General features: G+C 59.9%; 52 protein-coding genes (2 of these 52 running past the window's edge). 24 read left to right on the top strand and 28 right to left on the bottom strand.

Going from position 1 to position 57671, the window contains the following annotated elements; genetic code table 11:
* The 8 genes from rseP to rpsB all read right to left on the bottom strand — a co-directional run.
* Positions 1 to 178, bottom strand: partial view of a sigma E protease regulator RseP gene (rseP, locus tag HB680_RS05315; protein WP_213937541.1) — the start only. Its footprint begins 1175 nt before the window's first position; the window shows 178 of its 1353 coding nt (coding positions 1–178); the start codon lies at positions 176 to 178; its stop codon lies off the left edge, out of view.
* 54 nt (positions 179 to 232) lie between these two features.
* Positions 233 to 1423, bottom strand: a complete 1191-nt coding sequence (gene ispC, locus HB680_RS05320) for a 1-deoxy-D-xylulose-5-phosphate reductoisomerase (RefSeq protein ID WP_213937542.1) — start codon at positions 1421 to 1423, stop codon at positions 233 to 235.
* On the bottom strand, positions 1420 to 2226 hold the full coding sequence (locus HB680_RS05325) for a phosphatidate cytidylyltransferase (RefSeq protein ID WP_213937543.1): 807 nt from the start codon (positions 2224 to 2226) through the stop codon (positions 1420 to 1422). Before HB680_RS05325 ends, ispC begins: the two co-directional genes overlap by 4 nt.
* Positions 2226 to 2981: a polyprenyl diphosphate synthase gene (uppS, locus tag HB680_RS05330; protein WP_054047192.1), complete on the bottom strand. Its 756-nt coding sequence runs from the start codon at positions 2979 to 2981 to the stop codon at positions 2226 to 2228. Before uppS ends, HB680_RS05325 begins: the two co-directional genes overlap by 1 nt.
* A 13-nt stretch (positions 2982 to 2994) precedes the next feature.
* Positions 2995 to 3552, bottom strand: a complete 558-nt coding sequence (frr, locus tag HB680_RS05335) for a ribosome recycling factor (RefSeq protein ID WP_007949335.1) — start codon at positions 3550 to 3552, stop codon at positions 2995 to 2997.
* On the bottom strand, positions 3549 to 4292 hold the full coding sequence (gene pyrH, locus HB680_RS05340; RefSeq protein ID WP_003172271.1) for a UMP kinase: 744 nt from the start codon (positions 4290 to 4292) through the stop codon (positions 3549 to 3551). Before pyrH ends, frr begins: the two co-directional genes overlap by 4 nt.
* A 210-nt stretch (positions 4293 to 4502) precedes the next feature.
* Positions 4503 to 5366, bottom strand: coding sequence for a translation elongation factor Ts (tsf, locus tag HB680_RS05345; protein WP_213937544.1), 864 nt, complete (start codon positions 5364 to 5366; stop codon positions 4503 to 4505).
* 192 nt (positions 5367 to 5558) lie between these two features.
* A complete protein-coding gene (gene rpsB / locus HB680_RS05350; protein ID WP_003219330.1) occupies positions 5559 to 6296 on the bottom strand; it encodes a 30S ribosomal protein S2 in 738 nt (245 codons plus the stop codon).
* A gap of 373 nt (positions 6297 to 6669) precedes the next feature.
* Here rpsB and map point away from each other — a divergent pair, with 373 nt between their 5' ends.
* The 5 genes from map (at position 6670) to HB680_RS05375 (ending at position 13339) form a co-directional block, all read left to right on the top strand.
* The gene (gene map, locus HB680_RS05355) at positions 6670 to 7452 is read left to right on the top strand and encodes a type I methionyl aminopeptidase (protein ID WP_213937545.1); all 783 of its coding nucleotides are present in this window, start codon (positions 6670 to 6672) and stop codon (positions 7450 to 7452) included.
* Between the two features lie 44 nt (positions 7453 to 7496).
* Positions 7497 to 10199, top strand: coding sequence for a [protein-PII] uridylyltransferase (locus HB680_RS05360; protein ID WP_213937546.1), 2703 nt, complete (start codon positions 7497 to 7499; stop codon positions 10197 to 10199).
* 214 nt (positions 10200 to 10413) lie between these two features.
* A complete protein-coding gene (gene dapC, locus HB680_RS05365; RefSeq protein WP_213937547.1) occupies positions 10414 to 11613 on the top strand; it encodes a succinyldiaminopimelate transaminase in 1200 nt (399 codons plus the stop codon).
* 172 nt (positions 11614 to 11785) lie between these two features.
* Positions 11786 to 12529, top strand: a complete 744-nt coding sequence (locus tag HB680_RS05370; RefSeq protein ID WP_213937548.1) for a M12 family metallopeptidase — start codon at positions 11786 to 11788, stop codon at positions 12527 to 12529.
* A gap of 69 nt (positions 12530 to 12598) precedes the next feature.
* Positions 12599 to 13339, top strand: coding sequence for a M12 family metallopeptidase (locus HB680_RS05375; RefSeq protein WP_256735448.1), 741 nt, complete (start codon positions 12599 to 12601; stop codon positions 13337 to 13339).
* 17 nt (positions 13340 to 13356) lie between these two features.
* On the opposite strand, the gene HB680_RS05380 is transcribed toward HB680_RS05375, so the two are convergent.
* Entirely contained in the window at positions 13357 to 14988 is a 1632-nt protein-coding gene (locus tag HB680_RS05380) for a Na+/H+ antiporter (protein WP_213937549.1), read from the bottom strand.
* A gap of 231 nt (positions 14989 to 15219) precedes the next feature.
* Here HB680_RS05380 and HB680_RS05385 point away from each other — a divergent pair, with 231 nt between their 5' ends.
* The 4 genes from HB680_RS05385 (at position 15220) to HB680_RS05400 (ending at position 18429) form a co-directional block, all read left to right on the top strand.
* Positions 15220 to 15582, top strand: a complete 363-nt coding sequence (locus HB680_RS05385; RefSeq protein ID WP_054047203.1) for an ArsC family reductase — start codon at positions 15220 to 15222, stop codon at positions 15580 to 15582.
* A 33-nt stretch (positions 15583 to 15615) separates the two neighbouring features.
* Positions 15616 to 16650 carry a 2,3,4,5-tetrahydropyridine-2,6-dicarboxylate N-succinyltransferase gene (dapD, locus tag HB680_RS05390; RefSeq protein ID WP_213937550.1) on the top strand — a complete coding sequence of 345 codons (1035 nt, stop codon included), beginning with the start codon at positions 15616 to 15618 and terminating at the stop codon, positions 16648 to 16650.
* 172 nt (positions 16651 to 16822) lie between these two features.
* Entirely contained in the window at positions 16823 to 18028 is a 1206-nt protein-coding gene (locus HB680_RS05395) for a cysteine desulfurase (protein WP_213937551.1), read from the top strand.
* A complete protein-coding gene (locus HB680_RS05400) occupies positions 18025 to 18429 on the top strand; it encodes a SufE family protein (protein ID WP_213937552.1) in 405 nt (134 codons plus the stop codon). The genes HB680_RS05395 and HB680_RS05400 overlap by 4 nt, the downstream gene beginning before the upstream one ends.
* Before the next feature lie 122 nt (positions 18430 to 18551).
* On the opposite strand, the gene tcdA is transcribed toward HB680_RS05400, so the two are convergent.
* Positions 18552 to 19370 (bottom strand): tRNA cyclic N6-threonylcarbamoyladenosine(37) synthase TcdA, encoded by an 819-nt coding sequence (tcdA, locus tag HB680_RS05405; protein WP_213937553.1) that lies wholly within the window; start codon positions 19368 to 19370, stop codon positions 18552 to 18554.
* 213 nt (positions 19371 to 19583) lie between these two features.
* On the opposite strand from tcdA, the gene HB680_RS05410 reads away from it, so the two are divergent.
* From HB680_RS05410 to HB680_RS05425, 4 genes are all read left to right on the top strand, one after another.
* A complete protein-coding gene (locus HB680_RS05410; RefSeq protein ID WP_213937554.1) occupies positions 19584 to 22175 on the top strand; it encodes a glycosyltransferase in 2592 nt (863 codons plus the stop codon).
* Between the two features lie 233 nt (positions 22176 to 22408).
* Positions 22409 to 23560 carry a succinyl-diaminopimelate desuccinylase gene (gene dapE / locus HB680_RS05415; RefSeq protein ID WP_213937555.1) on the top strand — a complete coding sequence of 384 codons (1152 nt, stop codon included), beginning with the start codon at positions 22409 to 22411 and terminating at the stop codon, positions 23558 to 23560.
* A complete protein-coding gene (locus HB680_RS05420; RefSeq protein WP_213937556.1) occupies positions 23560 to 24369 on the top strand; it encodes a putative RNA methyltransferase in 810 nt (269 codons plus the stop codon). Before dapE ends, HB680_RS05420 begins: the two co-directional genes overlap by 1 nt.
* A gap of 74 nt (positions 24370 to 24443) precedes the next feature.
* Complete coding sequence (locus tag HB680_RS05425) at positions 24444 to 24821, top strand: hypothetical protein (protein WP_213937557.1); 378 nt, start codon at positions 24444 to 24446, stop codon at positions 24819 to 24821.
* Positions 24822 to 24911: 90 nt separating this feature from the next.
* Here HB680_RS05425 and HB680_RS05430 read toward each other — a convergent pair whose 3' ends face one another.
* Complete coding sequence (locus tag HB680_RS05430; RefSeq protein WP_123405723.1) at positions 24912 to 25121, bottom strand: cold-shock protein; 210 nt, start codon at positions 25119 to 25121, stop codon at positions 24912 to 24914.
* Positions 25122 to 25287: 166 nt separating this feature from the next.
* Here HB680_RS05430 and plsB point away from each other — a divergent pair, with 166 nt between their 5' ends.
* The 3 genes from plsB to HB680_RS05445 all read left to right on the top strand — a co-directional run bounded on the left by plsB (position 25288) and on the right by HB680_RS05445 (position 29025).
* Positions 25288 to 27789: a glycerol-3-phosphate 1-O-acyltransferase PlsB gene (gene plsB, locus HB680_RS05435; RefSeq protein WP_213937558.1), complete on the top strand. Its 2502-nt coding sequence runs from the start codon at positions 25288 to 25290 to the stop codon at positions 27787 to 27789.
* Between the two features lie 119 nt (positions 27790 to 27908).
* Positions 27909 to 28307, top strand: coding sequence for a YbaY family lipoprotein (locus HB680_RS05440; RefSeq protein ID WP_213937559.1), 399 nt, complete (start codon positions 27909 to 27911; stop codon positions 28305 to 28307).
* A gap of 28 nt (positions 28308 to 28335) precedes the next feature.
* Positions 28336 to 29025, top strand: coding sequence for a DUF4197 domain-containing protein (locus tag HB680_RS05445; RefSeq protein ID WP_213937560.1), 690 nt, complete (start codon positions 28336 to 28338; stop codon positions 29023 to 29025).
* A 154-nt stretch (positions 29026 to 29179) separates the two neighbouring features.
* Here HB680_RS05445 and HB680_RS05450 read toward each other — a convergent pair whose 3' ends face one another.
* On the bottom strand, positions 29180 to 32251 hold the full coding sequence (locus HB680_RS05450; RefSeq protein ID WP_213937561.1) for an efflux RND transporter permease subunit: 3072 nt from the start codon (positions 32249 to 32251) through the stop codon (positions 29180 to 29182).
* Between the two features lie 6 nt (positions 32252 to 32257).
* Complete coding sequence (locus HB680_RS05455; protein ID WP_213937562.1) at positions 32258 to 33358, bottom strand: efflux RND transporter periplasmic adaptor subunit; 1101 nt, start codon at positions 33356 to 33358, stop codon at positions 32258 to 32260.
* 94 nt (positions 33359 to 33452) lie between these two features.
* Here HB680_RS05455 and HB680_RS05460 point away from each other — a divergent pair, with 94 nt between their 5' ends.
* Complete coding sequence (locus HB680_RS05460; RefSeq protein WP_213937563.1) at positions 33453 to 34097, top strand: TetR/AcrR family transcriptional regulator; 645 nt, start codon at positions 33453 to 33455, stop codon at positions 34095 to 34097.
* Positions 34098 to 34215: 118 nt separating this feature from the next.
* Here HB680_RS05460 and HB680_RS05465 read toward each other — a convergent pair whose 3' ends face one another.
* Complete coding sequence (locus tag HB680_RS05465; protein WP_178117487.1) at positions 34216 to 34995, bottom strand: class I SAM-dependent methyltransferase; 780 nt, start codon at positions 34993 to 34995, stop codon at positions 34216 to 34218.
* A 97-nt stretch (positions 34996 to 35092) separates the two neighbouring features.
* Between HB680_RS05465 and HB680_RS05470 the strand changes: the two genes are divergently transcribed.
* A complete protein-coding gene (locus HB680_RS05470) occupies positions 35093 to 35713 on the top strand; it encodes an energy transducer TonB (RefSeq protein ID WP_213937564.1) in 621 nt (206 codons plus the stop codon).
* A 4-nt stretch (positions 35714 to 35717) separates the two neighbouring features.
* Here the strand turns inward: HB680_RS05470 and HB680_RS05475 are convergent, their stop codons facing one another.
* From HB680_RS05475 to ppc, 7 genes are all read right to left on the bottom strand, one after another.
* Entirely contained in the window at positions 35718 to 36413 is a 696-nt protein-coding gene (locus HB680_RS05475) for an extensin family protein (RefSeq protein ID WP_213937565.1), read from the bottom strand.
* 2 nt (positions 36414 to 36415) lie between these two features.
* Positions 36416 to 37237 (bottom strand): isocitrate lyase/phosphoenolpyruvate mutase family protein, encoded by an 822-nt coding sequence (locus HB680_RS05480; RefSeq protein WP_213937566.1) that lies wholly within the window; start codon positions 37235 to 37237, stop codon positions 36416 to 36418.
* A gap of 34 nt (positions 37238 to 37271) precedes the next feature.
* A complete protein-coding gene (locus tag HB680_RS05485) occupies positions 37272 to 38132 on the bottom strand; it encodes a DUF72 domain-containing protein (RefSeq protein WP_213937567.1) in 861 nt (286 codons plus the stop codon).
* Entirely contained in the window at positions 38132 to 38440 is a 309-nt protein-coding gene (locus tag HB680_RS05490) for a hypothetical protein (protein ID WP_054047242.1), read from the bottom strand. Before HB680_RS05490 ends, HB680_RS05485 begins: the two co-directional genes overlap by 1 nt.
* Before the next feature lie 181 nt (positions 38441 to 38621).
* Positions 38622 to 39308 carry a tRNA (adenosine(37)-N6)-threonylcarbamoyltransferase complex dimerization subunit type 1 TsaB gene (gene tsaB, locus HB680_RS05495; protein WP_213937568.1) on the bottom strand — a complete coding sequence of 229 codons (687 nt, stop codon included), beginning with the start codon at positions 39306 to 39308 and terminating at the stop codon, positions 38622 to 38624.
* Positions 39309 to 39401: 93 nt separating this feature from the next.
* Positions 39402 to 40049 (bottom strand): adenylate kinase, encoded by a 648-nt coding sequence (adk, locus tag HB680_RS05500; protein ID WP_213937569.1) that lies wholly within the window; start codon positions 40047 to 40049, stop codon positions 39402 to 39404.
* Positions 40050 to 40337: 288 nt separating this feature from the next.
* Positions 40338 to 42968: a phosphoenolpyruvate carboxylase gene (ppc, locus tag HB680_RS05505; RefSeq protein ID WP_213937603.1), complete on the bottom strand. Its 2631-nt coding sequence runs from the start codon at positions 42966 to 42968 to the stop codon at positions 40338 to 40340.
* Between the two features lie 214 nt (positions 42969 to 43182).
* Here ppc and HB680_RS05510 point away from each other — a divergent pair, with 214 nt between their 5' ends.
* The 3 genes from HB680_RS05510 to HB680_RS05520 all read left to right on the top strand — a co-directional run bounded on the left by HB680_RS05510 (position 43183) and on the right by HB680_RS05520 (position 45162).
* Positions 43183 to 43527, top strand: a complete 345-nt coding sequence (locus HB680_RS05510; RefSeq protein WP_213937570.1) for a pilin assembly protein — start codon at positions 43183 to 43185, stop codon at positions 43525 to 43527.
* A 377-nt stretch (positions 43528 to 43904) separates the two neighbouring features.
* Entirely contained in the window at positions 43905 to 44318 is a 414-nt protein-coding gene (locus tag HB680_RS05515) for a DUF4398 domain-containing protein (protein ID WP_213937571.1), read from the top strand.
* Between the two features lie 55 nt (positions 44319 to 44373).
* Positions 44374 to 45162, top strand: a complete 789-nt coding sequence (locus tag HB680_RS05520; RefSeq protein WP_213937572.1) for an OmpA family protein — start codon at positions 44374 to 44376, stop codon at positions 45160 to 45162.
* A gap of 178 nt (positions 45163 to 45340) precedes the next feature.
* Here HB680_RS05520 and HB680_RS05525 read toward each other — a convergent pair whose 3' ends face one another.
* The 7 genes from HB680_RS05525 to prfB all read right to left on the bottom strand — a co-directional run bounded on the left by HB680_RS05525 (position 45341) and on the right by prfB (position 52259).
* On the bottom strand, positions 45341 to 45670 hold the full coding sequence (locus HB680_RS05525) for a hypothetical protein (RefSeq protein WP_123405677.1): 330 nt from the start codon (positions 45668 to 45670) through the stop codon (positions 45341 to 45343).
* Entirely contained in the window at positions 45667 to 46581 is a 915-nt protein-coding gene (locus tag HB680_RS05530) for an alpha/beta hydrolase (RefSeq protein WP_213937573.1), read from the bottom strand. The genes HB680_RS05525 and HB680_RS05530 overlap by 4 nt, the downstream gene beginning before the upstream one ends.
* Before the next feature lie 147 nt (positions 46582 to 46728).
* The gene (locus HB680_RS05535) at positions 46729 to 48006 is read right to left on the bottom strand and encodes a flavohemoglobin expression-modulating QEGLA motif protein (RefSeq protein ID WP_213937574.1); all 1278 of its coding nucleotides are present in this window, start codon (positions 48004 to 48006) and stop codon (positions 46729 to 46731) included.
* Between the two features lie 36 nt (positions 48007 to 48042).
* Positions 48043 to 48603: a hypothetical protein gene (locus tag HB680_RS05540; RefSeq protein WP_213937575.1), complete on the bottom strand. Its 561-nt coding sequence runs from the start codon at positions 48601 to 48603 to the stop codon at positions 48043 to 48045.
* A 143-nt stretch (positions 48604 to 48746) separates the two neighbouring features.
* Positions 48747 to 49463, bottom strand: a complete 717-nt coding sequence (locus HB680_RS05545; protein ID WP_213937576.1) for a TetR family transcriptional regulator — start codon at positions 49461 to 49463, stop codon at positions 48747 to 48749.
* Positions 49464 to 49566: 103 nt separating this feature from the next.
* Positions 49567 to 51069, bottom strand: coding sequence for a lysine--tRNA ligase (lysS, locus tag HB680_RS05550; protein ID WP_213937577.1), 1503 nt, complete (start codon positions 51067 to 51069; stop codon positions 49567 to 49569).
* A 94-nt stretch (positions 51070 to 51163) separates the two neighbouring features.
* Positions 51164 to 52259 (bottom strand): peptide chain release factor 2 gene (prfB, locus tag HB680_RS05555; RefSeq protein ID WP_123507983.1). Its coding sequence is split into 2 segments (ribosomal slippage): positions 51164 to 52186 and positions 52188 to 52259, totalling 1095 coding nucleotides; the frame shifts between segments, so codons are not numbered across the junction.
* Positions 52260 to 52512: 253 nt separating this feature from the next.
* Between prfB and tssI the strand changes: the two genes are divergently transcribed.
* The 3 genes in view from tssI to HB680_RS05570 are tightly spaced (each overlapping or abutting the next) and all read left to right on the top strand, a layout consistent with a single transcriptional unit that may run on beyond the window.
* Positions 52513 to 54579 (top strand): type VI secretion system tip protein TssI/VgrG, encoded by a 2067-nt coding sequence (gene tssI, locus HB680_RS05560; RefSeq protein WP_213937578.1) that lies wholly within the window; start codon positions 52513 to 52515, stop codon positions 54577 to 54579.
* Positions 54576 to 55271, top strand: coding sequence for a DUF4123 domain-containing protein (locus HB680_RS05565; RefSeq protein WP_213937579.1), 696 nt, complete (start codon positions 54576 to 54578; stop codon positions 55269 to 55271). Before tssI ends, HB680_RS05565 begins: the two co-directional genes overlap by 4 nt.
* On the top strand, positions 55268 to 57671 hold the 5' portion of the coding sequence (locus HB680_RS05570; protein WP_213937580.1) for a toxin VasX. The gene runs 1331 nt beyond the window's last position; the window shows 2404 of its 3735 coding nt (coding positions 1–2404); its start codon is at positions 55268 to 55270; the stop codon falls past the right edge of the window. The genes HB680_RS05565 and HB680_RS05570 overlap by 4 nt, the downstream gene beginning before the upstream one ends.

Genomic DNA, 57671 nt, shown 5'->3' on the forward strand with positions numbered 1-57671 from the left:
GCACGAACTCGGTGCCCTGCTTGTCGTGCCAGCGCAGCAACGGCATGCCAAAGCCTACGGAGAAACGCAGCACTTTGACCCCACAGCGACGTGCGACCCAGAAGTGGCCGAATTCGTGGAAGGTGACCAGCACGCCCAGGGCTACCAGGGTGCCGACAATCATATAGAGCGCGCTCATCTACTTTCTCCGCAATCCTATCCAGTGCTGCATTGGGCCAACGTACTGCAACACTTATTGCCCGTGACGACTCAACCACTGTTCAGCCAACACACGCGCCTTGGCGTCCGCGGTGAACACCGCCTCGAGATCATTCACCGCAACCACAGGCTCAAGATTCAAGACTTCCTCGATGATACTCGCGATTTCCGGGTAACGAACCCGTCCGTCGAGAAAGGCCGCAACCGCCACTTCATTTGCCGCATTGAGCATGGCCGGCGCGCTATTGCCGGCCTCTGCCGCCTGTCGCGCGAGGCGCAGGCACGGAAAACGCTCTTCATCGGGGGCCTGGAAATCCAGACGCGCGATGGCAAACAGATCCAGCGGCGCGACACCCGAGTCAATGCGCTCCGGCCAGGCCAAAGCGTTGGCAATCGGCGTGCGCATGTCCGGATTACCCAACTGCGCCAGCACCGACCCGTCGATATAGTCCACCAGCGAGTGAATAACGCTCTGCGGGTGAATCACCACTTCGACCTGGGATGGCTTGGCATCGAACAGCCAGCAGGCTTCGATCAGCTCAAGCCCTTTATTCATCATGCTGGCCGAATCAACCGAAATCTTGCGCCCCATGGACCAGTTTGGGTGAGCACACGCCTGATCGGGGGTAACATGCGCCAATTCCGCCATCGGCGTCTGCCGGAAAGGGCCACCAGAGGCTGTCAGTAAAATCCGACGCACACCGACCGCACCCAGACCACGGGCGAAATCGTTAGGCATGCACTGGAAAATCGCGTTGTGCTCGCTGTCGATCGGCAGCAGCACCGAACCGCTTTTGCGCACCGCCTGCATAAACAATGCACCGGACATCACCAGCGCTTCTTTGTTGGCCAGCAGGATCTTCTTGCCGGCCTCGACCGCCGCCAGGGTCGGGCGCAAGCCCGCCGCACCGACGATGGCCGCCATGACCGCATCCACTTCAGGGTCGGCTGCGACCTGACACAGGCCCTCCTCCCCCACCAGCACTTGAGTCGACAGGCCTGCGGCGCGTAAATCCTCCTGCAGACCACGGGCAGCCGCGGCCTCAGGCACGACTGCAAACCGTGGCGCATGCCGAACACATAGAGCCAGCAGTTCACTCAACCGAGTAAAACCGCTCAGCGCGAAGACTTGATAACGCTCGGGATGACGCGCAATGACATCCAGGGTGCTCAGGCCGATCGAGCCGGTCGCCCCCAGAACGGTAATCTGCTGTGGGCGGCTCACGGTGCCGCCATCCACAACAGCACCGCGAAGACCGGAATCGCTGCGGTCAGACTGTCGATGCGATCGAGTACGCCGCCATGACCCGGCAGCAGATTACTGCTGTCCTTGATCCCGGATTGACGCTTGAACATGCTCTCGGTGAGGTCGCCCACCACCGAAATGAACACGATCAGTGCCGCACCGACCAGGCCTTTAAGCAGTTCCGCCACGGTCCAGTCGCGGACCAGGCCAACCACCAGCGTGATGACCAGGCTCAGCGCCAGGCCGCCATAGACACCTTCCCAGCTCTTGCCGGGACTGACCTGCGGCGCCAGCTTGCGCTTGCCGAACTTGCGACCTGAAAAGTACGCACCAATATCGGCGCCCCAGACCAGCACCATGACCGCCATGATCAGCCAGTTACCCAAAGGCTCTTGCTTGATCTGGACCAGACCTTGCCAGGCGGGCAACAGGATCAGCAAACCGATCACCAGTTTGCAAGCCGCACTGGCCCAGTGTTCGCTGGAGCGCGGGTACGTCAGCACCAGATACGTCGCCACCCCCCACCAGAGCACAGAGGCGCCCAGCACCCAAGGCGCGAGCCCCGGAAGGACATGCATGACAAACAACATCAGCGCGACCACAGCGGCATAGGCGACGCGAATCGGCTGGGCCGTGAAACCCGCCAGGCGCGCCCACTCCCACGCACCCAGGGTTACGACCAGCCCGATGAACAGCGCAAAACCGGAGCCTTCGAGCAGGAAAAACCCGCACAAGGCGATCGGTAGCAGGATCAGCGCGGTGATGATTCGTTGTTTAAGCATTAAACCCGGGCTCCAGACTCGACCTGCTCGCTCGTTTTACCGAAGCGGCGCTGACGAGAAGCGAAATCGGCCAGCGCGGTGCGCATGGCGTCGTGTTTGAAGTCCGGCCAGAACAGGTCGGAGAAGTACAGCTCGGTGTAAGCCAGCTGCCAGAGCAGGAAATTGCTGATGCGGTGCTCACCGCCGGTACGAATGCATAAGTCAGGCAACGGCAGGTCGCCGGTCACCAGACAGGTTTGCAACAGTTCCGGGGTGATGTCTTCCGGGCGCAGATGCCCGGCCTGGACTTCCCGCGCCAGGCGCTGCGCAGCTTGCGCGATATCCCACTGACCACCGTAGTTGGCGGCGATCTGCAGGATAAAGCGATTGGCGCCAGCGGTAATCGCCTCGGCTTCGCGCATGGCAGCTTGAAGCTCAGGGTGAAAACGCGAACGGTCGCCAATGATGCGCAGGCTGATGTTGTTGTCGTTGAGGCGCTTGGCCTCGCGACGCAACGCCTTGAAGAACAGGTCCATCAAGGCGCTGACCTCATCGGCCGGCCGCTGCCAGTTTTCACTGGAGAAGGCGAACAGGGTCAGCACCTCGACCTTGGCCTCGGCGCACACCTCGATTACCGCACGAACTGCATCCACACCCGCTTTATGCCCGGCGACACCCGGCATAAAGCGTTTTTTCGCCCAGCGATTGTTACCATCCATGATGATCGCGACATGGCGCGGCACCGCGGACGGCGCAGTCTGCTTGGTCTTTTCCATGAAAACGCGACCCTTATACGGCCATCAGGTCCGCTTCTTTTTGCTTGGTCGCTGCGTCGATATCGGCCTCAGCCTTGTCGGTCAGCTTCTGGATATCAGCAGCAGCACGACGCTCTTCGTCTTCGCTGATTTCCTTGTCCTTGACCAGCTTCTTCAGGTCGCCAAGTGCATCACGACGAATATTGCGCACGGCAACACGGGCATCTTCCGCTGCGCTACGCGCCTGCTTGGTGAAGCCCTTGCGGGTTTCTTCAGTCAGGGCAGGCATGGAGATCAGCAGCAACTCGCCCAGGTTGGTCGGGTTGAGGTTCAAACCGGCACTTTGGATCGCTTTGTCGACTGCCGCGAGCATATTGCGCTCAAACGCCACGACCTGAAGGGTCCGGGAGTCTTTTACTGTGATGTTGGCCACTTGGGTGATGGAAGTGTCTGTGCCGTAGTACGGCACCATCACGCTGCCCAGAATGCTTGGGTGAGCCTTGCCGGTACGAATCTGACCGAATGCGTGGTTCAGAGAGTCCAGAGATTTCTGCATGCGCTCTTGAGCGTCTTTCTTGATTTCGTTGATCATTGTTGGCCTTCCTCGATCAGGGTCCCTTCAGCGCCGCCATGCACGATGTTCAGCAGGGCGCCGGGCTTGTTCATGTTAAATACGCGCAACGGCATTTTGTGGTCGCGGCACAGGCAAATGGCGGTCAGATCCATCACACCCAGCTTGCGATCCAGCACTTCATCGTAAGTCAGATGATCGAACTTCTCGGCATGCGGGTCTTTGAATGGGTCAGCGGTGTAGACGCCATCGACCTTGGTCGCCTTGAGCACGACATCGGCATCGATCTCGATTGCACGCAGGCAGGCTGCCGAGTCCGTGGTGAAGAACGGATTGCCCGTACCGGCCGCGAAAATCACGACTTCCTTGGCGTTCAGGTGGCGCATGGCCTTGCGGCGATCGTAATGATCGGTCACACCAACCATGGAAATGGCCGACATCACGATGGCCGAGATATTGGCACGTTCCAGCGCGTCACGCATGGCCAGGGCGTTCATCACAGTGGCCAGCATGCCCATGTGGTCACCGGTGACCCGATCCATGCCGGCCGCGCTCAGCGCGGCACCACGGAACAGGTTGCCGCCGCCGATCACGAGACCGACCTGCACACCGATGCCGACCAATTGGCCCACTTCCAGTGCCATGCGATCCAGAACTTTCGGATCAATCCCGAACTCTTCCGAGCCCATCAGGGCCTCGCCGCTAAGCTTGAGTAGAATGCGTTTATAGCGAGCCTGATAACCACTGCCCTGCTGAGCCATTGCGAATCTCTCCTGCGGCGTATTTTAAAAATTCTTTGCGAGCTGTTTACAGCTGGCGTTCACTCTAGCTTGGCGCTGCTTCAGCGCCATCGGAACATGGCTTTGTAAGCCAGTTCCAAAGGGAAACCAATAAAAATTGGTAGCCCATCTGAAAAGAGGCTGCGCGCGTAAGCGGGCAGCCTCTTCAGGGCGACAGTTATAAAAACCGTCTTATTGCTTGGCGGCAGCCAGCTGGGCAGCAACTTCTTCAGCGAAGTTGTCGACCGGCTTCTCGATGCCGTCGCCTACTTTGAAGTAGGTGAAGGAAACGATTTCAGCACCGGCTTTCTTGGCCAGTTCGCCAACCTTGATCTCAGGGTTCTTGACGAACGCCTGTTCAACCAGGGAAGCCTCAGCCAGGAACTTGCTGATACGGCCTTTGACCATGTTTTCAACGATGTTTTCTGGCTTGCCAGCGATCTTGTCAGCGTTGAGGGTCAGGAACACGCCTTTCTCGCGCTCGACCGCTTCAGCGGAAACTTCCGATGGCAGCAGGAATTCAGGGTTGGTCGCCGCTACGTGCATAGCGATGTCCTTGGCCAGCTCAACAGTGCCGCCTTTCAGGACAACTGCAACACCGATCTTGTTGCCGTGCAGGTAACCACCAACAACGTCACCTTCAACGCGTGCCAGGCGACGGATGTTGACGTTTTCGCCAACCTTGCCGACCAGTACCAGGCGAGCAGCTTCTTGAGCTTCGATCAGCGGAGCGACGTCAGTCAGTTTGTCAGCGAACGCTTTTTCAACGCTCAAAGCAACGAATGCCTTGAAGTCATCCTGCAAAGCCAGGAAGTCGGTCTGCGAGTTCACTTCCAGCAGAACGGCGGATTTGCCGTCTTCTTTCAGAGCGATCGCGCCTTCAGCAGCTACGTTGCCTGCTTTCTTGGCAGCCTTGATGGCGCCCGAAGCACGCATGTCGTCGATGGCTTTTTCGATGTCGCCGCCGGCCTTGGTCAAGGCCTTTTTGCAATCCATCATGCCTTCGCCGGTACGCTCACGCAGTTCTTTAACCAACGCTGCAGTAATCTCTGCCATTTCAAAAATCCTCTTGGATAGGTTATCAACCATTCCACCCGATCGAACGGGCGTTCAATTCTTCCCGAACCACTCTTGTAAGCCGCTGCACGTTACAGATGCTGTAGCTGCGCTGCCGACAAATGGTTTTCGAGGTGGCAAAAAGGGGGCCAAGCCCCCTTTTTGCTTACTGAGTCAACGCCAAGGCGTCAATTACTCAGCTGCTGCTACCGGAGCTTCTTCAACGAACTGCTCGGTGCCGCCAGCAACGTGGTTGCGACCGCGGATTACAGCGTCAGCCATCGAACCCATGTACAACTGGATAGCGCGGATTGCGTCATCGTTGCCTGGGATGATGTAGTCAACGCCTTCCGGGCTGCTGTTGGTATCGACTACGCCGATAACCGGGATGCCCAGCTTGTTGGCTTCGGTGATCGCGATGCGCTCGTGATCAACGTCGATTACGAACAGTGCGTCTGGCAGACCGCCCATGTCCTTGATACCACCCAGGGAACGATCGAGCTTCTCAAGATCGCGAGTGCGCATCAGCGCTTCTTTCTTGGTCAGCTTGGCGAAAGTACCGTCTTCGGCTTGCACTTCAAGGTCACGCAGACGCTTGATGGAAGCACGGATGGTTTTGAAGTTGGTCAGCATGCCGCCCAACCAGCGGTGATCGACGTACGGCGAACCGCAACGTGCTGCTTCTTCAGCAACGATCTTGCCAGCGGAACGCTTGGTGCCGACGAACAGAATCTTGTTTTTGCCCTGGGCCAGACGCTCTACGAAAGTCAGAGCTTCGTTGAACATTGGCAGGGTTTTTTCAAGGTTGATGATGTGGATCTTGTTACGCGCGCCGAAAATGTATTTACCCATTTTCGGGTTCCAGTAACGGGTTTGGTGACCGAAGTGCACACCGGCCTTCAGCATATCGCGCATGTTGACTTGGGACATGATAGTTCCTTAATAAGTCGGGTTTGGCCTCCACGTATCCCAATGACCAACCAGCAGCATCAGCTGAAGGCACCCAGGTCATCGTGTCGACACGTGTGTGGATTTAAGCCTTTCGGGGTATCCCCGGAAAGCGGCGCATTTTATATCACAGGGCTGCAAAAAACGGAACCCGGATTCTCAATTCCTGGCGCGCGCCTTTAGCTACGCCCTTGGAATCCCCCAAGAATGCGCCTATCTATAGAGAGAAGCGATGCACAGAGGCTCAGATTTGCGTTGATCGTCTGTTAGAATCGCGTTTTTCAGGGCCGCGAAGATCGATCGCGCAACGCCCATTCCGAATTAGTAAGCGCCGTTGAGCGCAGAGAGAGCCTGTATGACCGTCACCCTCAAAACTCCCGAGGACATCGCAAAAATGCGGATCGCCGGCAAACTGGCCGCCGATGTGCTGGAAATGATTGCCGAACATGTCAAACCGGGCGTCACCACCGAAGAACTGGACCGCATCTGCCACGACTACATCGTCAACGAGCAGAAAGCCATCCCTGCCCCGCTCAACTACAAGGGCTTCCCGAAGTCGATCTGCACCTCGATCAACCACGTGGTCTGCCACGGCATCCCGAACGAGAAGCCGCTGAAGAATGGCGACACCGTGAACATCGACGTGACCGTGATAAAAGACGGCTACCACGGCGACACCAGCCGCATGTTCCATGTCGGCACCGTGCCGGTCTGGGCCGAGCGCCTGTCCCAGGTCACCCAGGAATGCATGTACAAGGCCATCGAAATCGTCAAACCCGGCTGCCGCCTCGGCGACATCGGTGAAGTGATCCAGAAGCACGCTGAAAAGAACGGCTTCTCGGTGGTTCGCGAGTTCTGCGGCCACGGCATCGGCAAGGTGTTCCACGAAGAGCCGCAGATCCTGCACTACGGCCGTGCCGGCACCGGCATGGAACTGAAAGCCGGCATGACCTTCACCATCGAACCGATGATCAACCAGGGCAAGGCCGACACCAAGGTGCTGGGCGACGGCTGGACCGCGATCACCAAGGACCGCAAACTTTCCGCCCAGTGGGAACACACCCTGCTGGTGACCAACACCGGCTACGAGATCTTCACCCTGCGCGCCGATGACACCATCCCCCGCGTTTCGGCCTGATCGACCCGCACAGTTCATAGCCTTATAGAAAGGAAAGCCAATCGATGCCGCAGGTGGATCCCGAACTCTTCGACCGTGGCCAGTTCCAGGCGGAACTGGCCCTGAAGGCCAGCCCGATCGCGGCCTTCAAGAAGGCAATTCGCCAGGCCCGCGAGGTGCTCGACGAGCGTTTTCGCAGCGGCCGCGACATTCGCCGCCTGATCGAGGATCGCGCCTGGTTCGTCGATAACATCCTGCAAAAGGCCTGGGAGCAGTTCAACTGGAGCGAAGACGCTGACATCGCGCTGGTCGCGGTCGGCGGCTACGGTCGCGGCGAGTTGCACCCCTACTCCGACATCGATCTGCTGATCCTGCTGGACAGCGCCGACCACGAAGTTTTCCGCGATTCCATCGAGCGTTTTCTGACGTTGTTGTGGGATATCGGCCTGGAAGTCGGTCAGAGCGTGCGCTCGGTGGATGAATGCGCGGTTGAAGCCCGCGCCGACCTGACGGTGGTCACCAACCTGATGGAAAGCCGCACCATCTGCGGCCCCGAGCGCCTGCGCCAGCGCATGCTCGACGTCACCAGCACCGCGCACATGTGGCCGAGCAAGGACTTTTTCCTGGCCAAGCGCGCCGAGCAAAAGGCCCGCCACCACAAGTACAACGACACCGAATACAACCTGGAACCCAACGTCAAAGGTTCGCCCGGCGGCTTGCGGGATATCCAGACGATTCTCTGGGTCGCCCGTCGCGAATACGGCACCCTGAACCTGCGAGCCCTGGCTGGCGAAGGCTTTCTGGTGGAGAGTGAAAACGCCCTGCTGGCCTCGTCCCAGGAGTTTTTGTGGAAGGTCCGTTACGCCCTGCACATGCTCGCTGGGCGTTCCGAGGACCGCTTGCTGTTCGACCACCAGCGCTCCATTGCCGGGCTGCTGGGTTTCGAAGGCGATGACGCCAAGCAAGCCATCGAAAACTTCATGCAGCAGTATTACCGCGTGGTCATGAGCATCGCCCAGCTCAGCGACCTGATCATCCAGCACTTCGAGGAAGTCATCCTCGCGCCGGAAGACGAAGCGCCGCCGCAGCCGATCAATTCACGGTTCCAACTGCACGATGGCTATATCGAGGCGCGCAATAACAATGTGTTCCGTCGCACGCCGTTCGCCATGCTCGAAATCTTCGTATTGATGGCCCAGCAGCCGGAAATCAAAGGCGTGCGCGCCGATACCATTCGTCTGCTGCGGGAAAATCGTCACCTGATCGACGACGATTTTCGTAACGACATTCGTAACACCAGCCTGTTTATCGAGCTGTTCAAATGCAAGATCGGCATTCACCGCAACCTGCGGCGGATGAACCGTTACGGCATTCTCGGGCGCTATTTGCCGGAGTTCGGCTTTATCGTCGGGCAGATGCAGCACGACTTGTTCCACATCTATACGGTCGATGCCCACACCCTGAACCTGATCAAGCACCTGCGTAAGTTGCAGTACACCCAGGTGTCGGAAAAATTCCCGCTGGCCAGCAAGCTCATGGCCAAGCTGCCCAAGCCGGAGTTGATTTACCTGGCCGGTCTGTATCACGACATCGGCAAGGGCCGGCACGGCGACCATTCGGACATCGGCGCGGTAGACGCGGAAGCCTTTTGCCAGCGCCATCAGTTGCCGGTGTGGGACAGTCGCCTGATCGTCTGGCTGGTGCAAAACCACCTGGTGATGTCCACCACCGCCCAGCGCAAGGACTTGTCCGACCCGCAGGTGATCCACGATTTCGCACAGATCGTCGACGATGAAACCCATCTCGATTATTTATATGTGCTGACCGTCGCCGACATCAATGCCACCAACCCGACACTCTGGAATTCCTGGCGCGCCAGCCTGTTGCGCCAGCTCTACACCGAAACCAAGCGCGCGTTGCGTCGCGGCCTGGAAAACCCGGTGGACCGCGAAGAGCAGATCCGTCAGACCCAGAGCGCCGCTCTGGACATTCTGGTGCGCGGCGGCACTGACCCGGACGATGTCGAACAACTGTGGGCGCAACTGGGCGATGACTATTTCCTGCGTCACACCGCCGGCGACGTGGCCTGGCACAGCGACGCGATCCTGCAGCAGCCGGCGGATGGCGGCCCGCTGGTGCTGATCAAGGAAACCACCCAACGCGAATTCGAGGGCGGCACGCAGATTTTCATCTATGCGCCCGATCAGCACGACTTCTTCGCCGTGACCGTGGCGGCGATGGACCAGCTCAACCTGAACATTCACGACGCCCGGGTTATCACCTCCAGTAGCCAGTTCACCCTCGACACCTACATCGTGCTCGACACCGACGGCGACTCGATCGGCGACAATCCGACGCGGGTCAAACAGATCCGCGAAGGCCTGACCGAAGCGCTGCGCAACCCGGACGATTACCCGACGATCATCCAGCGCCGGGTGCCGCGCCAGCTCAAGCACTTTGCGTTTGCGCCACAAGTGACGATCCACAACGACGCCCAGCGTCCGGTGACCGTGCTGGAGCTCAGCGCGCCGGATCGCCCCGGCCTGCTGGCGCGGATCGGCACGATTTTCCTGGAGTTCGACCTGTCGCTGCAAAACGCCAAAATTGCGACCCTGGGCGAGCGCGTGGAAGACGTGTTCTTTATCACCGACGCGAACAACCAGCCGCTGTCTGACCCGTTGCTGTGCAGCCGCTTGCAGGATGCAATCGTCGAACAACTGAGCGTTAGCCAGGATTCCGAGATCAAACTGTCGCGTATCAGCATCTGATTTGAATTAACAAACTTCCCCTGTGGAAATGGGCAACCCCAAGAATGCTCAGTTGAACGAAATCCCATGTGGGAGCGAGCTTGCTCGCGATAGCGGTGGATCAGCACACATTGATGTTGAATGTGCCGCCGCCATCGCGAGCAAGCTCGCTCCCACAGGTTTAGCGTCTTGACTGAGATTTGAGCGCGCTCCCCCACATTGAACGAGGCCCCCGATGAACAACGCTCTGAACCAGTTGCAGCCCTACCCGTTCGAGAAGCTCCGCGCCCTGCTCGGCAGCGTCACGCCAAACCCGGACAAACGCCCTATCGCCTTGTCCATCGGCGAGCCGAAGCACCGTTCGCCAAGTTTTGTTGCCGAAGCCTTGGCCAGCAATCTGGATCAGATGGCCGTGTACCCGACCACCCTCGGTATCCCGGCCCTGCGTGAAGCCATCGCAGCCTGGTGTGAACGTCGTTTCAACGTCCCGAGCGGCTGGCTCGACCCGGCGCGTAATGTGCTACCGGTCAACGGCACCCGTGAAGCGCTGTTCGCCTTCACCCAGACCGTCGTCAACCGTGGCGAAGACGCGCTAGTGGTCAGCCCGAACCCGTTCTATCAGATCTACGAAGGTGCCGCGTTCCTCGCCGGGGCCAAGCCGCACTACCTGCCCTGCCTGGACGAGAACGGCTTCAACCCGGACTTCGATGCCGTTTCGCCCGACATCTGGAAACGCTGCCAGATCCTGTTCCTGTGCTCGCCAGGCAACCCGACCGGCGCGCTGATCCCGGTTGAAACCCTGAAAAAGCTTATCGCTCTGGCCGACGAATACGACTTCGTGATCGCCGCCGACGAGTGCTACAGCGAACTGTACTTCGACGAACAAACCCCGCCGCCGGGCCTGCTCAGTGCCTGCGTGGAACTGGGCCGCCAGGACTTCAAGCGCTGCGTGGTGTTCCACAGCCTGTCCAAGCGTTCCAACCTGCCGGGCCTGCGTTCGGGTTTTGTCGCTGGGGACGCCAATATTCTCAAGGGCTTCCTGCTGTACCGCACCTACCACGGTTGCGCGATGCCGGTTCAAACCCAACTGGCCAGCGTTGCTGCGTGGAACGACGAAGTGCATGTGCGCGCCAACCGGGCGCTGTATCGCGAGAAGTACGACGCGGTATTGGAAATCCTCAGCCCGGTGATGGACGTACAGCGTCCGGATGGCGGTTTCTACTTGTGGCCGAATGTTAAAGGTGATGACGAGGCGTTCTGTCGGGATTTGTTTGTAGAAGAACATGTCACCGTGGTGCCGGGTTCATATTTGTCCCGTGAAGTTGACGGCTTTAATCCGGGTGCCGGTCGCGTCCGCCTGGCATTAGTTGCGCCATTGGCCGAATGCGTAGAAGCCGCCGAGCGGATTCGTGCATTCATTACCAGGCAGTCATAAGCCTTCATTAATATAAAACCCGCGCGGTGCAATATCGTGCGGGTTTATTGATGTTACGTAACAGCCTTACGCATATTTAAACTTAACAATTCTGCGCCTCTCGCTTAGCCTTCCATTGCAGTCTGAATATCCGAATGACTCGGATACCTTTTTACGCACATGGAAGTCAACAATGAATAACCCCCCTTGCAAAGTAATGAGACCCAGCGACGAACAGGCGTCCTACAATGCCGCGATAACAGCAAATCCGGACAACGAAAGAAAAGCCGCACCCGGTGGGCGACATAAACGTTCGGTCGGTATATGGAGCCGATTCTGGGGAAATGGCCAGGTACTTAACATTACTTTTACGAATGAATTACCGCCGGGTCTTAAAGACCGGATAGAACGCCTCATCAGGCAATGGGAGCCCTCCACCAACCTGACGTTTACTTTTGACGACAATGAGCCCGGTCATATCCGTATCACGACCCATGGCCAATACAACGAATCTTTTATCGGCACCGATGCGTTGCTCGTCCCTCTGGACCAGCCCACCTTGAGCCTGGGCACCGTACCTGAACACCCTCACTTCGATGCCGCCGTGTTCCACGAGTTTGGGCACGCCTTGGGCCTTGAACACGAACACCAGCATCCCAAGGCAGATATACCGTGGGACAAACCCGAGGTTTACGCATTCTATAAAGCCAACTACTTATGGACCGAAGAAGAAATCGATCATAACCTTTTAAACAAACTGCCCATCGATGACGTTCTTCATGGCCCCTATGACAGGGATTCGATCATGCACTACAAAATAGCCAACGAACTCACTTTGGGCGATTGGGAAGTGGGTGACAATCTCCGAATCAGCAAACTTGATCGACGGAACATGCGCAGGGCCTATCCGAAAGCTATGCCCACTGTCGAATCCTGATGGTCACCCAATACAAATAAATCCGCGACAACGAAACTTAATCAAATTACTCGCTATAGCTTATTGAGCATGAAAGCTACCCACATGCCCCACACACCTTGCAGCATCATGCATAACATCGACGAGTTTTCTGCCTTTGACGCCGCCACTACCGAACGAAAAGAAAACGCCGCCGTCAGTAACTCTCGCCGCACCAAAAGAAGTGTCGGCACTCACACCAAGTACTGGCGCCCGGTTCGCACACTCAATATCGCCATGTATGACGAAGATGAGGAAACCATCCAAAAAGTAAAAAGCATCGCCAGCACATGGCTGAAACACATCGATCTGAAATTCAACTTCATTTCTGGAGAAACAGGAGATATTCGGATTTACATCAATTACGCCGGTGACGGCGGAGGCGTTTCTGCGGTAGGAACGGATGCCTTGACCTTGTTGCCGCACCAGCCAACCATGGTTCTGAGTATCGATCCGCAAGATCCCAGGTTTGAATACGCGGTCCTGCATGAATTCGGTCACGTATTGGGACTACATCACGAACATCAACATCCAGAAGCTTCTATTCCATGGGATCGACCCAAAGCCTACGCGTGGTATCAGCGTCAATTTGGCTGGAACAGTGAAGAGGTAGACCGCAATGTGCTGCCGCTAGCCCGCACGGCTGACATTACTTACGGTGATTACGACCGCTATTCGGTGATGCATTACCGTATTTCTCGCGAGACCACTGAGGGTGGTTGGGAACAGAGCGAAAACACCGTTCTCAGTTCAAAAGACATCGAGGCCGTCCGCAGGGCTTACCCGAAGTGATTTGCCGTTAGGCAGCGTTACTTCACCTGTCCCAGATTAGCCTCACTCAAATCCAGCTCACCCAACACTTCACGCAAAACGTCATCACCAATCTGGTGATGACGGCTGAGGCTGTACAACTCCAGGCGTTGCGCCCGCAGCGCCTTCAAGCGCAATCGCCGTTCCAGCAAGTCCATCTGAAACGCCAACGCCTGGGCTTCGGCCGAGTCGTTGAACACCTCCAGTTGATGACGATATTCGGACATGATCCGCGCCTTGAGTTCAGCCGCCAGCGCCGCCTCAGCCGCATCCGCCGGTTTGGCCTCTTCAACTTCCAGAGCATGAATCGCCGCTTCAGCGGTTTTGCGCCAGGCGTCGCGCACTTCGTTGCGGCGTTTGTCGTCAGGGCTTTTCTCGATGCCGCGCAGTAGCAGCGGCAAGGCAATGCACGCGGCAACCAGCGACAACAGAATCACCCCGGCGGCGATGAAAATCAGCAGGTCGCGCTCGGGAAAGGCATCACTCCCCATCAACAACGGCACCGACAGCACACCCGCCAGGGTCACCGCACCGCGCACGCCGCCGACGGTCAGCAGCCAGCAGGATCGTGCCGTGGGCACCAATGTCAGTTCGCCCTTGCCGCGCCAGCGCCGCAACAGGCCCGACAAACGCCACGTGCTCTGCACCCAGATAAACCGCAGCACCAGCAACATCAGGAAAATCGCCACCACATCAAGGCACCGGTAAAGCAGGGTCGGCCACAACGAGGGTTCGTGGCTGGCAACGGCTTTGATGATGTCCGGCAGTTGCAAGCCCAGCAGCAGGAAGATCAAGCCATTGAAGGCAAACTCCAGCAACGACCAGACACTGCGATTGAGCAGCCGGGTGCTGGTCTGGCGTGGCAGCAGATCGAGCCAGCTCTGCATCATCCCCGCCGCCACCGCCGACAAAATACCCGAGGCACCGAGGCGTTCAGCCAGCACATACGCGGCGAACGGCAGCAGCAACATGAACACCACGTGGGTCGCCGGGTCATCCCAGCCCCGGGCAATCATCCACGACCGCAAGCGGCCGACCAGCCAGCTCAGCGCGACACCCGTGGCCAGGCCGCCGACCGCCACCAGCACAAAGGTCAGACTGGCATTGGCCAGCGAGAACACACCGGTCACCGCAGCGACCAAGGCAAACTTGAAGGTCACCAGGCCCGACGCATCGTTCATCAACGCCTCGCCCTGGAGCATGTGTATCAACGGCGTCGGTAAACGGTTCTGCGAAATCGCCGACACCGCCACGGCATCAGTCGGCGACAACACCGCCGCCAACGCGAACGCCACCGGCAGCGGGATGCTCGGGATCAACCAATGAATGAAATAGCCGGCGCCCGCCACCGTAAACAGCACCAACCCCACAGCCAGGGTCAGGATCGGCCCACGCAGGCGCCACAATTCGCGCTTGGGCATGCGCCAGCCATCGGAAAACAACAGTGGTGGCAGGAACAGAAAGAGAAACAACTCCGGGTCCAGCGCCACATGCAGCCCCAGCGTCGGCCAGGCCAGTAACGCACCCGCACCGATTTGCACCAGTGGCAACGGCAGCGGGATCACCCGTCCGATCAGGCGTGAAACGCCGACCAGCATCAACAGGATCAGGACGGTGTAGGCGGTTTGCATAAAGCGCTATTCCCAGGCAATCGACAGCATTGAAGTGCCATATTAGCCGCTTAGACTGGCGGTTGTGGGAGCGAGCTTGCTCGTGATGACGGCATGAGATTCACCATCAACTTTGACCGACCCACCGCTATCGCGAGCAAACTCAGCGCCCACAGGTTTTGCGCTTTAACCGAGAGGCCATGGCATAATCCGTCACCATTTTTTTCCAGCACCTGCAAAGGGGGCAATTCCTTGACCGATTCAAGTAAAACGTTGCACCTTTTCGGCATCAAAGCCTGCGACACCATGAAAAAGGCGCGCACCTGGCTCGATGAACACGCTGTCAGCTATGACTTTCATGATTACAAAACGGCCGGTATCGACCGTGAACACCTCAACCAATGGTGCGACGAGCACGGCTGGCAAGTGGTGTTGAACCGTGCAGGCACGACCTTTCGCAAACTCGACGACGAACGCAAAGCCGATCTCGACCAAGCGAAAGCCATCGAACTGATGCTCGCCCAACCCTCGATGATCAAGCGCCCGGTGCTTGATCTCGGTGACCGAACCCTGATTGGCTTCAAGCCAGATATCTACGCGGCCGCACTCAAGTAAGGCAGCCCGTTCTTTTTTGTTAGAGGTATCAACATGTCCACTACTCCGTTCAGCCTGGCCTTTGGTGTCGGCACTCAAAACCGTCAAGGCGCCTGGCTGGAAGTGTTTTACGCGCAGCCGTTGCTCAATCCATCGGTCGAACTGGTCGCTGCGATTGCGCCGGTTCTGGGCTACACCGACGGCAACCAGGCCATCGCCTTCACCACCGCCCAGGCTTCGCAATTGGCTGAAGCGCTGAAAAACGTCGATGCTGGCCAAGCCGCACTGTTGACCCGTCTGGCCGAAAGCCACAAGCCGCTGGTCGCCACCATCCTGGCCGAAGACGTTCAACTGACCTCCACGCCTGAGGCTTACCTCAAGCTGCACCTGCTGTCCCATCGTCTGGTCAAGCCCCACGGCCTGAACCTGGCCGGCGTGTTCCCGCTGCTGCCGAATGTCGCCTGGACCAGCCAGGGCGCCATCGACCTCGCCGAACTGGCCGAGCATCAACTGGAAGCCCGCCTGCGTGGCGAGCTGCTGGAAGTGTTCTCGGTGGACAAGTTCCCGAAAATGACCGACTACGTGGTCCCGGCCGGCGTGCGCATTGCTGACGCCGCACGTATCCGCCTCGGCGCCTACGTGGGCGAAGGCACCACCGTGATGCACGAAGGTTTCGTCAACTTCAACGCGGGCACCGAAGGCCCGGGCATGATCGAAGGTCGTGTGTCGGCCGGCGTGTTCGTCGGCAAGGGTTCGGACCTGGGCGGCGGTTGCTCGACCATGGGCACCCTGTCGGGTGGCGGCAACATCGTGATCAAGGTCGGCGAAGGCTGCCTGATCGGCGCGAACGCCGGTATCGGCATCCCGTTGGGCGACCGCAACACGGTGGAGTCGGGCCTGTACGTGACCGCTGGCACCAAAGTGGCGCTGCTGGACGAGCACAATAAACTGGTCAAAGTCGTGAAAGCCCGTGAACTGGCCGGTCAACCTGACCTTTTGTTCCGTCGCAATTCGGAGACCGGTGCCGTGGAATGCAAAACCCACAAGTCGGCCATCGAACTGAACGAAGCGTTGCACGCTCATAACTAAGCAGGGCGCAAAACGATCACCTGCTCCCTGCACTTTTGTAGGAGCGAGGCTTGCCCGCGAAGGCGTCTTCACTGACGCCAAAAGCTTCGCGAGCAAGCTTCGCTCCTACAAGTGCAGGGAGGTCAGGACGTTCAGGCGTACACCTTGCCCATGTTTAGCAGGGCCCGATAGCATGATGATTCCTTCTCCCTGGCGCGCCGATTTTCCGGCCATCGCCGCATTGCAACGGCAAGACCAGACCTATCTGGACAACGCCGCCACCACGCAAAAACCTCAAGCACTGCTGGACGCTTTGGCGCATTACTACGCCAACGGCGCGGCCAACGTACATCGGGCGCAACACTTGCCCGGCGCCCACGCCACCCAGGCGTTCGAGGACAGCCGCCGCAAAGTCGCGCAATGGCTCAATGCCGGCGATGGCGGGCAAATCATCTTCACCCACGGCGCAACCTCCGCGCTGAACCTCTTGGCCTATGGCCTGGAACACTTATTCAATCCGGGCGATGAGATTGTCATCAGCGCTCTGGAACACCACGCCAATCTGCTGCCCTGGCAGCAACTGGCCCTGCGCCGCGATCTGAAACTGCTGATTTTGCCGCTGGACGCCGACGGTGTGATCGACCTTGAGGCCGCCGCACAGCTAATCGGCCCACGCACCCGGTTGCTGGCGGTCAGTCAGTTGTCCAATGTGCTCGGCGCCTGGCAGCCGTTGCCTGAGTTGCTGGCGATGGCTCAAGCGCACAACGCGCTGACCGTCGTCGACGGCGCGCAAGGCGTGGTCCACAGCCGTCACGATGTACAGGCACTGGGTTGCGACTTCTATGTGTTTTCCAGTCACAAGCTCTATGGCCCCGACGGCCTCGGCGTGCTGTTCGGGCGCAATGCAGCCCTTGAACAGCTACGCCCGTGGCAATTCGGCGGCGAAATGGTGCTGGACGCCAACTACCACGACGCCCGGTTCCGCCCGGCGCCGCTGGGTTTCGAGGCCGGAACGCCGCCGATTGCCAGTGTGATTGGCCTGGGGGCAACCCTGGATTACCTCGCCGGTCTGGATCAGGACGCGGTGTCCGCCCACGAAGCCGCGCTGCACGACTATCTGCTCAAAGGTCTTGAAGCGCGCAACGGCATTCGACTCTTGGGCAAACCGCAACTGGCGCTGGCCAGTTTTGTCGTCGAGGGTGTGCATAACTCCGATCTGGCGCATTTGCTGACCGAACAGGGAATTGCCGTGCGCGCCGGCCATCACTGCGCCATGCCGTTGCTCAAGAGCTTTGAGCTGGCCGGGGCGATTCGAGTGTCGTTGGCGCTGTATAACGACTCCGAAGATCTGGAGCGGTTCTTCGAAGCGCTGGATCAGGCGCTGGAGTTGTTGCGATGAGTTTGCCGGCCGATGCGGTGCTGGCGCTGAATGCCTTTGAACACGCCGGGAGCTGGGAACAGCGGGCTCGCCTGCTGATGCAATGGGGCGAACGCCTGCCGGCATTGAGCGATGTGGATAAAGTCGAGGCCAACCGTGTGCATGGCTGTGAAAGCCAGGTCTGGTTGGTGGGGACGCTGCAGGATGGGCACTGGCAATTCGCCGCGAGCAGCGATGCGCGGTTGATTCGCGGGTTGGTGGCGTTGTTGTTGGCGCGGGTTAACGGGTTGTCGGCAGTTGAGTTGCGGCAGGTGGATTTGCCGGAGTGGTTTAATCAGCTTGGGTTGAGTCGGCAGTTGTCGCCATCGCGCAGTAATGGCCTGAATGCCGTACTGCAGCGGATGAATGAATTGGCCGGCTAATCGCCTGCGCCCCAATCTACTGTAGGAGCTGCCGAAGGCTGCGATCTTTTGATCTTCAGCGACAGTGACTACGCCAAAGATCAAAAGATCGCAGCCTTCGGCAGCTCCTACGGAGGTTCGACTTAAGCGCCGGGCTTGACCCTATCCGCCGGCCGCCGCACTCCCGCCACAATCTTATCCACAGCCTTGGTCGCCGCGACCATGCCGAACGTCGCCGTCACCATCATCACCGCGCCAAATCCGCCGGCGCAGTCAAGCTTCACGCCATCACCGACAAAACTCTTCTGCAAGCAAATGCTGCCATCCGGTTTCGGATAGCGCAGTTGTTCGGTGGAAAACACGCACGGCACGCTGTAATGGCGAGTCACGGTACGAGAGAAGTTGTAATCGCGGCGCAACGTCGAGCGCACTTTCGAGGCCAGGGGATCGTTGAACGTGCGGTTCAAATCGCAGACCTGGATCAGCGTCGGGTCAATCTGACCGCCCGCGCCGCCGGTGGTGATGATCTGGATCTTGCGCCGTTTGCACCAGGCGATCAGCGCCGCCTTGGCATTCACGCTGTCGATGCAGTCGATCACGCAGTCGATGTTCGGTGTGATGTACTCGGCCATGGTCTCGCGGGTCACGAAATCCGCCACCGCGTGCACCGTGCAGTCCGGGTTGATCCCGCGCAGGCGTTCGGCCATCACCTCGACCTTGGGTTTGCCAACGGTGCTGTCCAGCGCATGCAACTGACGGTTGGCGTTGCTGACGCAGACGTCGTCCAGGTCGAACAGCGAAATCTCGCCCACGCCACACCGGGCCACGGCTTCCGCCGCCCAGGAACCGACGCCGCCAACGCCGACGATCGCCACATGGGCCGCGCGCAAACGCTCCAGGCCTTCGATGCCATACAACCGAGCGATGCCGGCAAACCGCGGATCTTCTGTACTCATGACCATTACCCCAAAAACCGGCGCGCATTATAGGGCTTCGCAGCGATAAGTTTTAAGCTTCGAGCTACAAGTGTAAGAACTTAAGACAAACTTCAGTGCCAAATGTGAGGCTTTTCCCTACCTGCTGTACGGTTAGGGAAAGCACGGTGTAGGATGCGCGCCCCTTGGCCAACCGCCGACCGTTCCTTCGTTCCACAGCCTCTGGAACCTGAAATAGCTATGTCATCGCGTAAATTTGGACTCAACCTGGTCGTGGTGCTCGCCATCGCAGCCTTGTTTACCGGCTTCTGGGCGCTGATCAACCGCCCGGTCACCGCCCCCAACTGGCCTGAACAGATCTCCGGTTTTTCGTACTCGCCGTTCCAACAAGGCCAGTACCCGCAGAAAGACCAGTACCCGACCGACGATGAAATGCGTCGCGACCTGGAGATCATGAGCAAACTGACGGACAACATCCGTACCTACTCGGTCGACGGCACGCTGGAGGACATTCCCAAACTGGCGGAAGAGTTCGGCCTGCGGGTGACTTTGGGGATCTGGATCAGCCCGGACCAGGAGCGCAATGAGCGTGAAATCCTGCGCGCCATCGAATTGGCCAACACCTCACGCAGCGTGGTACGCGTGGTTGTAGGCAACGAGGCGATCTTCCGTAAGGAAATTACCGCCGCAGAACTCAGTGTCATCCTCGACCGCGTCCGCGCCGCCGTGAAAGTGCCGGTGACCACGTCCGAGCAGTGGCACGTCTGGGAAGAACACCCGGAACTGGCCAAGCACGTCGACCTGATCGCCGCGCACGTTTTGCCTTATTGGGAATTCATCCCGGTGGACAAGGCAGGTCAATTCGTCCTCGACCGCGCCCGGGACCTGAAAAAGATGTTCCCGAAAAAACCGCTGCTGCTCTCGGAGGTTGGCTGGCCGAGCAACGGCCGCATGCGTGGCGGCACCGATTCGAGCCCGGCGGACCAGGCGATCTACCTGCGCACCTTGGTCAACAAGCTCAATCGCCAAGGCTTCAACTACTTCGTGATCGAAGCCTTCGACCAGCCGTGGAAGGCCACGGACGAAGGTTCGGTGGGCGCGTATTGGGGCGTGTTCAACGCCGCGCGCCAGCAGAAATTCAACTTCGAAGGCCCGGTCGTCGCGATCCCGCAATGGCGCGTGCTGGCGATTGGCTCGGCGGTATTGGCCTTGCTGTCCTTGACCTTGCTGATGATCGACGGCTCGGCCCTGCGCCAGCGTGGCCGCACCTTCCTGACCTTTATCGCGTTCCTGTGCGGTTCGGTTCTGGTGTGGATCGGCTACGACTACAGCCAGCAATACAGCACCTGGTTCAGCCTGACAGTGGGCTTTTTGCTCGCCCTCGGCGCGCTAGGGGTGTTTATCGTGTTGCTGACCGAAGCCCACGAACTGGCCGAAGCGGTCTGGACTCACAAACGCCGGCGAGAATTCCTGCCGGTCGTGGGGGATTCGGACTACCGACCGAAAGTGTCGATTCACGTACCGTGCTACAACGAACCGCCGGAGATGGTCAAACAGACCCTCAACGCCCTGGCCAACCTCGACTATCCGGACTTCGAAGTCCTGATCATCGACAACAACACCAAGGACCCGGCGGTCTGGGAACCGGTACGTGATTACTGCGCAACCCTCGGCCCGCGCTTCAAGTTCTTCCACGTCGCCCCATTGGCCGGTTTCAAGGGTGGCGCGTTGAATTACCTGATCCCGCACACCGCCAAGGACGCCGAAGTGATCGCGGTGATCGACTCGGACTACTGCGTCGACCCGAACTGGCTCAAACACATGGTGCCGCACTTCGCCGATCCGAAAATCGCCGTGGTGCAGTCGCCGCAGGATTATCGCGACCAGAACGAAAGCACCTTCAAGAAGCTCTGCTACGCCGAATACAAAGGCTTCTTCCACATCGGCATGGTCACCCGTAACGACCGTGACGCGATCATTCAGCACGGCACCATGACCATGACCCGACGTTCGGTGCTCGAGGAACTCGGCTGGGCCGACTGGTGCATCTGCGAAGACGCCGAGTTGGGTCTGCGGGTGTTCGAAAAAGGCCTGTCGGCGGCGTATTACCACACCAGCTACGGCAAAGGCTTGATGCCGGATACCTTTATCGACTTCAAGAAGCAGCGTTTCCGCTGGGCTTACGGTGCGATTCAGATCATCAAGCGTCACACCGCCAGTCTGCTGCGCGGCAAGGACACCGAGCTGACCCGTGGTCAGCGTTACCACTTCCTCGCGGGCTGGTTGCCGTGGGTAGCGGACGGCATGAACATCTTCTTTACCGTCGGCGCGCTGTTGTGGTCGGCGGCGATGATCATCGTGCCGCAACGGGTCGATCCGCCGCTGCTGATTTTCGCGATCCCGCCGTTGGCGCTGTTCGTGTTCAAGGTGGCCAAGATCATCTTCCTGTACCGTCGTGCAGTCGGCGTGAACCTGAAGGATGCGTTCTGCGCGGCACTGGCCGGGCTCGCGTTGTCGCACACCATCGCCAAAGCGGTGCTGTACGGCTTCTTCACCAGCAGCATTCCGTTTTTCCGCACGCCGAAAAATGCCGATAACCACGGCTTCTGGGTGGCGATTTCGGAGGCGCGGGAAGAGGTGTTTATCATGCTGCTGTTGTGGGGCGCGGCGCTGGGGATCTTCCTGGTGCAGGGCCTGCCGAGCAACGACATCCGCTTCTGGGTGATCATGTTGCTGGTGCAGTCGCTGCCGTACCTGGCGGCGCTGATCATGGCGTTCCTGTCTTCGCTGCCGAAACCGGCGGCCGAGCCTGAGCCGCTACCAGCCGTCTAAATCAGTACCGATGCACTAAACGGCGGCCAATGGCCGCCGTTTTGCTTTAAGATAACCGCCATTTTGCAGGGCTTGGCGGAATACGGTTTGCCGATCAAACCTGATCCCTGTGGGAGCGGGCTTGCTCGCGAATGCGGTGTAACAATCAACATTTATGCTGACTGACACACCGCATTCGCGAGCAAGCCCGCTCCCACATAGCCATGCCCAATTTCAAGCTTCCGGAGTTTTCCATGACGGCCCACGCCGACCTTTCGCCGACCCTTCAACTCGCCATTGACCTGATCCGCCGTCCGTCCGTGACGCCGGTCGACGCCGATTGCCAGAAGCAGATGATGCAGCGCCTGGGCGATGCCGGTTTCCAACTGGAACCGATGCGCATCGAAGATGTGGATAACTTCTGGGCCACCCACGGCAAACACTACGGCCCGGTGCTGTGCTTTGCCGGTCACACCGACGTAGTCCCGACCGGCCCGGTCACCGCGTGGCAGATCGACCCGTTCAAGGCGGTAATCGACGAGCACGGCATGCTCTGCGGCCGTGGCGCGGCGGACATGAAAGGCAGCCTGGCGTCGATGACCGTGGCCGCCGAGCGCTTTGTCACCGATTACCCGGATCACAAGGGCAAGGTTGCGTTCCTGATCACCAGCGACGAAGAAGGCCCGGCGCACCACGGCACCAAGGCTGTGATCGAACGCCTCGCCGCACGCAAGGAACGTCTGGACTGGTGCATCGTCGGCGAACCGTCGAGCACCACCCTGGTGGGTGATGTGGTCAAGAACGGCCGTCGCGGCTCCCTCGGCGCCAAGCTGACCGTGCGCGGCATTCAGGGCCACGTGGCCTATCCGCACCTGGCGAAGAACCCGATCCACCTCGCCGCCCCGGCGCTGGCCGAACTGGCCGCCGAGCATTGGGACCACGGCAACGACTTCTTCCCGCCGACCAGTTTCCAGATCTCCAACGTCAATTCCGGCACTGGCGCGACCAACGTGATTCCGGGGGATCTGGTGGCGGTGTTCAACTTCCGCTTCTCCACCGAATCCACCGTCGAAGGCCTGCAAAAACGTGTCGCCGACATCCTCGACAAACATGGCCTGGACTGGCACGTGGACTGGGCGCTGTCCGGTCTGCCGTTCCTCACCGAACCGGGCGCTTTGCTGGATGCCGTGGCGTCGAGCATCAAGGACATCACCGGTCGCGAAACCAAGGCGTCCACCAGTGGTGGCACCTCCGACGGGCGTTTCATCGCGACCATGGGCACGCAAGTGGTTGAGCTGGGGCCGGTCAACGCGACGATTCACCAGGTCAACGAGCGTGTGCTGGCCGCCGACCTCGACGTGCTGACCGAAATCTATTACCAGACCCTGATCAAGTTGCTCGCCTGATGCTCGCCTGCCCGATCTGCAGCGAACCGCTGAACGCGGTGGACAACGGCGTGGCCTGCCCCGCCGGGCATCGTTTCGACCGCGCGCGCCAGGGTTACCTGAACCTGTTGCCGGTGCAGCACAAGAACAGCCGCGACCCTGGGGATAACCTGGCGATGGTCGAGGCCCGTCGCGACTTCTTGAACGCCGGCCATTACGCGCCGGTGGCCAAGCGCCTGGCGGAACTGGCGGCGCAATATGCGCCGCAGCGCTGGCTCGACATCGGTTGTGGCGAGGGTTACTACACCGCGCAAATCGCCGAGGCCTTGCCGAATGCTGACGGCTACGCGTTGGACATCTCCAAGGAAGCGGTCAAACGCGCCTGCAAGCGTAATCCGCAGCTGACCTGGTTGATCGCCAGCATGGCGCGGGTGCCGTTGGCCTCCGGAAGTTGCCAGTTTCTGGCCAGCGTGTTCAGTCCGCTGGATTGGGAAGAAGCCAAACGCCTGCTCAGCCCTGGCGGTGGTTTGATGAAAGTCGGGCCGACCAGCGGCCATCTGATGGAATTGCGCGAAAGCCTGTACGACGAAGTACGCGAATACACCGACGACAAGCACCTGGCCCTGGTGCCGGAAGGCATGGCGCTGGCGCACAGTGAAACCCTGGAATTCAAACTGATACTGGAAAGTGGTCAGGATCGTGCCAACCTGTTGGCCATGACGCCCCACGGCTGGCGCGCCAGTGCCGAACGGCGAGCGGCGGTCATCGAGCAGGTCGAGCCGTTCGAGGTCACCGTGTCGATGCGTTACGATTACTTCGTACTTCAATAATTTTGGTCTCGAGCAACAGCTTGAGGCCGGCTAAATCCGCGAATGGATTTTTCAAGACCGCAGTGAGGACATCCATGCGCCAACCCGATATCGAGATTTACCTGAAAGACGCCGACGTCGACTACAAAGCCGTCGCCGACTGGCTTAGCGAAGCGTTGGGCCCGTGCAGCGAATGGGTCAAGAAAGGCCAGACGTATAAGTGCAAGGCCGGCAGTGTGCCGGTGACCTGGCTGCCGAAAGCCGTGGGCAAGTGGAACAGCCTGTTCCTGGACAGCGACCAGACGCCGTGGGAAGACGACATCGCCTGCGCCCGCGCAGCCTTTGCCGCGCTGAACGTCGAAGTGCGTTGCGCGCCGGGGACGTGGGTCGAAGAAGAAGGTGAAGAAACGGCGGACCGCTGGATGCGTATCAGTGCTGATGGTGAAGAAGAGATCACCTGGAAAACCGCGTAAAACCAAAAAGATCGCAGCCTTCGGCAGCTCCTACAGGGTCATGTGTACACCCGTAGGAGCTGCCGAAGGCTGCGATCTTTTGATCTTGCTTTACAGACCTACAACATCCTCAGCCTGCAACCCTTTCTCGCCCGTCACCACGGCGTATTCAACCTGCTGGCCCTCAGCCAACGAGCGATGCCCCTCGCCGCGAATCGCGCGGTAGTGCACGAACACGTCCACCCCGTCCTCGCGTTGAATGAAGCCGTAGCCCTTGGCGTCGTTGAACCACTTCACACTGCCGGTCTCGCGCGTAGCCATGTCTCATTACCCCCTTCTTTTTATTTTGAGCGGTCGAGTATAGGACAGCCGCGAAAACTCTCAACTCAAGTTTACTTGACTGCTTTTTTGCCGATTTTCGGCGAATACGGCACACTATCGACCGCCCGAGCATTTGCTCGGTTTTATCCACTCACGCAGAAGCCGTATGACCCGCTCCCCGTTCCGCCGTCTTGTGTTTGGCACCCTGCGCCGACTGTTGTACCTCTGGGTTCGCTCGGAGACGATCAACCAGTCGTCCCTTACCCTCAACCTCGACCGCAGCCGTCCGGTGTTCTACGTCCTGCAAAATCCTTCGTTAACCGACCTGGCCGTGGTCGACACCGAGTGCACCAAGGCCGGCCTGCCGCGTCCGGTGCTGCCGGTATCGGTCGGTACGTTGATCGAGCCCGCTGCGTTCTTTTACCTGACACCGGAGCCCGACTGGCTCGGTCGCCAGGACAAACGCGGCGCGCCGCCGACCCTGACCCGTCTGGTCAGCGCCTTGAGCCAGAACGCCGCCGAAGATGCGCAGATCATTCCGGTCAGCGTGTTCTGGGGCCAGTCGCCGGATAGCGAGTCGAGCCCGTGGAAGCTGTTGTTCGCCGACAGTTGGGCAGTCACCGGACGTTTGCGCCGCTTGCTCAGCATCATCGTGCTGGGGCGCAAGACCCGGGTGCAGTTCTCGGCACCCATCCATTTGCGCGAACTGATCGAGCACAACAAGGGCCACGAGCGCACCGTGCGCATGGCCCAGCGGATTTTGCGTGTGCACTTCCGCAACCTGAAAGCCGCGGTGATCGGCCCGGACATTTCCCACCGTCGCAACCTGGTCAAAGGCCTGCTGAATCAGCCGCTGGTCAAGCAAGCGATCCTCGACGAAGCCGAGCGCGAGAACATCTCCCCGGAGAAAGCCAAGGCCCAGGCCCTGCGCTACGGCAACGAGATCGCCTCGGACTACACCTACACCGCGATCCGCTTTCTGGAAGTGGTGCTGAGCTGGTTTTGGAACAAGATCTACGACGGGATCAAGGTCAACCACATCGAAGGCGTGCAGAAAGTCGCTCAGGGTCACGAAGTGATCTACGTGCCGTGCCACCGCAGCCACATCGATTACCTGCTGCTTTCCTATCTGCTGTTCCGCAACGGCCTGACCCCGCCGCACATCGCCGCAGGGATCAACCTGAACATGCCGGTGATCGGCAGCCTGCTGCGTCGTGGCGGCGCGTTTTTCATGCGCCGCACCTTCAAGGGCAACCCACTCTACACCTCGGTGTTCAACGAATACCTGCACACCCTGTTCACCAAAGGCTTCCCGGTCGAGTACTTCGTCGAGGGTGGCCGTTCCCGCACCGGGCGCATGCTGCAGCCGAAAACCGGGATGCTGGCGATCACCCTGCGCAGCTTCCTGCGTTCGTCGCGCATGCCCATCGTGTTCATCCCGGTGTACATCGGTTATGAACGCGTGCTGGAAGGCCGGACTTACCTCGGCGAACTGCGTGGGGCGAGCAAGAAGAAAGAATCGATCTTCGACATCTTCAAAGTCATCGGCGCCCTCAAGCAGCGCTTTGGCCAAGTGGCGGTGAATTTCGGCGAGCCGATCAAACTCGCGGAATTCCTCGACAGCGAACAGCCGGACTGGCGCTCCCAGGAACTCGGCCCGCAATTCAAACCGGCGTGGCTCAACGAAACCACCAACCGCCTCGGCGAGAAAGTCGCGCAGCATTTGAACGAGGCGGCGGCGATCAACCCGGTGAACCTGGTGGCCCTGGCGTTGCTGTCCACCAGTCGTCTGGCCCTGGACGATCGCGCCATGGCGCGGGTGCTCGACTTGTATCTGGCGCTGTTGCGCAAGGTCCCGTACTCGCCGCACACCACGTTGCCGGAAGGTGACGGGCGGGCGCTGATCGAGCATGTGAAGGACATGGACTTGCTGTCCGAACAGAGCGATGCCCTGGGCAAAATTCTGTACCTGGACGAGCAGAACGCCGTCCTGATGACCTACTACCGCAACAACGTGTTGCACATCTTTGCGCTACCGGCGCTGCTGGCGAGTTTCTTCCAGAGCGCATCGCGCATGAGCCGCGAACAGATCCTGCGCTACACCCGCGCGCTGTATCCGTACCTGCAATCGGAGCTGTTCATTCGCTGGTCGATGGATGAGCTGGACGGCGTGGTCGATCAATGGCTCGAAGCCTTTGTCGAGCAAGGCCTGCTGCGTTTCGAGAACGATGTGTACCTGCGTCCGGCGCCGAGTTCACGGCATTTCGTGCTGCTGACCCTGCTGTCGAAAAGCATCGCCCAGACCCTGCAACGTTTTTACATGACTGTGTCCTTGCTGCTCAACAGCGGACAGAACAGTATCAGCGCCGAAGAACTGGAAGACCTGTGCACGGTCATGGCCCAGCGCCTGTCGATCCTCCACGGTTTGAACGCCCCGGAGTTCTTCGATAAAAGCCTGTTCCGCCACTTTATCCAGACCATGCTCGACCTCGACGTGCTCAAGCGTGATGAAGCAGGAAAACTGAGTTATCACGAACTGCTCGGCGAACTGGCCGAAGGCGCGGCCAAGCGGGTGCTGCCAGCGGAGATTCGCTTGTCGATTCGTCAGGTGGCGTTGCATCGCAGTGAAGATGCGGCGGATCAGGTCGCCACACAGCCCGAGGCTTGATGCAATAAAACCTGTGGGAGCGGGCTTGCTCGCGAAGTCGGTGTATCAGACGACAGAAATGTTGAATGTTAAACCGCATTCGCGAGCAAGCCCGCTCCCACATTGATTGGAGAACCATGATGAAAAAACTTTCTTTACTGGCCCTGACCGCACTACTGGGAGCCTGTCACTCCATGCACCCCGCCGCCAAAACCAGCCTCGACGGCGAAGTGTTCTACCTGCAACGCATTGCCCTGCCGCCGAGCGCGACGTTGAGCGTCAGCCTGCAGGACGTGTCCCTGGCCGACGCGCCAGCCGTGGTCCTCGACGAACAGAAAGGCCCGGTCAAAGGTCAGGTGCCGCTGCCGTTTCACCTGAGCTACGATCCGGCACAGGTCAAACCGGGCCATCGTTATTCGGTCAGTGCCCGCATCGAAGTGAACGGTGAACTGATGTTCATCACTACTGAGAATCACGCTGTGCAACTCGACGGCAACGATCCGCAACCGCTGAAAATCCGCGTCGACGCCGTCCGCTAATTTCCCTTATTCGTACAAGGAAGCCGCCATGTTCCGCCCTACCCTTCGCTTCGCCGGCCTGTGCGCAGGCTTGATGATTTCCGCCAGCGCCCTGGCCCTGTCCCTCAGCGACCTGTCGCAAAACGACGCCACGGGCGGCCTCAAAGACGCCCTGACCCAAGGCGCGCAACTGGCCGTCAAACAACTCGGCACGCCGGGCGGCTTCAGCAACAACCCGGACGTGAAGATCGAACTGCCGGGCAAACTGGGCAAGGTTGCCAGCAAGATGAAAGCCTTCGGCATGGGCGCTCAGGTCGACCAACTGGAAACCAGCATGAACAAAGCGGCGGAAACCGCCGTGACCCAGGCCCAGCCGATCCTGGTCGACGCCGTGAAAAAAATGAGCGTGGCCGACGCCAAGGGCATCCTCAGCGGCGGCAAAGACTCCGCCACCCAGTATCTGGACAAAACCAGCCGCGAGCAGATCCGCGCCAAGTTCCTGCCAATCGTCAAACAAGCCACCGACCAGGTCGGCCTGGCCAAGCAATACAACTCCTTCGCCGGCCAAGCCGCGACCCTCGGCGTGGTGGACGCGAAAAGCGCCAACATCGAAAGCTACGTGACCGAACAGGCGTTGAATGGTTTGTTCGAAATGATTGGTAAACAGGAAGAAACCATCCGCCAGAACCCGGCGGCTGCCGCGACCAGCCTCGCCAAAAAAGTGTTCGGCACGCTCTAACCCTCGAACGGTCACCTGTAGGAGCTGCCGAAGGCTGCGATCTTTTGATCTTAAAATCCAGATCAAGATCAAGATCAAAAGATCGCAGCCTTCGGCAGCTCCTACAGGGGCAAGTACACCCGCAAAAAACTGGGTGGCCCGAAGGCAGCCCGGTTTACGCGGGGTCTTTCTTGATCCTGAACCACGCCGCATACAGCGCCGGCAGGAACAGCAGCGTCAGCGCCGTCGCCACGATCAAGCCGCCCATGATCGCCACCGCCATCGGCCCGAAGAACACGCTGCGGGACAGCGGGATCATTGCCAGCACGGCGGCGAGTGCCGTCAGCACGATGGGCCGGAATCGGCGCACTGTGGCTTCGATGATCGCTTGCCACGGCTTGAGCCCGGCGGCGATGTCTTGTTCGATCTGGTCCACCAGGATCACCGAGTTGCGCATGATCATCCCGGACAAGGCGATGGTCCCGAGCATGGCGACGAAACCGAACGGCTGGCGGAACACCATCAGGAACAAGGTCACGCCGATCAAGCCCAATGGCGCTGTCAGAAACACCATCACCGTGCGTGAGAAACTGCGCAGTTGCAGCATCAGCAAGGTCAGCACGACCACAATGAACAGTGGTACGCCGGCCTTCACCGAGTTCTGTCCGCGAGCCGAATCCTCCACGGTGCCGCCGACTTCCAGCAAGTAGCCGTCCGGCAGTTCGGCACGAATCGGGTCGAGGGTCGGCATGATTTGCTGCACCAGGGTCGCCGGTTGTTCCTTGCCGTAGATGTCGGCGCGAATCGTCACGTTGGGCAGGCGGTTACGGTGCCAGATGATGCCTTCTTCAAAGCCATATTCCAGGGTCGCAATCTGCGACAGCGCGACGCTTTTGCCATTGTCGGTGGGCACCGCCAGGCTCGGCAGCAGCGACAGTTCGGTGCGCTCATGCACGGTGCCGCGCAGGAGGATTTCGATCAACTCGTTATCTTCGCGGTACTGGCTGACGCTGGAGCCGGTCAGGGAGCTTTGCAAAAATTTCGACAGGTTGGCGGTGCTGACGCCGAGCGCCCGGGCGCGGTCCTGATCGACGTTCAGGTACACGACTTTGCTCGGTTCTTCCCAGTCCAGATGGACGTTGACCACATGAGGGTTTTCCCGAACCTTCTCCGCCACTTTGCGCGCCAGGGCCCGGACTTCCTCAATGTGCTCACCCGTCACGCGGAACTGCACCGGGTAGCCAACCGGCGGGCCGTTTTCGAGGCGTGTAACCCGCGAGCGCAGGGCCGGGAATTGTTCGTTGAGGGTTTCGATCAGCCAGGTGCGCAGGGTTTCGCGCTCCTCGATGGTCTTGGCCAGGACGACAAACTGCGCGAAGCTCGCGGCAGGAAGTTGCTGATCCAGCGGTAGGTAAAATCGCGGCGAACCGGTGCCGACGTAAGCCACGTAATTGTCGATGCCGGCGTGATCCTTCAACAGACCTTCAAGGCGTTTAACTTCATCGGTGGTGTTGCTCAGGGACGCGCCTTCGGCCAGTTTCAGATCGACCATCAATTCCAGACGCCCCGAGGCCGGGAAGAATTGCTGCGGCACGAAGCGGAACAGCACGATCGAGGCGATGAACAGCACCACGGTCAGCACGATCACGGTTTTTCGCCAGCGCACGCACCATTCGACCAGGCGCCGAACCCGTTGATAGAACGGTGTGCCGTACGGGTCGGTTTGACCGTCGGTGGTGCCGTGTTTGGCTGCGTGAATTTTCGCCAGGTCCGGCAGGAGTTTTTCCCCGAGGTATGGCACGAACACCACGGCAGCAATCCACGAGGCCAGCAGCGCGATGGTGACGACCTGGAAGATCGAGCGAGTGTATTCACCGGTGCCCGATTGTGCGGTGGCGATCGGCAGGAACCCGGCCGCGGTGATCAGCGTGCCGGTGAGCATCGGGAACGCGGTGCTGGTCCAGGCATAACTCGCGGCTTTGATCCGGTCGAAGCCCTGCTCCATTTTGATCGCCATCATTTCCACGGCGATGATGGCGTCGTCCACCAGCAACCCCAAGGCCAACACCAGTGCGCCGAGAGAAATCTTGTGCAGGCCGATGCCGAGGTAATACATGCAGGCGAACGTCATCGCCAGCACCAACGGAATGGCCAGCGCCACCACCATCCCGGTGCGCACGCCGAGGGAGAAAAAGCTCACCAGCAACACAATCGCGAGAGCTTCCACCAGCACCTGGACGAACTCGCCGACACCGGTTTTCACCGCGGCGGGCTGGTCCGAAACTTTGCGCAGTTGCATGCCGGCGGGCAAGTTTTTCTGGATGCGGTCGAACTCGACTTCCAAGGCCTTGCCGAGGACCAGAATGTCGCCACCGTCCTTCATCGCCACGGCCAGACCGATGGCGTCTTCAGCCATGAAGCGCATACGTGGCGCCGGTGGATCGTTGAAACCGCGACGCACGTCCGCCACATCGGCGATACGGAACGTACGATCACCGACCCGGATCGGAAAGCTTTTTATCTGATCGACCGTCTGAAAATTCCCGGTGACCCGTAGCTGCAATCGCTCACTGCTGGTTTCGAAGAACCCGGCGGTGGACACGGCATTCTGCTCTTCAAGCGCCTGTTGCACGGCGGCCAACGGCAAACCCAGCGTGGCGAGTTTGACGTTGGACAGTTCGATCCAGATCTTCTCGTCCTGCAAGCCGAGCAGATCGACCTTGCCCACGTCCTTGACCCGTTGCAGCTGAATCTGGATGCGGTCGGCGTAATCCTTGAGCACCGCGTAGTCGAAACCGTCGCCGGTCAGGGCGTAGATGTTGCCGAAGGTGGTACCGAATTCATCGTTGAAAAACGGCCCTTGAATGCCCGGTGGCAAGGTCTGGCGGATGTCGCTGATCTTTTTGCGGACCTGATACCACAGCTCCGGGATCTGCGCCGAGTGCATCGAGTCCCGGGCCATGAACGTCACCTGGGATTCACCCGGACGGGAGAACGAGACGATGCGCTCGTACTCGCCGGTTTCCATCAGCTTCTTTTCGATGCGTTCGGTGACCTGACGCGAGACTTCCTGGGCCGTGGCGCCTGGCCAGTTGGTGCGAATCACCATGGCCTTGAAGGTGAACGGCGGGTCTTCGCTCTGGCCGAGCTTGGTGTAGGAAAGCGCGCCGACAATTGCCAGCAAAAGCATCAGGAACAGTACGATCTGGCGGTTACGCAGCGCCCATTCGGAAAGATTGAAACCCATCGGGGATTACTCCTTGTCCGCCAGATTGACCACGCGGTTGGAGCGATCCACCGGGCGCACTTGCTGCCCGTCATGAAGCACATGCACACCGGCGGCCACCACCCAGTCGCTGGCGTTCAACCCTTCCAGCACCGGCACGGTTTTCTCACCGAAGGCACCGACGCGGACCGGGACTTTCTTCAAGGTGTTGTTGGCGCCGACCACCCACACGTAGGTGGCACCGTTTTCGGCGGTGACCGCCGACAAGGGCACTGCGAGTGGCACGACTGCGGCGGTCTGGATAAACACCCGGGCGCTCTGGCCGAGTTCGGCGGGGACTTTGCCGGAGGTGAAGGCAATGCGCGCCGCGAAGGTCCGGGATTTGGGATCGGCCGCAGGCGACAGCTCACGGATGCGCCCGGCAAAACGCTGATCGGGTTGGGTCCAGAGTTCCACCGACACCGGTTGATCGACCTTGAATCGACCGAAGCTTTGCTCCGGCAGGCTGATCAACACTTCGCGCTCGCCATCGGTGGCGAGGGTGAATACGGTTTGCCCGGCCGCCACCACTTGGCCGACTTCCACCGCGCGCTTGGCCACTACTCCGTCTTGAGGCGCACGCAGCACGGCGTAGCTGGCCTGATTGGTCGAGACGCTGAATTCGGCTTTGATTTGTTTGAGGCGCGCTTCACCGGATCGGTAAAGGTTTTCAGAATTGTCGTACGCAGACTTGCTGACCATCTGACGGTCCATCAGCGTTTTGTAGCGATCCCGCTCGGCGCGCACCAGATTCAGGTTGGCTTCGGCAGCGGCGACCTGGGCGCGAGTGGCTTCCAGTTGCAGACGCACGTCCTGGGGATCGAGCTCGGCCAAGGGTTGATCGGCCTTGACCCGCTGGCCTTCTTCGACCAGTCGTCGGCTGACCTTGCCGCCAATACGGAACGCCAGATCCGGCTCATAACGGGCGCGAACTTCACCGGGATAACTTTCCATCGCCTGGGCCGAAGGCTGCGGCTGCACCACCATGGCCGGGCGCACGCTGACTTGCGGCGCCTCGTCGTGACCGCACGCCGACAATAAAAAAGCCAGGCTGACTGGCAACGCGAGGGGCAAGGCATAGCGGAACATGGTGAAGGACCTTTCGCTAATGGTGCTTGGAATAATTATACTGGCGGGTATGTTATTAATAGCAAACTCACCAGTCCAGTATTAAAAGCGAAGAATGTCGAACAATCTTTCAGCAACCAATGGTCCGGGCCGCCCCAAGGATCTGGCCAAGCGTCAGGCCATCCTCGATGCGGCGAAAATTCTGTTCCTGAGTAATGGCTATGCCAGCACCAGCATGGACGCCGTGGCGGCCGAGGCCGGGGTGTCTAAGCTGACGGTCTACAGCCATTTCAACGACAAGGAGACGTTGTTTTCCGCTGCCGTGGTGGCCAAGTGCGAAGAGCAATTGCCACCGCTGTTCTTTGAGTTGCCGGACGGCATTGCAGTGGAAACGGTGCTGTTGAACATCGCCCGTGGCTTTCATCACCTGATCAATAGCGATGAGTCGGTGAACCTGCACCGCCTGATGATCAGCCTGGGCAGCCAGGATCCGAAGCTGTCACTGATCTTTTTTGAGGCCGGGCCGGAACGCATGTTGAATGGCATGGAGCGCTTGCTGGGCCAAATCGACCAATCCGGCGCCCTGAGCATCGATAAACCGCGCAATGCGGCCGAGCATTTCTTTTGTTTGCTTAAGGGGGCGGGAAATTTTCGGTTGTTGTATGGCTGCGGCGAGCCGTTGATCGGGGAGGCGGCCGAGGAGCATGTGCTGGAGGTGGTGGGGTTGTTTATGCGGGCTTATCGGACTGAGGCAGCCTGATCGTTTTGCAGTGTTTTAAAGGACGCCTTCGCGAGCAAGCCCGCTCCCACAAGGGATCTACGGTGTTGCATAGATCCAGTGCGGGAGCGGGCTTGCTCGCGAAGCAGGCGCCTCGGTCTTAAGGCTTAAGCGCCTTCTTCGGATAAATGTCATACCGACTGGATTTTCCATCCAGCGCATGACTCGGCTTCGGCCCCGCAATGCACGGCGCCTTGCGCGGGCGTTTGACCACCACCCGGTGGCTGGCCAACGCCAACGCCGCTTCGAGCAGTGCCGGTGCATCCGGGTCATCCCCCACCAGCGGGCGGAACAGGCGCATTTCCTTCTTCACCAGCGCCGTTTTCTCACGGTGCGGGAACATTGGGTCGAGGTAGATCACCTGCGGTGGCTCGCCTTCCCAATTGCGCATGACTTCAATCGAATTGCCCTTGAGCAAGCGCATCCGCGCCACGATCGGCGCCACGTCGAAATCTTCCGCGCCACGGGCCAGGCCATCTTCCAGCAAGGCGCCGATCAGCGGTTGACGTTCGATCAGGCTCATCTCGCAACCCAAACTGGCCAGCACGAACGCATCCTTGCCCAGTCCCGCCGTGGCATCCAGCACCCGTGGACGCACGCCCTGGGCAATACCGACAGCCTTGGCGATCATCTGCCCCGTGCCGCCGCCGAACAACCGGCGATGAGCCGCGCCACCCTCGACGAAGTCCACTCGCACCGGCCCCGGCGCGTCAGGCCCCAGTTGTTGCAGCTGCAAACCCTGTTCTCCCACCTGCAAGGCAAACTCGCCGTCATCCACCTGCATGGGCAAGCCCAGGCGCTCGGCCCATTGCTCGGCCTGTGGCTGAAACGCCGGGGCCGAAGCCTCGACATGGATGCGGCAGGCCGCGGGTTGTTCAATCATGGGAAAAGATGCTCAAAAAATTAATGATCGGCAAAAAACGTCCGATAACAAAACTATCGAGCATTTTGCCAGAGCTGAGCGTCGACCGAGAAAAATGTCAGACATTCAAACCACATCCGTAGGCTATATATCGCGTCATGGCGATTATGGCCTGCGAAACTCCCAAGCACTGAGCGGCGTCAGTCACCTGTGGCAAGATTTTTTTGCCCAGGCCCTGGCCGAACAGTCGAGCGATGTGGTGCCGGCGTGCGGGACCTTCCCTCCGGTGGATCTGGAAAGCCCGGTGGAGCCGACCGTCGGCAGCGAGCTCTACGCGCACATCATTTCCCAGCGCGAATGCGATGTGACAGAAACCCAGGTCAAACCGCCAGAACCGCTGTTCCTGCCGATTGCCGAGTTCGAAATGGACTTGGCCGACAAGCCTTTCCCGCCGTTCCCGCCGGAAGAAATCGTCGCTCAGCAACAGCAGCAGAACTTCGAAAGCGGCTGGGTGCGCCCGATCGTACTCACCGCCGGTCAGCCTGTGCCCGAAGCCGGCCCGGCGCCGCAACCGCGTCCACTGCACCTGCCCATCGCCGAGTTCGAACTGCATCTGCTGGACAAACCGTTCCCGCCGTTCTCGCCGGAAGAGCTGGTGGAGCAACAGAAACACCTCGATTTCGATAACGGCTGGGCTCGCCCGATCGTTCTGCAGAACCTGCGCATCGCCGCTTAAGCCTTCAGCGACACACCCACCACGGCCCCACATCCACATGAAAGTGATTGCGATGGGCGGCGTTGTAGTCCGGGCTCAACACCACACTGAACACGTCGCAGGCACTGTCGCGCACCTGGCGTAGAAACCGCGCGTCCTGATTATCCCTGGGCCAATCCTTGAGCACGCTGATCGTCCGGCCGTCCGCCAGGCGAAAACCGGCGATATCCAGGGCGTTGGCGCCGGCATGCTGACTGCGGGCACCGTTCTCGCGGTTGTACATGTTGCGGCAGGCAAAACTGCCGAGGTGATCGACCCGCCTCACCGCCTGGCCGTAAACCGCCTGAGACGCTGGTTGCAGAGCGTGGCGTTCGAACAGGGCGAACGCCACCGCCAACGGACAACTGGCGAGGAAACTGCTGCTCAGGGCCACCTCGCCGCCTTGTACGCGCAGGGTGTTGGTCAGCGGGCACGCTGCGTCGGGACAGTCGGCCTGGCGGGTGACGCGCAGGCCGGAACTGCTCAGGGCCAGATCGCACAACTGCGGATCATCGCGCAGGCGCATCAGTTTGTAGCGGGTCAGAAAATTCGGCGCGGCACTGACGTCCAGCGGCGCCCAGGGATTCCACTGCGCCGGCACGGCAATCCAGCCGCGCCAGACGCTCAACCCCGCCGCCCCGATCACCAACGCCACCAGCAGCAATCCCTTGGCAAACCGCATCGTCAGCCTTTGAAAAACTGATTGGCCTTCGCGTAGGGCATGGAGCGCGACGTAAAGCTGAACGTGCCCGACGTCTTGATCTCTTCAGCCGCGCGGAAAAACTCGCCGTACGCCGCCAAGGCGAGCGCCGAACCGACGCTGATGCGTTTGACGCCCATTTCACTCAACTGCTCGACCGTCAACTTCAGCCCGCCGGACATCAACACATTCACCGGTTTCGGCGCCACGGCGCGGACCACGGCCAACACGTCTTCGGCACTGCGCAAGCCCGGTGCGTAAAGCACATCGGCGCCGGCTTCGGCGAACGCCTGCAAGCGGCGAAGGGTGTCATCAAGGTCAGGATTGCCGTGCAGGAAATTCTCGGCGCGGGCGGTCAGCATAAACGGGAACGGCAGGCTGCGCGCCGCTTTCACGGCTGCTTCGACCCGCGCCACGGCATGTTCGAAGCAGTAGATCGGCGCGTCTTCACGACCGGTGGCATCTTCGATCGAGCCGCCGACCGCACCCGCCTCAGCTGCCCGCAAAATGCTCTGGGCGCATTCGGCGGGGTCATCAGCGAAACCGTTTTCCAGATCGACAGCGACCGGTAGATCAGTTGCCGCGACAATCGCCCGAACGTTGGCCAGGGTATCGTCCAGCGACAATCCGCCATCAGGCCGAGCATTGGAAAAAGCATAACCGGCACTGGTGGTCGCCAGCGCCTCGAAGCCAAGGCTGGCGAGCATTTTCGCCGAGCCGGCGTCCCACGGGTTGGGAATGACAAAAGCCCCCGCGCGTTCATGCAGCGCTTTGAACGCCTGGGCTCGAAGGGTTTGCGCATCCATTTGGCAGGCTCCTGAAAAAAGGAAGGAATCCGCCTCAGAGCAGGCCAAGTTGCTCGGCGGCGGGTTCTCTGTATAGCTCAGGCAGCGGCGGCAAGCCAGGCAAACGCAGCATCAGTTTTGCGTGGAAACGTTGCGCGAGTTTCGCCGCCAGCAGGTTGTCGGCGGTGTGCAGGAAGATATAGGGCGTGCGGCCCTCTTCGATCCACAGGGCAATTTTCTCGACCCAGGGCACCAGGAACGGATCGTTGGCCTCCAGTTGCGGATGGCCGATGAAACGCACCTGGGGAAATTGCGTGAAGGCTGCGGGGCGCGGTGGAACCCTTGGCTTTTTCGATTGGGCGTGGAGCACCGAGGGATCGGTCGAGACGCAACTGAACAACGCGCGCGGATCAAGGCAGATACGCTCGACGCCGCGATCCAGTAGCAGGCGATTGAGCATTTTTTCAGCATCGCCCTTTGCAAAGAACGCGTCATGCCGCACTTCAACCGCCAGCGGTCGGTCCACGGCGTCGATAAAACCGGCCAATTCCGACAGCCGTTGTGGCGTGAAGCTTTTCGACAATTGCAGCCAGACCGGCGATACCCGTTCGCCCAGCGGGCTGAGCAATTGCAGGAAGGTGTCGACGGAGGTCAGTTGTTCGCGCAGATCACCGCCGTGGCTGATGTCGCCGGGAAACTTGGCGGTGAAGCGAAAGTGTTCGGGCATGGTCTCGGCCCAGCGCTGCACGGTGCTGGCAGCCGGGCTCGCGTAGAAGGTGGTATTGCCTTCGACGGCGTTGAACACTTGGGAATAGAGATTGAGGAATTCGGCGGGCTTGGCGTCTTGCGGGTAGAGATAGTCGCGCCAGGCGTTTTCACTCCAGGACGGGCAACCGAGGTAGTAAGGCAACAGCATCAGATGTACAGGTCGAGACCCAGCACATCAGCATCCCAATCGACAAAACCGGCGGTGCTCAGGTAGCTGGCCAACGCCATCGCCACGCTTTTGCTCATGGCACGGTGGTAAATCATGTCTTGCTGACGGGCGGGGAGATTGCTCAAGCGTTGCGCGGAAGCTTTGGCAGCGCGGGCGGCCAGTTGCTCTTCAGTCGGGATTTCCAGCTCGCCATCGATGTCATCGACGGATTCATCCAGCGCGACATTGCCTTTGCGAGGCTTTCGCTTGATGGGGTACGACTGAGAGGAAAGGCCGTCTATACGCATAAGTGCATGCTCGGTATCAGTGATGGCAGTTTAGTGGCGCACAAGCCACTTCGCAAACTGTCGAGTGATAACTAGAACACATAAAAGGAAAAAGGTTTAAAGCCGGGAGGTAGAAACTGACGATTGGCTATATCTGTTAGATCGCTTTCGCGGGCAAGCCTCGCTCCTACAGGGGGTTAGCCTAGATCCTGTGGGAGCGGGCTTTCGGGGTCGCCACCTTATCTCGCAGGTAAACAGGTTGCGCCTCATCCGCCACAATCGCCTCGCCCCGCGCCCAAGCAAATCGCGCCAGGGTCAGCAGGTCTTCGGCATGGGGCAACATCCCCGCATCCTGGCCGCTCAGGTTGACACCAATGCGCTCGGCATAGCCCCAACCGGTGCCCGCGCCAAACCACTCGCCGCTGGCATCCGCCGGCAACGCCGCCACTTCCGGCGGCAATACGGCTTCATTGCCGACGAGGCGCATCTCCCCCGCCGTTTCGCGGTAGCAGCCCCAATACACTTCGTCCATCCGCGCATCGATGGCCGCCGCGACCTGGCTCACGCCGTGTTCGCGATAGGCACGCTGGGCCAGCACGGCCAGGTTCGACACCGGCAACACCGGACGTTCCAGGGCGAAGGCCAAACCTTGCACCACACCGATGGCGATCCGCACGCCGGTGAAAGCCCCCGGCCCACGGCCGAACGCAATCGCATCCACCGCTTGCAGAGTGGTCCCGGCGTCGGCCAACAATTGCTGGATCATCGGCAACAGTTTTTGCGCATGCAGGCGCGGGATCACCTCGTAATGGCTCGTCACCTTGCCGTCATGCAGCAAGGCAACAGAGCAAGCTTCAGTCGCGGTGTCCAGGGCCAGCAAGGTGCTCATCGATGTTTCCGTAAGAGAGGTCAGAAAAAGTGCGCCAGTATAAACAACTACGGCCCGCAAGCGGGCCGTAGAAGATGAAGCGTTTCAGACTTTTCAGTTCAGCGCTTCAAGCACCTTGCCGGTGATCGCTTCAACCGAGCCAACACCTTCGATGTGGCTGTACTTCGGCTTGCCTTGAGCGGTGGACAGCTCCTGGTAGAACTTCACCAGAGGCTCGGTCTGCGCGTGGTAAACCGACAGACGATGACGCACGGTTTCTTCGGTATCGTCTTTGCGCTGCACCAGCTCGTCGCCGGTGATGTCGTCTTTACCGGCAATTTTCGGCGGGTTGTAGACGATGTGGTACACGCGGCCGGAAGCCTCGTGCACACGGCGACCGGCGATACGCTGGACGATGTCTTCGTCCTTAACGTCGATTTCGACTACGTGATCCAGCTCGACACCGGCAGTAACCAGCGCTTCTGCCTGCGGAATGGTGCGCGGGAAACCGTCGAACAGGAAACCGTTGGCGCAATCGGCCTGGCTGATACGTTCCTTGACCAGATTGATGATCAGGTCATCGGATACCAGGCCGCCGGCATCCATGATGCCCTTGGCTTGAACGCCCAGTGGAGTGCCGGCCTTGACCGCTGCACGCAGCATGTCGCCAGTGGAGATTTGCGGAATGCCGAATTTCTCGGTGATGAACTTAGCCTGAGTACCTTTACCGGCCCCGGGAGCTCCCAGCAGAATGACGCGCATCGATGTGCTCCTCAATTTTTATATAGATAACGTCAGATTCGCCTCGTGGGGCCAATCTCAAAAATAGGGTCGTGGCCGCCCAAACGGCCAAAGGCTGATCAAGATACACAGCAGGCCCTGACCACACAAGCCGCCGAAAGTCGGAGAAACCCGCGCCTGTCGTGACCTTTGGACGAGGTGGCCCTAGTCGCAACCCCGTCATTAACTGTCGCCTGCCAGACCTTTTACAACCCTTCACCCACAGGCACCGGGCCGACGTACCCAGTGCCCGCCCCCAAGAGGAAAACCTTAGCCGGTATTTCGCAAACCGGCGGCAATCCCCGCCACAGACACCAGCAGCGCCTGTTCTACCGGGCTGCCCTGCGCCACTTCCTGTTGCCGCGAACGGGCCAACAGCTCGGCCTGCAATAGATGCAGCGGGTCGAGGTAGGTGTTGCGCAGGCGAATGAATTCCAGGGTGTCCGGGCTATGTGCCAGTAGCTGCGACTGACCGGTCAGCCCAAGGACCACCGCGCAGGCCTGCGACAATAGGTCGCGTAAATGTGCACCCAAAGGGAGCAAATCGGCTTCGACCAACCGCTCATCGTAGGACCGGGCGATGTCCGCGTCGGCCTTGGCCAGCACCATTTCCAGCATGTCGATGCGGGTGCGGAAGAACGGCCACTGCTCGCGCATCTGCCCCAGCAGCTCACCTTCGCCGCGCTCCAGCGCCTTGCTCAGGGCGGCTTCCCAGCCGAGCCACGCCGGCAGCATCAGGCGCGTCTGGGTCCAGCCGAAGATCCATGGAATCGCCCGCAGGCTTTCAATCCCGCCAGCGCGGCGCTTGGCCGGGCGGCTGCCCAACGGCAAACGGCCTAACTCCTGTTCCGGAGTCGACTGGCGGAAGTACTCGACGAATTGCGGATTTTCCCGCACCACGGCGCGGTAAGCCTTGACGCCATCGGCCGCCAATTCGTCCATCAGGTGGCGCCAGGCCGGTTCCGGCGGTGGTGGTGGCAGCAGCGTCGCTTCGAGCACGGCGGCCAGGTACAGATTGAGGTTCTGCTCGGCGATGTCCGGCAGACCGAATTTGAAACGAATCATTTCCCCCTGCTCAGTCGTACGGAAACGCCCGGCCACCGAACCCGGTGGCTGCGACAGGATCGCCGCATGCGCCGGACCGCCGCCTCGGCCCACGGTGCCACCGCGACCGTGGAACAACAGCAGCTCCACTTGTTGCTCGCGGCAAATGTCCACCAAGCGTTCCTGCGCCCGGTACTGCGCCCAGGCGGCCGCTGTGGTGCCAGCGTCCTTGGCCGAGTCGGAATAGCCGATCATCACTTCCTGCGGCCCTTGCAGGCGCGCGCGATAGCCCGGCAGCAGCAACAGTTTTTCGATCACCGGACCGGCGTTATCCAGGTCGGCGAGGGTTTCGAACAACGGCACCACACGCATCGGCCGCAGCACCCCGGCCTCTTTGAGCAGCAGTTGCACGGCCAGCACGTCGGAAGCGGCGCCAGCCATGGAGATCACATAAGAGCCGAGGGATGCACCCGGTGCGGCGGCGATTTCCCGGCAGGTCGCCAGTACTTCGGCGGTATCCGCGGACGGTTTGAAGTACGCCGGCAGCAACGGCCGACGATTGTTCTGTTCGCGCATCAGGAAAGCGATGCGCTCTTCCTCGCTCCAGTCTTCGTAACGACCGAGGCCCAGGTAATCGGTGATTTCGGTCATGGCGGCGGTGTGGCGGGACGAGTCCTGCCGCACATCAAGACGCACCAGGAACAGGCCGAAGGTCACTGCACGGCGCAGGCAATCGAGCAGCGGACCATCAGCGATCACGCCCATGCCGCACTCGTGCAACGAGTTGAAACACAGCTCCAGCGGATCGAGCAGGTCGCGGTTGTTTTGCAGCACATCGGCGGGCGCCGGGGTGCTCTTCGTCAACGAGGCATGCGCCCAATTGCGTGTCGCCCGGAGGCGTTCGCGCAGTTGCTTGAGCACCGCGCGGTAAGGTTCGGCGCTGTCGCCGGCCTTGGCTTTCAAGGCTTCGCTGGCCTGCTGCATCGACAACTCGGCGGCCAGGTGATCGACATCGCGCAAGTACAAATCGGCGGCCATCCAGCGCGCCAGCAACAGCACTTCGCGGGTGACGGAAGCGGTGACATTCGGGTTGCCGTCGCGGTCGCCGCCCATCCACGAGGCGAAGCGGATCGGTGCGGCCTCCAGCGGCAAACGCAGGCCCGTCGCCGCGTGCAGCGCTTGGTCGGCTTTACGCAAATAGTTCGGGATCGCCTGCCACAGCGAATGCTCGATCACCGCGAAGCCCCATTTGGCTTCGTCAACCGGGGTCGGGCGGGTGCGGCGGATTTCTTCGGTGTGCCAGGCTTCGGCGATCAGGCGCTGCAATTTCGCCTGGATCTGCTCACGCTCTACGGTGGTCAGGTCACGGTGATCCTGGGCCGCGAGTTGCGCGGCGATGGCGTCGTATTTCTGGATCAGGGTGCGGCGTGCGACTTCGGTCGGGTGCGCGGTCAGCACCAGTTCGATCTCCAACCGACCCAGTTGCCGGGCCAGGGATTCGGCGCTGTGGCCTTCGGCGCGCAGGCGAGCGAGCAGTTCCGGCAGCACCCGGGCTTCGAATGGCGCGGGCTGCGACTCTTCGCGGCGGTGAATCAGCTGATATTGCTCGGCGATATTGGCCAGGTTGAGAAACTGGTTGAACGCCCGCGCCACCGGCAACAACTCGTCTTCGCTCAACTGGTTGAGGCTGGCGCTGAGTTCAGCGTCCATCGAACCGCGACGGTCGGCCTTGGCGCCCTTGCGAATCTGCTCGATCTTGTCGAGAAAACCGTCCCCGTACTGCTCACGAATGGTGTTGCCCAACAGCTCACCCAACAGGTGAACGTCCTCGCGCAAGCGTGCATCAATATCGGTCATCAGCAGTTCTCCAGCAAAAATCCGGGTGGCTATGAAGGCCATGCTTTGTCCCTAGAGAGTGCCGCCGTAAAGCGCTTCTTACAAGCAAACGACGAAGGGACTTTAAACCTTAGGCGATAAAGCTAGTCTCAACTGTAAGCCGTACAACGGCTGCCGCCGGCCAGAGCCGGACACTCACCCTGCCTGCCACGAGCAGGTGCGCCATGAGGTCTTTATGAAAATCCGTGAGCTAGCCCAGCATTGGGAAGAAAACGCCAAGGGTCGCCTGACCGACACTGGCTACACGATTCACCTGGACGTGGAAGCCGCCGCACGGCTGGCCGCGATCACCGAGATGTACCCGAAACGGCATCCCGAAGAACTGCTGGGCGAACTGATCGGCGCGGCGCTGGAAGAACTCGAAGCGAGCTTCCCGTATGTGAAAGGACAGACCGTGGTCGCCACCGATGAAGAAGGCGATCCGCTGTACGAAGACGTCGGCCCGACCCCGCGTTTCCTGGCGTTGTCCCGTCGGCATTTACATGATTTGTCGGCCAGTGACGACAAGCCAAAGCACTAAAATTTGACACCGAACCTGTGGGAGCGGGCTTGCTCGCGAAGAGGTTGTATCAGTTGAAATAAATGTCTACTGACACAGCGCTTTCGCGAGCAAGCCCGCTCCCACATTGGCCTGCGTATCCCCTAAAAATTGATGTAATCCCGAGCCCTTGAATGTCCGGGAATACCGCCGCACATCGCGAAAGTTCCCGTCCTAGAGCCTTGTCTGCTCGGTCAAAGTTTTTTCAGGCCATGCGCCATCTTCTCTGAACTTTTGAAAAACGCCTCGGGTCGTACCCAGTAACCACGCCTGGTACGGCCGTTTCAAATCACACGTTGAATGTTCGGTTACGGCTCCTCACACCAGGATGGATTTAGATGTTTTTCAGGAGATATCCAATGGAGTTGAAGACCATGAAGACCAGCACTGCCAAATCCTCGTTCACCCACCTGCGCGGTCTGAAACTGGCTGTTCTGGCAATCGGCAGCACCTTCGTACTCGCCGGTTGCGCTGGCAACCCGCCGACCGAGCAATACGCCGTGACCCAATCCGCCGTGAACAGCGCCGTCAGCGCCGGTGGTACCGAATTCGCAGCCGTGGAAATGAAGTCCGCCCAGGACAAACTGAAACAAGCCGAAATCGCCATGCACGACAAGAAGTATGAAGAAGCCCGCACCCTGGCCGAACAAGCCGAGTGGGACGCTCGTGTCGCAGAACGCAAGGCCCAGGCGATGAAAGCCGAACAGGCTGTGAAGGATTCCCAGAAAGGTGTTCAGGAACTGCGTCAGGAAAGTCAGCGCACTGTGCAGTAAGCGCGCATCCGGACCACACGCCTGAAGCTCTTATCGATAGAAAGGACGAACCATTATGCGTAAACAATTGATGATCCCCGCTCTCCTGGCCGCAAGCGTCGCACTGGCTGCCTGCTCCACCCCGCCGAACGCGAACCTGGAACAAGCCCGCGTGAACTACTCCGGCCTGCAAGCCAACCCGCAAGCCAGCAAAGTCGCGGCCCTTGAGACCAAAGACGCCAGTGATTACCTGGACAAGGCCGACAAGGCTTACCAGGACAAACAGGACCAGGCCAAGGTTGACCAACTGGCTTACCTGACCAACCAGCGCGTGGAAGTGGCCAAGCAGACTATCGCCCTGCGCACCGCTGAAGCCAATCTGAAAAACGCCGCCGCGCAACGTGCCCAGGCCCGTCTGGACGCTCGCGACCAGCAGATCAAGCAACTGCAAGACAGCCTGAACGCCAAGCAGACTGATCGCGGGACTTTGGTGACTTTCGGTGACGTGCTGTTCGCCACCGACCGTGCTGACCTGAAGTCCAGCGGTCTGGTGAACATCAACAAACTGGCGCAGTTCCTCCAGGAAAACCCGGACCGTAAAGTGATTGTCGAAGGCTATACCGACAGCACCGGTAGCGCGGGCCACAACCAATCGTTGTCCGAGCGTCGCGCTGGCTCCGTGCGCACCGCTCTGGTGAAGATGGGTGTTGATCCAGCGCGTATCGTCGCCCAGGGTTATGGCAAGGAATACCCGGTTGCTGACAACACCAGCGTCTCGGGCCGTGCGATGAACCGTCGGGTGGAAGTGACCATTTCCAACGACAACCAGCCAGTGGTTCCACGTTCGGCGGTCAGCTCGAACTAAGCGTCACGCAGTAACGCAAAAGCCCCGCCTGATTTGATCAGGCGGGGCTTTTGCTTTTTTAGGATTAAAAGATCGCAGCCTCGTTTCACTCGACAGCTCCTACACAGCTCCTACATCGAAATGCGTGTTTCCTGTAGGAGCTGTCGAGTGAAACGAGGCTGCGATCTTTTCGTGCGCGCTACTGCTCAAGCTTCTGCGGGGTTTCCTGCCCCATGCACCGCACTGCTTTTTTCTGGCCATTGATCAACACGCCGGTCAGGCCTTTCTGTTCGGTGTCGAACAGCACCAGCACGCCATCGATGCACTGCGCCACTTGCGGGGCGGGTTCGAGGGCGACTTTGTAGTCCTCGCCCGGCACGGTCTTGAGCATGGTGAATTCGTTGAGCAGCAATGCATCCTCAGGCTTGGCGAAGTGCAGGTAGCCGTAGTACCACAGCACCCCGACGGTGCCGAGGATGGTGCAGATACCGGTGATGATCAGTGGAATGGCGTTACGTTCTTCACTCATTGCGGACTCTCTGGTGGTTCAACTTTTGAATTCACGGGCACCGGGTAATTCGGGATTTCGCCCAGGCGGCGCAGACCATTGAAATGCTGCGGGTCTTCGAGGTAGCGCAGCATCACCTGGCGCCAGACCGGGTCGGCGAAGGTCTGCACATGACCGCCACGGGTCAGTTGCAGCACCCGCGGTGGCGGCGCAGCTTGATACAGACGGATGCCATTGGAAAGGGGCACGAGGTTGTCGTCGATGCTGTGGTAGATCAGTTTCGGCACGCCTTTGAGCTCGGCCATGGAGTTGATTGCGCTGTCGCCGTCCGGCACCAGCCACGACAGCGGCACCTGGAATGGCCAGGTCAGCCACGAAGTCGTCAGGGCAAATCGACCGACATCCCGGTAGCTGGCAGGCGCACCGTCGAGGACCAACGCTTTGATTTGAGGCTGGCGTTCCGGGTGCTGGACCAGGTAATGCACGGCCATCGAGCCACCGAGGCTCTGGCCCAGAACGATCAACGGTTTGCCCTTGACCTCGGGCGCCTGATCGAGCCATTTGAACGCGGCGTCGATGTCCTGGTAGATCGCCGGCAGGCTCGGTTTGCCTTCGGACAAGCCATAACCGCGGTAGTCCACCAGCAACACCTGGTAACCCTCTTTCGGCAGCCACCAGCTACCGCCCAAGTGATAAGACAGGTTGCCGCCATTACCGTGCAGGTGCAGCACCGTGCCTTTGACTTCGACGCCTTTGGCCACCGGCAGCCACCAACCGTGCAGCTTGAGGCCGTCGGCGGTGGTCAGGGTGAGGTCGCGAAATTCGAGTTTGGCCTTGTCCGGGGTGAACGGCTGGCCGGGCTCCGGGTAGAACAGCAAAGAGCTGCAACCGTTGAGGGTCAGGAGCAGGCAGATGATGCCGAGGATTCTCATCCGTTGAAACCTCGCTGAATAGGGGTTGAAACACAGGTCCAATGTGGGAGCGGGCTTGCTCGCGAATGCGGTGTACCAGGCAACAGAGATGTTGAATGTCAGACCGCATTCGCGAGCAAGCCCGCTCCCACAGGGGATCTTCGGTGATCACAAGATGTTGGAGTAGTCGGCTTCGATCCGGTCCAGGCTCAAGTGATTGAGGAAGTTGGAGAAGCACATCCACGCCGACAGCGCGTTCAGGTCGCGGAACTGGTCCGGCAAATACTTGGGCGGCACCACCAGGCCTTCGTCCACCAGTTGACGCAAGGTCCGCATGTCCTCCAGCGTGGTCTTGCCGCAAAACAACAACGGTATCTGCTCCAGCTTGCCTTTACGCACGGCCAACTGAATGTAGTTGTAAACCATGATAAAGCCCTTGAGGTAGGACAAGTCTTTGGTAAATGGCAGACCATTCGGCACCGAGCCGCGGAAAACCCGGCTGGCGTTGCCGTAGCTTTCGGCCATTTCGAAGCCCTGCTCGCGGAAGAACTCGAACACCTGCAGGAAGTCGGCGCCCTCCTCCACCATGTGAATGGCGCGGGTGCGGTTGGTCAGTTTGCGCAAACGGCTCGGGTAGGAGGCGAAGGTGATGATCTCCATCAGGATCGCCAGGCCTTCCTGAGTCACCGTCGACGAGGGCGGGCCCTTGGACAGGAAGGTGCAGATCGGCTGGTTCAAGCCGTTGAGGGTCGTGCCCACGTGCACCAGACCTTCATGCACTTCCAGGGCGCGCACATCGCGGTCGTTGAACATCGCATCGGCGCGGATCTTGATGTAGTCGGCACCCGCCGCCGCATCGGCGACGATCCCGTCAGACTCGAACACCCGGATGGTTTCTTCGGCTTCACCAAAGACCTTGTTCAACCGGTGTTGCAACAGACTGACGGCGTCTTTGGCGGTGAGGATTTTCGGTTCATCCTTCAGATCGCCACGGCCATCGATGTTGTTCAGGTAATCGGACATCATCAGGCCGAGGTCGGCCAGGGTCGGGTCGCCCGCGTGGAACGCGTCGGACGCGGCGCCATACAACTCTTGGGAAATCAGCCCGAAATCCTCGGTGCCGCGCGCTTCGAGCATGCGCACCACCATCCGGTATTCCTTGCACATGCGGCGCATGATCTGGCCGACCGGGTTGAATTGGCCGAGCTGGCGGGTAATGTCGCGCTCGATATTCTGGAACTCCAGTTTCACCTTGCTGGAGTCGAAGGACAGCGGCCGGTTCAGGTAATAGTCGCGGTCCACGGCCGGCATTTCCTTGCCCTTGGCCTTGAGAAAACCCTTGCGGATGTTGTCGTCCCACTTGACCGCATCGAGGACGCGAATCGGCGTCTGCGCCAGCACTATGCGATCGGACAAAATGCGTATCGTCTGCTGGTAATCGTCCACCCGAAACTCCTGTAGAAAAACCGTGAGGTGCTGGATTTATTTGACTTTGGCTTTGGCCGCGCGCAGGTAGCGCACTGCTTCGACGAACACATCGGAATTGGCCGGATCGTCGAGGTAGGCAAAGACTTGGTTCATGTCGGTATTGATCAGCACGCCATCGCCGTCGTCCGTCTGGAAGCCTTCACCGCTGAGGGCTTTTTGCCCCAAAGCCTGGTTGATCTGCTCGAGGTCGAGGTTGTAGACCACCAGTTCATGCTTTTCGTTGAGCTCGAAGCCGGCAATCGTGAAATGCCCGCCGAACCTGGCCGGCACCGGCGCCGACAGGTACCAGCGGTTGCCGTGGCGGGACACCGTGAAGGGATAGGCCTCGCGCTCGCGGGGCTTGGCCTTGAAGTAGCTGACCGCCTGATAGCGGTTGTCACCGATGCGCGTCAGTTCGAGGTTCATCGGTTCGCCCCAGGCGTTGGTGCTGGTCCATTTGCCGAGTAATCCCTTGGGCGCGGGTTCGCTCGAAGGCAGCGGGTCCTTGAAGGTCACCAGACAGCCACTGAGCAGCAGGAACGACAAGGCGATCACAACGACGCGCCAGGCTTTCATTCAACACTCCCTATGAACAAACGCAGCCCACATGTGGCCATCGACCCCATGTGGGAGCGGGCTTGCTCGCGAAGGCGGTTCAACATTCAACATCTACATCGACTGTCACACCGCTTTCGCGAGCAAGCCCGCTCCCACAAGGGTTACACCGAGGCCAATACCAAATGCATATACCGCGTGAGGATGCCGAGCATTTCGGCTTCGGCCGCAGGCTCGGCGTCGTTGAGCAGGCCCTGATATTCCATCCGTCCGATAATGGCCGTCAACACTTTGGCATCCTGTTGTGGCTCGCGGGAACCCAATACTTCGAAAAGCTGGCAAGTGCCCTGCAACAGAATCTGCTGATGAGAGCGCACCAACAGGGCCAGGCGCGGGTTGAGCAGCGCTTCCTGGCGGAAGGCTTGCTCGGCCATCAAGTGCTCGCGGCGATTGATCAATTGGCGGTGCACATAGTCCGCCATCAACCGCGCAATATCGTCCGCCAATTGCGAGCGCGACTCCGGGGTGCCGTCGCCGCTGACCACCATCTCGCGCAGCAGCCCTTCGTTGCTGACCCACAGCTTGCCCATGTAGGCCGCGCTGCGTTCCACATATTGAGCGAAGGTATCGGTGAGCAGGTCATCGATATCCTTGAAATAGTAAGTGGTGGCCGACAACGGCACACCGGCCTCTGCCGCCACGGCACGGTGCCGCACCGCTCGCACGCCGTCGCGCACGACAATGCGCATGGCCGCATCGAGAATGTCCTGTCGACGCTGCTCGCTGCCCTGTCGGCTGGCCTTGCGGCCCTGGTACTGAACACTTTCAGCGACCGCAGTGGCGATACCCGCTGCACCTTCTTGAGCCATTGCACGGTTCACGACAGGTATTCCTCTCTTATTTTCAAAAGTAACCAATTGATACGTTTGTACCAGACAGGCAATAAAAAGCCGCCTGTTTTAGGCGGCTTTTTAACTGAAACGTTTACGCTTGCGGCCGCATGTGCGGGAACAGGATCACGTCGCGGATCGACGGTGAGTTGGTCAGCAACATCACCAGTCGGTCGATGCCGATCCCTTCACCGGCCGTTGGCGGCATGCCGTACTCCAGCGCGCGAACGAAGTCGGCGTCGTAGTGCATGGCTTCGTCGTCGCCGGCGTCCTTGTCGGCCACCTGGGCCATGAAGCGCTCGGCCTGGTCTTCCGCGTCGTTCAACTCGGAGTAGGCGTTGGCGATTTCGCGGCCGCCGATGAACAGTTCGAAACGGTCGGTGACGTTCGGGTTGTCATCGTTGCGACGGGCCAGCGGCGACACTTCGAACGGGTACTGGGTAATGAAGTGCGGTTGTTCCAGCTTGTGCTCGACCAGCTCTTCGAAAATCATCACCTGCAACTTGCCCAGGCCTTCGAAGCCCAGCACCTTGGCGCCGGCCTTCTTGGCGATGGCACGAGCCTTGTCGATGTCGGTCAGGTCGTCAGCGGTCAGCTCAGGGTTGTACTTGAGGATCGAGTCGAACACCGACAGACGCACGAACGGTTCGCCGAAGTGGAACACTTTGTCGCCGTAAGGCACGTCGGTGCTGCCCAGAACCAGTTGCGCCAGTTCGCGGAACAGTTCTTCGGTCAGGTCCATGTTGTCTTCGTAGTCGGCGTACGCCTGGTAGAACTCCAACATGGTGAACTCAGGGTTGTGACGGGTCGAAACGCCTTCGTTACGGAAGTTGCGGTTGATCTCGAAGACTTTCTCGAAACCGCCAACTACGAGGCGCTTGAGGTACAGCTCAGGCGCGATCCGCAGAAACATTTCCAGGTCCAGGGCGTTGTGGTGTGTTTCGAACGGCTTGGCCGCAGCGCCACCCGGGATGGTTTGCAGCATCGGGGTTTCGACTTCGAGGAAGTCACGCTTCATCAGGAAGCTACGGATATGCGCAATCACTTGCGAACGCACGCGGAAGGTCTGGCGCACGTCTTCGTTGACGATCAGGTCAACGTAGCGCTGGCGGTAGCGCTGTTCGGTGTCGGTCAGGCCGTGGTGCTTGTCTGGCAGCGGACGCAGGGACTTGGTCAGCAGGCGCACTTCGGTCATTTCGACGTACAGGTCGCCCTTGCCGGAACGGGCCAGGGTGCCAACGGCGGCGATGATGTCGCCCATGTCCCAGGTTTTCACCGAGGCCAGGGTTTCTTCGGACAGGGTTTTACGATTGACGTAAACCTGAATGCGACCGGTCATGTCCTGGATCACCATGAACGAGCCACGGTTGAGCATGATGCGACCGGCAACCTTGACCGGGATTGCAGCCTCTGCCAGCTCTTCCTTGGTCTTGTCCGCGTACTGCTTCTGCAAGTCTTCGCAGTAGTTTTCACGGCGGAAGTCGTTCGGGAAGGCGTTGCCCTTGGCGCGCTCGGCAGCCAGCTTTTCCTTGCGCAGGGCGATCAGGGAGTTTTCTTCCTGTTGCAGGGCTTGCGGGTCGAGTTCTAGGTCGCTCATGTCTTTAAAAATTCCATCACAGGTTCGTTGCCCCCGGCCGTGAGCCGGGGTTCGCGGGCAAGCCTCGCTCCTGCAGTACTCTGCAGGGCGTGCCTTAGAGCCCTTGTTTCAAGCTGGCTACCAGGTATTCGTCGATATCGCCGTCGAGCACCTTGTCGCAGTCACTGCGTTCGATGTTAGTGCGCAGATCCTTGATCCGCGACGCATCGAGCACGTAAGAGCGAATCTGGTGACCCCAGCCGATGTCCGACTTGGTGTCTTCCAGGGCCTGGGAGGCGGCGTTGCGTTTCTGCACTTCCTGCTCGTACAAGCGCGCCCGCAACATTTTCATCGCGGTGTCTTTGTTGGCGTGCTGGGAGCGTTCGTTCTGGCAACTGACCACGGTGTTGGACGGTACGTGGGTGATACGTACGGCCGAGTCGGTGGTGTTTACGTGCTGACCACCGGCACCGGAGGAGCGATAGGTGTCGATGCGCAGGTCCGACGGATTGATGTCGATTTCGATGTTGTCATCGATTTCCGGCGACACGAACACGGCCGAGAACGAGGTGTGGCGACGGTTGCCGGAGTCGTACGGGCTCTTGCGCACCAGACGGTGTACGCCGATCTCGGTACGTAACCAGCCAAAGGCGTATTCGCCCTTGATGTGGACCGTGGCGCCCTTGATCCCGGCGACTTCACCGGCCGACAGCTCCATGATGGTCGCGTCGAAACCGCGTTTGTCGGCCCAGCGCAGGTACATGCGCAGCAGGATGTTGGCCCAGTCCTGGGCTTCGGTGCCGCCGGAGCCGGCCTGGATGTCCAGGTAGGCGTTGTTGGCGTCCATCTCACCGCTGAACATCCGCCGGAATTCGAGTTTTTCCAGGGATTCGCGCAGACGCTCGACTTCGGTCGCGACGTCATCGACGGCGGCCTGGTCTTCTTCTTCGGCGGACATCAGCAGCAGTTCTTTGGCATCGGCCAGGCCAGTGTGCATTTCGTCGAGGGTTTCGACGATCTGCGCCAGCAGCGAGCGCTCGCGACCCAGTTCCTGAGCGTACGACGGGTTGTTCCAGACTGCCGGATCTTCAAGCTCGCGATTGACTTCAGTCAGACGCTCATGCTTTTGATCGTAGTCAAAGATACCCCCGAATAGTTTCGGAGCGCTCGGACAGGTCCTTGATACTGTTAAGGATCGGGTTGATTTCCATGGCGGGCAGCACTCGTTGGCGAACTTTTGAAAGCCGGCGAGTATAACGTAATCAAGCTGTCACGGCAGCCCGCCTGGCGGACTGAATGCGCTTCAATACCGTTTTGGCCACCTCAAATGAGGGAAACCTTCCCCAGGAAAAACCCTGACTAGCAAAACGACTCTTCCTACACCAGAAACAGAACTGCCCTGCATAAATCCCGCATTCACTTATTCACAGTCCCGCCCTTCTATATCAGTACTAGGGATGTGTGATGTTCGGTCCTGCCAACCAAGCCTCTTTCCTCCTGGACATCGAGGGGTTTGCCCACGATCTGCGAGTCCTTGAGTTCACCGGCAAGGAAGCCATCAGCCAACCCTTTCGCTTTGATCTGAAACTGGTCAGCGAGCGCCCCGACCTGGACCTGGAAAGCCTTCTGCACCGGATGGCTTTTCTCAGTTTTGACCGCCACGGCGCCGGTATTCATGGTCAGGTTTACAGCGTCGGCCAGGGCGACGCAGGCAAGCGCCTGACCCAATACCAACTCAGCCTGATGCCCACTCTTGCCTGGCTGGGTCACCGTTTCAATCAAAAAATATTCCAGAAACTCAGCGTGCCGCAAATCATCGCCCAGGTTCTGGAAAGCCACGGCATCCTCCGCGATCGCTACCGCTTTGCCCTCGGCACCGATTACCGCCCACGGGACTACTGCGTTCAGTACGGCGAGAGCTGCCTGAATTTTCTGCAGCGACTGTGCGAAGAAGAAGGCCTGCATTACCACTTTGAACACCGCCGCGAGGGGCATGTGCTGGTGTTCGGCGATGATCAAACGGTATTTCCCAGACTCCACCGCCCCACCGCCTACCTGCAGGACAGCGGGATGGTCGCTGATGATCCGGTGATCAACGCCTTCACCCTCGCCATGGAAACCCGCCCCACAGGCGTGACCCGCCGCGACTACGACTTCGAAAAGCCTTTACTGCAATTGGAGAGCCGTGCGAAAGATCCTTCGCCGCTGCAACTCGAAGACTACGGCTTCCCCGGCCATTTCACCGACCGCGAACAGGGCAAGGACCGCGCTCGGCGTGCACTTGAGCGACACCGCAGCGATTATCGGCAAGCCACCGGACGCAGCGATCAGCCGATGTTGCTCAGCGGACATTTCCTGCCCCTGACCGACCACCCGCGCCAGGAATGGAACGACTTGTGGTTGCTGACCGAAGTCATTCACATCGGGAAACAACCGAGCGTGCTTGAAGAGTCGATCACCAGCGCCCCGAGCGACGACTTTTCCCAAGGCTACCGCAACACTTTTCTCGCGACCCCGTGGGACACCCCCTTCAGGCCCGCGCTCGCTCACCCCAAAACCACGATCAACGGCTACCAGCACGCCGTGGTCTGCGGTCCGCCCAGCGAAGAAATCCACTGCGACGAATACGGCCGCGTCCGTGTTCAGTTTCCCTGGGACCGCGACGGCGAGCACAACGATCACTCCAGTTGCTGGGTGCGCGTCGCCAGCGGCTGGGCTCACGACCGTTATGGCAGCGTATTGATCCCCCGCGTCGGCATGGAAGTGATCGTCAGTTTTTATCAGGGCGACCCGGACAAACCGTTGATCGTTGGCTGCCTGCCCAATGGCGCCAATCGCCCCCCGCTCGACCTCCCCGCCGAGAAAACCCGAAGCACCTTCAGAACCCAAAGCAGCCCAGGCGGCTCCGGCTTCAACGAACTGAGCATCGAAGATCGCAAAGGGGCCGAGGAAATATCCGTCCGCGCCCAGCGTGATTACGTACAGCACGTGCTGAACGACGAACGGGTTCAAGTCGACAACCAGCGCAGCATCGTGGTCGGCGGCAACGCCCGTCATGAACTGCACGCCGAAGAACAGCGCATCACCCACGGCAACCGGTTGACGGAAATCCGGCAAGACGACCACCTGACCGTGCATGGTGACCGCCATATCCGCACCACCAGCCATCGACTGAGCGCTCAACAGCAGGTCCACGTCAGCGCCGGCCAACACATCGTCATCGATGGCGGCGCCAGCGTCACGATCCAGGCCGGAGGCGGATGGATCACGATCAATGCGGCAGGCATTTTCAGCAGCGTGCCGGTTGCGCAAGGTGGTTCGCCGATGCCGCTGATGGCTGCGGCCCCCGTGACGCTCGACGCGAGCGAACCGCCGCTGCCCGAAACGCTTTCAACCGCCCTACTCAAACAACTGCTCGGCGACGAAGCCTTGATTGAACTCTGCCAGATGCCCAGCGGCGGAACACCGAAGGATTGCCCGCTGAGCGACTGCCAATGCCGCAAAGCCCTGGGCTATGGAGATCGCTCATGAACACATGGATTTTGCTGGAACGCCCCGCCGCGCAGCTCGAAATGCTTTATCGCCTGGCGACACATCCCGACACGCAGAAGCTGTTCGCCGGCACTTCACTCGACGGTTTCGCCGAGCACAGCCCACTGCTGGTCCGGCTGAACAACCAGCCAACGCTCACTCAGGCGATCGAGCAAATCCCGGCGCAATGGCCCGGCCTGCTGATCGAAAGCACGTGTGACACGCCCTCGGTACTCGCGCACTTGCGCCAGATGCTGATCGTCAACTTCGACCAGCAACGTAAAGGCGTGCTGCGCTACAGCAACCCGACTGTCGCCAGTTATTTTTTTGCCGCGTGTACGGCGCAAGACCTCAGCCTGTGGCTCGGCCCGATCAGTCGTCTGCGCTGGTTCGGTGCGACGTGGGCCACTCAAGCGACCGGCGAAACTGGCTGGCAGCGGTTGGACAATCTCCACGCGAACGACTGGCGTATTGAATGGACACACCGGACGAGGGTGCTGAGCGTCGCCCAGGAAGAGGCCTTGACGCGCCAGCGTAACGAACAGTTTCTCTATCACTGGTGGCAGCAACATCCCCAGCACTCCTTTATGCAGGCCAGCCATTGGCTGGAACAAGCGCTGAGTCAGGGCATCGACGACAGTGAAGACATCAGTGCCTTCCTGAACGCCCACTGCACGCAGGTTCAGTCATGACGCGCCTCGGGAAGTTAACCAGTGGCCCCGGCTGCGAGCGTGACAAGCTGATTGTCCAGGTCATTGGCACGGGACATTCCAAGAACCAGCGACTGCTGCTCGTCGATCACTCGGGCGTCGAACCTCTCCAGGCCCTGACCGATGAGGCCGCGTGCGAAACCGAGCGATCGACCAGCGTCCACAGCGAGCTATTTGTGTGGGATTGGTCGGCACAGCTCAAGCACCAATTGTGGCTGGAAATTGCCACCATCCAAGGCCCGCCCATTCGCCTGCCGTTGCTGGAGGACGTGCGTGTCACCCCGCGCCAACTGGAAGCGCAGTGGAATCAGATCGTGCCGGCCCTGCCTTTCGCCGCGCTGCCCGGGACTCGCAGCAAGTACGATCTCGGGACGCCGGTGCTGTGCCGCAGCGGTTATGTCTATGTGTTTTACCGTGATCGTCTCTGGCGGGAGCTGGAGGTGCGACAGGACGACGAACTCACGACTTATCGCGATATCGATCTGCAGGCCTATCGCCTGAATCAGGCATTCAGCAGCGATTACCGACAGGCCAGCGGCGTCGATCTCAGCGACATTTGGCTGCCTGCGACCTGGAATCATCAACCCGCCGAAGCCGTGCAACTGTGTTTCAGCGAAATCCAGCTCAGCGCTGCACGCCTGAAACGTCTGGAGGAAGACCCAGAGTTGCGCGCCCAGCGGTGTCAGAGTCCCGCATTACAGTGCGAGAGCCAGACGTTCGAACGGCTTTTTGACCAGCAGCCCGATGGGCAGGCGATGCTGGAAGCCTTCAGTGGTTTCAACCTATGGGATGCAAAAGCGTCCGATGCCGCGACGAAGGCCAGCATCACGTGGCGCAATCTGGCCGCGCGGACCTTTCCGGTCAGCCTGATCGCCCCGCAACGGGCACGCCAAAGCGGTTTCGAATATGTGCTGGAGCATCCGGGGCGCTACGTGTGCGACCTCTCGGGACAATTCGCGGCGCAGCGTAAAACCGAAGCGAAGGCTTGCCTTGATCAGTGGGAGCAAGGCGCCACACCCGCATTACCTGCAACGTTTGAAAGCAGCGCCTGGGCGGATTGCCTGGCCACGTTGCTGGATCAATTGCGTGGGGAAACACCGAACGCCGATGACGCCGATCTCTGGCAGCCCCAGCCCACGGTCGTTGACGTGTTGGAAGCCGCTCGGCAACGGCGTGTGTGCGGCGTGCTGCTGGAAGACCCACGCCATCGTGTGCGGCATCTGGTGTCGCAGATCCAGCAACAACAGCAACTACTGACGCTGTATGCCGAGCGCGCCAGCCTGCACCCACACCACGCCAGCGCGGTCATGGTTCAGCAACTGATCGTGCCGGCGACCATCGGCGGACAGAAAAACCCGTTGCATGCCTGTTTCGACAAAGTCAAAGAGGCCGGCCGCCGCGACATCAACCACTTCACCGCCACCGCTGAACGCGCCCTGCTCTGGCAACAACTGAACATGGCGCAAACGCTGCTCGCCGAGTGCCTGCAACAACCAGTCACCCAGCAAACCCTGGCCGATCATCTGAGCCTGGACGGTTTTGATTACCTGGCGGCGTTGTTTGCCGTGAGTCAGGTTTTCGCCAGCCTCGCTACCGTGCCGGCGCAACTTGATCCGCTGGCTCGCAATGGTGATGTCACCAACGCGCTGACCGGGTTGAGTCTTTACAGCCCGCAGGCCAGTGTCGGCCAGACGTTGCTCAATGACATCGCTCATGATCCTGCGCATCCGCTGCACGGGATGCTTTGGCCGGCCGTTGATGAAGCCGCATTGGCTGCGCCTTATGTGCCGCCCACCGAGAAAACGGTCAACGAGGGCGACGGATGTCTACGCGCCCAACACCTCGCCGAATTCGAAACCGACCCGGGGCCTTATTATTCGCAGGTTGAACACCTCGATGGGCACTTGCTGGAAGGGTTACTCGCCAGCGGCAGCTTGAACAGCACGCTGACTGGCCAATCGAAAGCGGCGGCGAGTACGTTGGTCAGCATTTACGAAAATCTGGCGGGGGCGGTTGAAACAGCCAGCGGTGCGGTGAACAAACCGTCCGGGGTGCAGGGCTCACAGGTTCCCACCAGCGCCTACTTGCATGGACTTGGTGTGGGGTTGTTGCGCAGCTTGATGCCCAAGACCTTTGGTGAAATGCACTTCATCAATCGCCGGGATGCTGATCCGCAGCGGTATTACCTGTTTGGTTTGTCCGACGTGCCGGCGGGGGATCAACGGCCACGGCGGGTGATGGGTGAGTATCTGGACGCAGAGGGTCGGCCGCTGACAGCGAGGAATGCGGCTGATGTTTTCGAGACGCCGAGTGCTTCACGTGTGGGCAATTACAAACTGCTGGTGATGCCGGTGGAACATCCGACGGTGCGGAGTCTTAGTG

The sequence above is a fragment of the Pseudomonas sp. dw_612 genome (assembly GCF_018449725.1).
Taxonomy (GTDB): Bacteria; Pseudomonadota; Gammaproteobacteria; order Pseudomonadales; family Pseudomonadaceae; genus Aquipseudomonas.

What these genes read in the sequence shown, in the direction of transcription:
- HB680_RS05325 (WP_213937543.1), bottom strand. Translation starts at nt 2,226, where the DNA reads ATGCTTAAACAACGAATCATCACCGCGCTGATCCTGCTACCGATCGCC.
- uppS (WP_054047192.1), bottom strand. Translation starts at nt 2,981, where the DNA reads ATGGAAAAGACCAAGCAGACTGCGCCGTCCGCGGTGCCGCGCCATGTC.
- frr (WP_007949335.1), bottom strand. Translation starts at nt 3,552, where the DNA reads ATGATCAACGAAATCAAGAAAGACGCTCAAGAGCGCATGCAGAAATCT.
- pyrH (WP_003172271.1), bottom strand. Translation starts at nt 4,292, where the DNA reads ATGGCTCAGCAGGGCAGTGGTTATCAGGCTCGCTATAAACGCATTCTA.
- tsf (WP_213937544.1), bottom strand. Translation starts at nt 5,366, where the DNA reads ATGGCAGAGATTACTGCAGCGTTGGTTAAAGAACTGCGTGAGCGTACC.
- rpsB (WP_003219330.1), bottom strand. Translation starts at nt 6,296, where the DNA reads ATGTCCCAAGTCAACATGCGCGATATGCTGAAGGCCGGTGTGCACTTC.
- map (WP_213937545.1), top strand. Translation starts at nt 6,670, where the DNA reads ATGACCGTCACCCTCAAAACTCCCGAGGACATCGCAAAAATGCGGATC.
- HB680_RS05360 (WP_213937546.1), top strand. Translation starts at nt 7,497, where the DNA reads ATGCCGCAGGTGGATCCCGAACTCTTCGACCGTGGCCAGTTCCAGGCG.
- dapC (WP_213937547.1), top strand. Translation starts at nt 10,414, where the DNA reads ATGAACAACGCTCTGAACCAGTTGCAGCCCTACCCGTTCGAGAAGCTC.
- HB680_RS05370 (WP_213937548.1), top strand. Translation starts at nt 11,786, where the DNA reads ATGAATAACCCCCCTTGCAAAGTAATGAGACCCAGCGACGAACAGGCG.
- HB680_RS05375 (WP_256735448.1), top strand. Translation starts at nt 12,599, where the DNA reads ATGAAAGCTACCCACATGCCCCACACACCTTGCAGCATCATGCATAAC.
- HB680_RS05380 (WP_213937549.1), bottom strand. Translation starts at nt 14,988, where the DNA reads ATGCAAACCGCCTACACCGTCCTGATCCTGTTGATGCTGGTCGGCGTT.
- dapD (WP_213937550.1), top strand. Translation starts at nt 15,616, where the DNA reads ATGTCCACTACTCCGTTCAGCCTGGCCTTTGGTGTCGGCACTCAAAAC.
- HB680_RS05395 (WP_213937551.1), top strand. Translation starts at nt 16,823, where the DNA reads ATGATGATTCCTTCTCCCTGGCGCGCCGATTTTCCGGCCATCGCCGCA.
- HB680_RS05400 (WP_213937552.1), top strand. Translation starts at nt 18,025, where the DNA reads ATGAGTTTGCCGGCCGATGCGGTGCTGGCGCTGAATGCCTTTGAACAC.
- tcdA (WP_213937553.1), bottom strand. Translation starts at nt 19,370, where the DNA reads ATGGTCATGAGTACAGAAGATCCGCGGTTTGCCGGCATCGCTCGGTTG.
- HB680_RS05410 (WP_213937554.1), top strand. Translation starts at nt 19,584, where the DNA reads ATGTCATCGCGTAAATTTGGACTCAACCTGGTCGTGGTGCTCGCCATC.
- dapE (WP_213937555.1), top strand. Translation starts at nt 22,409, where the DNA reads ATGACGGCCCACGCCGACCTTTCGCCGACCCTTCAACTCGCCATTGAC.
- HB680_RS05420 (WP_213937556.1), top strand. Translation starts at nt 23,560, where the DNA reads ATGCTCGCCTGCCCGATCTGCAGCGAACCGCTGAACGCGGTGGACAAC.
- HB680_RS05425 (WP_213937557.1), top strand. Translation starts at nt 24,444, where the DNA reads ATGCGCCAACCCGATATCGAGATTTACCTGAAAGACGCCGACGTCGAC.
- HB680_RS05430 (WP_123405723.1), bottom strand. Translation starts at nt 25,121, where the DNA reads ATGGCTACGCGCGAGACCGGCAGTGTGAAGTGGTTCAACGACGCCAAG.
- plsB (WP_213937558.1), top strand. Translation starts at nt 25,288, where the DNA reads ATGACCCGCTCCCCGTTCCGCCGTCTTGTGTTTGGCACCCTGCGCCGA.
- HB680_RS05440 (WP_213937559.1), top strand. Translation starts at nt 27,909, where the DNA reads ATGAAAAAACTTTCTTTACTGGCCCTGACCGCACTACTGGGAGCCTGT.
- HB680_RS05445 (WP_213937560.1), top strand. Translation starts at nt 28,336, where the DNA reads ATGTTCCGCCCTACCCTTCGCTTCGCCGGCCTGTGCGCAGGCTTGATG.
- HB680_RS05450 (WP_213937561.1), bottom strand. Translation starts at nt 32,251, where the DNA reads ATGGGTTTCAATCTTTCCGAATGGGCGCTGCGTAACCGCCAGATCGTA.
- HB680_RS05455 (WP_213937562.1), bottom strand. Translation starts at nt 33,358, where the DNA reads ATGTTCCGCTATGCCTTGCCCCTCGCGTTGCCAGTCAGCCTGGCTTTT.
- HB680_RS05460 (WP_213937563.1), top strand. Translation starts at nt 33,453, where the DNA reads ATGTCGAACAATCTTTCAGCAACCAATGGTCCGGGCCGCCCCAAGGAT.
- HB680_RS05470 (WP_213937564.1), top strand. Translation starts at nt 35,093, where the DNA reads ATGTCAGACATTCAAACCACATCCGTAGGCTATATATCGCGTCATGGC.
- HB680_RS05475 (WP_213937565.1), bottom strand. Translation starts at nt 36,413, where the DNA reads ATGCGGTTTGCCAAGGGATTGCTGCTGGTGGCGTTGGTGATCGGGGCG.
- HB680_RS05480 (WP_213937566.1), bottom strand. Translation starts at nt 37,237, where the DNA reads ATGGATGCGCAAACCCTTCGAGCCCAGGCGTTCAAAGCGCTGCATGAA.
- HB680_RS05485 (WP_213937567.1), bottom strand. Translation starts at nt 38,132, where the DNA reads ATGCTGTTGCCTTACTACCTCGGTTGCCCGTCCTGGAGTGAAAACGCC.
- HB680_RS05490 (WP_054047242.1), bottom strand. Translation starts at nt 38,440, where the DNA reads ATGCGTATAGACGGCCTTTCCTCTCAGTCGTACCCCATCAAGCGAAAG.
- tsaB (WP_213937568.1), bottom strand. Translation starts at nt 39,308, where the DNA reads ATGAGCACCTTGCTGGCCCTGGACACCGCGACTGAAGCTTGCTCTGTT.
- adk (WP_213937569.1), bottom strand. Translation starts at nt 40,049, where the DNA reads ATGCGCGTCATTCTGCTGGGAGCTCCCGGGGCCGGTAAAGGTACTCAG.
- ppc (WP_213937603.1), bottom strand. Translation starts at nt 42,968, where the DNA reads ATGACCGATATTGATGCACGCTTGCGCGAGGACGTTCACCTGTTGGGT.
- HB680_RS05510 (WP_213937570.1), top strand. Translation starts at nt 43,183, where the DNA reads ATGAAAATCCGTGAGCTAGCCCAGCATTGGGAAGAAAACGCCAAGGGT.
- HB680_RS05515 (WP_213937571.1), top strand. Translation starts at nt 43,905, where the DNA reads ATGGAGTTGAAGACCATGAAGACCAGCACTGCCAAATCCTCGTTCACC.
- HB680_RS05520 (WP_213937572.1), top strand. Translation starts at nt 44,374, where the DNA reads ATGCGTAAACAATTGATGATCCCCGCTCTCCTGGCCGCAAGCGTCGCA.
- HB680_RS05525 (WP_123405677.1), bottom strand. Translation starts at nt 45,670, where the DNA reads ATGAGTGAAGAACGTAACGCCATTCCACTGATCATCACCGGTATCTGC.
- HB680_RS05530 (WP_213937573.1), bottom strand. Translation starts at nt 46,581, where the DNA reads ATGAGAATCCTCGGCATCATCTGCCTGCTCCTGACCCTCAACGGTTGC.
- HB680_RS05540 (WP_213937575.1), bottom strand. Translation starts at nt 48,603, where the DNA reads ATGAAAGCCTGGCGCGTCGTTGTGATCGCCTTGTCGTTCCTGCTGCTC.
- lysS (WP_213937577.1), bottom strand. Translation starts at nt 51,069, where the DNA reads ATGAGCGACCTAGAACTCGACCCGCAAGCCCTGCAACAGGAAGAAAAC.
- tssI (WP_213937578.1), top strand. Translation starts at nt 52,513, where the DNA reads ATGTTCGGTCCTGCCAACCAAGCCTCTTTCCTCCTGGACATCGAGGGG.
- HB680_RS05565 (WP_213937579.1), top strand. Translation starts at nt 54,576, where the DNA reads ATGAACACATGGATTTTGCTGGAACGCCCCGCCGCGCAGCTCGAAATG.